The organism is Pseudonocardia hispaniensis (genome assembly GCF_042658695.1).
GTDB lineage: Bacteria > Actinomycetota > Actinomycetes > Mycobacteriales > Pseudonocardiaceae > Pseudonocardia > Pseudonocardia hispaniensis.
Window position 1 is genome coordinate 110,792 of record NZ_JBHSQW010000026.1, and the last position, 44,336, is coordinate 155,127.

General features: G+C 71.8%; 44 protein-coding genes (1 of these 44 cut by a window edge). 19 read left to right on the top strand and 25 right to left on the bottom strand.

The window, feature by feature from the left end; genetic code table 11:
• On the top strand, positions 1-246 hold the final stretch of the coding sequence (locus tag ACFQE5_RS13125; protein ID WP_379585173.1) for a helicase HerA-like domain-containing protein. The gene continues 1,284 nt to the left of window position 1, outside the view; only the last 246 of its 1,530 coding nucleotides appear in the window; its start codon lies beyond the left edge, outside the window; its stop codon occupies positions 244-246.
• Between the two features lie 37 nt (positions 247-283).
• On the opposite strand, the gene ACFQE5_RS13130 is transcribed toward ACFQE5_RS13125, so the two are convergent.
• Both ACFQE5_RS13130 and ACFQE5_RS13135 read right to left on the bottom strand, forming a co-directional pair.
• The gene (locus ACFQE5_RS13130; protein ID WP_379585174.1) at positions 284-1,837 is read right to left on the bottom strand and encodes a PH domain-containing protein; all 1,554 of its coding nucleotides are present in this window, start codon (positions 1,835-1,837) and stop codon (positions 284-286) included.
• On the bottom strand, positions 1,834-2,331 hold the full coding sequence (locus tag ACFQE5_RS13135) for a PH domain-containing protein (protein WP_379585175.1): 498 nt from the start codon (positions 2,329-2,331) through the stop codon (positions 1,834-1,836). The genes ACFQE5_RS13130 and ACFQE5_RS13135 overlap by 4 nt, the downstream gene beginning before the upstream one ends.
• A 106-nt stretch (positions 2,332-2,437) precedes the next feature.
• Between ACFQE5_RS13135 and ACFQE5_RS13140 the strand changes: the two genes are divergently transcribed.
• Entirely contained in the window at positions 2,438-3,961 is a 1,524-nt protein-coding gene (locus ACFQE5_RS13140; protein WP_379585176.1) for an acetyl-CoA acetyltransferase, read from the top strand.
• A gap of 10 nt (positions 3,962-3,971) precedes the next feature.
• Here ACFQE5_RS13140 and ACFQE5_RS13145 read toward each other — a convergent pair whose 3' ends face one another.
• Together ACFQE5_RS13145 and ACFQE5_RS13150 are read right to left on the bottom strand one after the other, a co-directional pair.
• On the bottom strand, positions 3,972-4,715 hold the full coding sequence (locus tag ACFQE5_RS13145) for a siderophore-interacting protein (protein ID WP_379585177.1): 744 nt from the start codon (positions 4,713-4,715) through the stop codon (positions 3,972-3,974).
• Entirely contained in the window at positions 4,712-5,368 is a 657-nt protein-coding gene (locus tag ACFQE5_RS13150; protein WP_379585178.1) for a TetR/AcrR family transcriptional regulator, read from the bottom strand. Before ACFQE5_RS13150 ends, ACFQE5_RS13145 begins: the two co-directional genes overlap by 4 nt.
• 72 nt (positions 5,369-5,440) lie before the next feature.
• Between ACFQE5_RS13150 and ACFQE5_RS13155 the strand changes: the two genes are divergently transcribed.
• The 4 genes from ACFQE5_RS13155 to ACFQE5_RS13170 all read left to right on the top strand — a co-directional run bounded on the left by ACFQE5_RS13155 (position 5,441) and on the right by ACFQE5_RS13170 (position 11,260).
• Complete coding sequence (locus ACFQE5_RS13155) at positions 5,441-6,907, top strand: flavin-containing monooxygenase (RefSeq protein WP_379585179.1); 1,467 nt, start codon at positions 5,441-5,443, stop codon at positions 6,905-6,907.
• 391 nt (positions 6,908-7,298) lie between these two features.
• Positions 7,299-8,669 (top strand): FAD-binding oxidoreductase, encoded by a 1,371-nt coding sequence (locus ACFQE5_RS13160; protein ID WP_379585227.1) that lies wholly within the window; start codon positions 7,299-7,301, stop codon positions 8,667-8,669.
• The gene (locus tag ACFQE5_RS13165) at positions 8,666-10,099 is read left to right on the top strand and encodes an AMP-binding protein (protein ID WP_379585180.1); all 1,434 of its coding nucleotides are present in this window, start codon (positions 8,666-8,668) and stop codon (positions 10,097-10,099) included. The genes ACFQE5_RS13160 and ACFQE5_RS13165 overlap by 4 nt, the downstream gene beginning before the upstream one ends.
• 141 nt (positions 10,100-10,240) lie before the next feature.
• Positions 10,241-11,260 carry a PHP domain-containing protein gene (locus ACFQE5_RS13170; protein ID WP_379585181.1) on the top strand — a complete coding sequence of 340 codons (1,020 nt, stop codon included), beginning with the start codon at positions 10,241-10,243 and terminating at the stop codon, positions 11,258-11,260.
• Between the two features lie 70 nt (positions 11,261-11,330).
• Here the strand turns inward: ACFQE5_RS13170 and ACFQE5_RS13175 are convergent, their stop codons facing one another.
• Together ACFQE5_RS13175 and ACFQE5_RS13180 are read right to left on the bottom strand one after the other, a co-directional pair.
• Positions 11,331-11,879 carry a DUF1707 SHOCT-like domain-containing protein gene (locus ACFQE5_RS13175; RefSeq protein WP_379585182.1) on the bottom strand — a complete coding sequence of 183 codons (549 nt, stop codon included), beginning with the start codon at positions 11,877-11,879 and terminating at the stop codon, positions 11,331-11,333.
• Positions 11,880-11,888: 9 nt separating this feature from the next.
• Positions 11,889-12,338 (bottom strand): cupin domain-containing protein, encoded by a 450-nt coding sequence (locus ACFQE5_RS13180; protein WP_379585183.1) that lies wholly within the window; start codon positions 12,336-12,338, stop codon positions 11,889-11,891.
• Positions 12,339-12,517: 179 nt separating this feature from the next.
• On the opposite strand from ACFQE5_RS13180, the gene ACFQE5_RS13185 reads away from it, so the two are divergent.
• Complete coding sequence (locus ACFQE5_RS13185; RefSeq protein WP_379585184.1) at positions 12,518-13,378, top strand: glycoside hydrolase family 16 protein; 861 nt, start codon at positions 12,518-12,520, stop codon at positions 13,376-13,378.
• 40 nt (positions 13,379-13,418) lie between these two features.
• On the opposite strand, the gene ACFQE5_RS13190 is transcribed toward ACFQE5_RS13185, so the two are convergent.
• Entirely contained in the window at positions 13,419-14,405 is a 987-nt protein-coding gene (locus ACFQE5_RS13190) for a carbohydrate kinase family protein (RefSeq protein ID WP_379585185.1), read from the bottom strand.
• A 6-nt stretch (positions 14,406-14,411) separates the two neighbouring features.
• A complete protein-coding gene (locus tag ACFQE5_RS13195) occupies positions 14,412-14,855 on the bottom strand; it encodes an SRPBCC family protein (RefSeq protein WP_379585186.1) in 444 nt (147 codons plus the stop codon).
• Positions 14,856-14,901: 46 nt separating this feature from the next.
• Between ACFQE5_RS13195 and ACFQE5_RS13200 the strand changes: the two genes are divergently transcribed.
• Entirely contained in the window at positions 14,902-15,912 is a 1,011-nt protein-coding gene (locus tag ACFQE5_RS13200) for a CobW family GTP-binding protein (RefSeq protein WP_379585187.1), read from the top strand.
• A gap of 31 nt (positions 15,913-15,943) precedes the next feature.
• The gene (locus ACFQE5_RS13205; protein ID WP_379585188.1) at positions 15,944-17,029 is read left to right on the top strand and encodes an alpha/beta hydrolase; all 1,086 of its coding nucleotides are present in this window, start codon (positions 15,944-15,946) and stop codon (positions 17,027-17,029) included.
• Here the strand turns inward: ACFQE5_RS13205 and ACFQE5_RS13210 are convergent.
• From ACFQE5_RS13210 to mrf, 3 genes are read right to left on the bottom strand one after another with little or no spacing between them, the layout of a single operon-like run.
• Positions 17,018-17,434, bottom strand: a complete 417-nt coding sequence (locus tag ACFQE5_RS13210; protein ID WP_379585189.1) for a DUF6027 family protein — start codon at positions 17,432-17,434, stop codon at positions 17,018-17,020. The genes ACFQE5_RS13205 and ACFQE5_RS13210 overlap by 12 nt on opposite strands.
• Positions 17,435-17,477: 43 nt before the next feature.
• Positions 17,478-17,732 (bottom strand): type B 50S ribosomal protein L31, encoded by a 255-nt coding sequence (locus ACFQE5_RS13215; protein ID WP_379585190.1) that lies wholly within the window; start codon positions 17,730-17,732, stop codon positions 17,478-17,480.
• Positions 17,729-18,976 (bottom strand): ribosome hibernation factor-recruiting GTPase MRF, encoded by a 1,248-nt coding sequence (mrf, locus tag ACFQE5_RS13220; protein WP_379585191.1) that lies wholly within the window; start codon positions 18,974-18,976, stop codon positions 17,729-17,731. The genes ACFQE5_RS13215 and mrf overlap by 4 nt, the downstream gene beginning before the upstream one ends.
• 74 nt (positions 18,977-19,050) lie before the next feature.
• Between mrf and rpmG the strand changes: the two genes are divergently transcribed.
• From rpmG to ACFQE5_RS13240, 4 genes are read left to right on the top strand one after another with little or no spacing between them, the layout of a single operon-like run.
• Positions 19,051-19,215: a 50S ribosomal protein L33 gene (gene rpmG / locus ACFQE5_RS13225; RefSeq protein WP_379585228.1), complete on the top strand. Its 165-nt coding sequence runs from the start codon at positions 19,051-19,053 to the stop codon at positions 19,213-19,215.
• A complete protein-coding gene (gene rpmB, locus ACFQE5_RS13230) occupies positions 19,215-19,451 on the top strand; it encodes a 50S ribosomal protein L28 (RefSeq protein WP_379585192.1) in 237 nt (78 codons plus the stop codon). Before rpmG ends, rpmB begins: the two co-directional genes overlap by 1 nt.
• On the top strand, positions 19,451-19,756 hold the full coding sequence (gene rpsN / locus ACFQE5_RS13235; protein WP_379585193.1) for a 30S ribosomal protein S14: 306 nt from the start codon (positions 19,451-19,453) through the stop codon (positions 19,754-19,756). The genes rpmB and rpsN overlap by 1 nt, the downstream gene beginning before the upstream one ends.
• Entirely contained in the window at positions 19,753-20,124 is a 372-nt protein-coding gene (locus ACFQE5_RS13240; protein WP_379585194.1) for a hypothetical protein, read from the top strand. Before rpsN ends, ACFQE5_RS13240 begins: the two co-directional genes overlap by 4 nt.
• A gap of 125 nt (positions 20,125-20,249) precedes the next feature.
• Here the strand turns inward: ACFQE5_RS13240 and ACFQE5_RS13245 are convergent, their stop codons facing one another.
• A complete protein-coding gene (locus tag ACFQE5_RS13245) occupies positions 20,250-21,263 on the bottom strand; it encodes a YeiH family protein (RefSeq protein ID WP_379585195.1) in 1,014 nt (337 codons plus the stop codon).
• Between the two features lie 70 nt (positions 21,264-21,333).
• Here ACFQE5_RS13245 and ACFQE5_RS13250 point away from each other — a divergent pair, with 70 nt between their 5' ends.
• A complete protein-coding gene (locus ACFQE5_RS13250) occupies positions 21,334-22,248 on the top strand; it encodes a LysR family transcriptional regulator (protein ID WP_379585196.1) in 915 nt (304 codons plus the stop codon).
• On the opposite strand, the gene ACFQE5_RS13255 is transcribed toward ACFQE5_RS13250, so the two are convergent.
• Both ACFQE5_RS13255 and ACFQE5_RS13260 read right to left on the bottom strand, forming a co-directional pair.
• On the bottom strand, positions 22,249-23,925 hold the full coding sequence (locus ACFQE5_RS13255) for an FAD-binding dehydrogenase (RefSeq protein WP_379585197.1): 1,677 nt from the start codon (positions 23,923-23,925) through the stop codon (positions 22,249-22,251). It lies immediately after the preceding gene.
• Positions 23,926-24,078: 153 nt separating this feature from the next.
• Positions 24,079-24,540, bottom strand: a complete 462-nt coding sequence (locus ACFQE5_RS13260) for a MarR family winged helix-turn-helix transcriptional regulator (RefSeq protein WP_379585198.1) — start codon at positions 24,538-24,540, stop codon at positions 24,079-24,081.
• Between the two features lie 89 nt (positions 24,541-24,629).
• Between ACFQE5_RS13260 and ACFQE5_RS13265 the strand changes: the two genes are divergently transcribed.
• On the top strand, positions 24,630-25,847 hold the full coding sequence (locus ACFQE5_RS13265) for an FAD-dependent oxidoreductase (protein WP_379585199.1): 1,218 nt from the start codon (positions 24,630-24,632) through the stop codon (positions 25,845-25,847).
• 1 nt (position 25,848) lies between these two features.
• Here the strand turns inward: ACFQE5_RS13265 and ACFQE5_RS13270 are convergent, their stop codons facing one another.
• The 4 genes from ACFQE5_RS13270 to ACFQE5_RS13285 are packed head-to-tail and all read right to left on the bottom strand — an operon-like array spanning position 25,849 to position 29,097.
• Entirely contained in the window at positions 25,849-26,250 is a 402-nt protein-coding gene (locus ACFQE5_RS13270) for a nitrile hydratase accessory protein (RefSeq protein WP_379585200.1), read from the bottom strand.
• A complete protein-coding gene (gene nthA, locus ACFQE5_RS13275) occupies positions 26,250-26,858 on the bottom strand; it encodes a nitrile hydratase subunit alpha (protein WP_379585201.1) in 609 nt (202 codons plus the stop codon). Before nthA ends, ACFQE5_RS13270 begins: the two co-directional genes overlap by 1 nt.
• Complete coding sequence (nthB, locus tag ACFQE5_RS13280; protein WP_379585202.1) at positions 26,855-27,553, bottom strand: nitrile hydratase subunit beta; 699 nt, start codon at positions 27,551-27,553, stop codon at positions 26,855-26,857. Before nthB ends, nthA begins: the two co-directional genes overlap by 4 nt.
• Positions 27,550-29,097, bottom strand: a complete 1,548-nt coding sequence (locus ACFQE5_RS13285) for an amidase (protein WP_379585203.1) — start codon at positions 29,095-29,097, stop codon at positions 27,550-27,552. Before ACFQE5_RS13285 ends, nthB begins: the two co-directional genes overlap by 4 nt.
• Positions 29,098-29,371: 274 nt before the next feature.
• Here ACFQE5_RS13285 and ACFQE5_RS13290 point away from each other — a divergent pair, with 274 nt between their 5' ends.
• Positions 29,372-29,722 (top strand): ArsR/SmtB family transcription factor, encoded by a 351-nt coding sequence (locus ACFQE5_RS13290; protein WP_379585204.1) that lies wholly within the window; start codon positions 29,372-29,374, stop codon positions 29,720-29,722.
• 90 nt (positions 29,723-29,812) lie between these two features.
• Here the strand turns inward: ACFQE5_RS13290 and ACFQE5_RS13295 are convergent, their stop codons facing one another.
• Positions 29,813-30,856 (bottom strand): alpha/beta fold hydrolase, encoded by a 1,044-nt coding sequence (locus ACFQE5_RS13295; protein ID WP_379585205.1) that lies wholly within the window; start codon positions 30,854-30,856, stop codon positions 29,813-29,815.
• Between the two features lie 42 nt (positions 30,857-30,898).
• On the opposite strand from ACFQE5_RS13295, the gene ACFQE5_RS13300 reads away from it, so the two are divergent.
• Positions 30,899-31,117 (top strand): DUF2277 domain-containing protein, encoded by a 219-nt coding sequence (locus ACFQE5_RS13300; RefSeq protein WP_379585206.1) that lies wholly within the window; start codon positions 30,899-30,901, stop codon positions 31,115-31,117.
• Between the two features lie 126 nt (positions 31,118-31,243).
• Here the strand turns inward: ACFQE5_RS13300 and ACFQE5_RS13305 are convergent, their stop codons facing one another.
• Entirely contained in the window at positions 31,244-31,987 is a 744-nt protein-coding gene (locus tag ACFQE5_RS13305; RefSeq protein WP_379585207.1) for a maleylpyruvate isomerase family mycothiol-dependent enzyme, read from the bottom strand.
• Positions 31,988-32,070: 83 nt separating this feature from the next.
• Between ACFQE5_RS13305 and ACFQE5_RS13310 the strand changes: the two genes are divergently transcribed.
• Positions 32,071-33,138 (top strand): nitrilase-related carbon-nitrogen hydrolase, encoded by a 1,068-nt coding sequence (locus ACFQE5_RS13310; RefSeq protein ID WP_379585208.1) that lies wholly within the window; start codon positions 32,071-32,073, stop codon positions 33,136-33,138.
• 81 nt (positions 33,139-33,219) lie between these two features.
• Here the strand turns inward: ACFQE5_RS13310 and ACFQE5_RS13315 are convergent, their stop codons facing one another.
• From ACFQE5_RS13315 to ACFQE5_RS13335, 5 genes are all read right to left on the bottom strand, one after another.
• The gene (locus ACFQE5_RS13315; RefSeq protein WP_379585209.1) at positions 33,220-34,629 is read right to left on the bottom strand and encodes an FAD-binding oxidoreductase; all 1,410 of its coding nucleotides are present in this window, start codon (positions 34,627-34,629) and stop codon (positions 33,220-33,222) included.
• On the bottom strand, positions 34,626-37,739 hold the full coding sequence (locus tag ACFQE5_RS13320) for an ATP-binding protein (RefSeq protein WP_379585210.1): 3,114 nt from the start codon (positions 37,737-37,739) through the stop codon (positions 34,626-34,628). The genes ACFQE5_RS13315 and ACFQE5_RS13320 overlap by 4 nt, the downstream gene beginning before the upstream one ends.
• A 317-nt stretch (positions 37,740-38,056) precedes the next feature.
• Positions 38,057-39,469, bottom strand: a complete 1,413-nt coding sequence (boxB, locus tag ACFQE5_RS13325; RefSeq protein ID WP_379585211.1) for a benzoyl-CoA 2,3-epoxidase subunit BoxB — start codon at positions 39,467-39,469, stop codon at positions 38,057-38,059.
• 11 nt (positions 39,470-39,480) lie between these two features.
• Positions 39,481-41,211: a 2,3-epoxybenzoyl-CoA dihydrolase gene (gene boxC / locus ACFQE5_RS13330; RefSeq protein ID WP_379585212.1), complete on the bottom strand. Its 1,731-nt coding sequence runs from the start codon at positions 41,209-41,211 to the stop codon at positions 39,481-39,483.
• Between the two features lie 41 nt (positions 41,212-41,252).
• The gene (locus ACFQE5_RS13335; protein WP_379585213.1) at positions 41,253-42,887 is read right to left on the bottom strand and encodes a benzoate-CoA ligase family protein; all 1,635 of its coding nucleotides are present in this window, start codon (positions 42,885-42,887) and stop codon (positions 41,253-41,255) included.
• A gap of 276 nt (positions 42,888-43,163) precedes the next feature.
• On the opposite strand from ACFQE5_RS13335, the gene ACFQE5_RS13340 reads away from it, so the two are divergent.
• Positions 43,164-44,285: an NDMA-dependent alcohol dehydrogenase gene (locus tag ACFQE5_RS13340; RefSeq protein WP_379585214.1), complete on the top strand. Its 1,122-nt coding sequence runs from the start codon at positions 43,164-43,166 to the stop codon at positions 44,283-44,285.
• Positions 44,286-44,336 lie beyond the last annotated feature (51 nt).

The following is a 44,336-nucleotide window of genomic DNA, read 5'->3' on the forward strand; positions in this document are numbered from 1 at the left end:
TACGCCAAGTACGGCGAGACCGTCGACCGGGAGTCGGCCTATGAACGGCTCACCGCCAGGATCGCCGAGGTTCCTGCGGCGCCGCCGAGCGCCGAGTCCGAGCCCCCTCGCGGGCAGCGGGAGGAGACGAGCGTGGTCGCCGAGGTGCTCGGCTCGCCGGTGGTGAAGTCGTTTCTGCGTTCGGCCGCCAGCGCGCTGGGCCGGGAGGTCACCCGCGGCCTCTTCGGAACCCGTCGCCGCCGCTGACCCCCACCTGTGAGTGCGTAACAGTGTTAGAACACTGTTACGCACTCACAGGTGGGGTTGAGCTGGGGGTGGGGCGCATCGGGTCGAACAGGCCCGGGGTGGTCGCGTCGGCCAGCGCCACTCCGTCGGCGGCGAGGATGTCGAGCACCTCGTAACCACGGTCGCCCGCCGCCGTGACGGCCTGCACGGTCACCAGCCCGGACCGGCGCTGAAAGACGCTCTGCCGGAACGTCCAACCGATCACGCCGGATCGCTGCAGCGCGACCGTTCGCCGGTGCAGGCTGCCCTGCCGGGCGACCAGGTAGCGCTCGGTCAGGGCGTGACCGAGGTTGCGGTAGCGGTCGAGTCCGAGCAGGAGGGCGATCGGCAGCAGGGCCAGTGAAGCCGGACCGACCCAGTCGAGGGTCGGCCACCGTGCCGCGACCAGCCACGCCACCCCGACCAGCGCCGCCGCTGACCCGAGCGCTCGGGTCAGCCGCCGGGTCAAGGCCGCCCGCGGGTGCCGCGACAAGGGTGCCCCGATGATCACCGACGGGTGCTCGCGCAGTACCGCCGCCGCCACCCGACCGGCCTCGGCGCGCGGGACCGGAGGCTGCAGCGCACCACCGTGGGCGCCCTTCTCCAACCCGGTCGACACGGCCCACGCCTGCGCTCCGCGGCCGGCCCGCAGCAGCAGCGGCTCGCTGACCAGGACCCCGCGCAGCCGTCGCCCGGACACCGACAGCGACCGCCGGGTCAGCAGGCCCCGCCGCACCCGCAGCGTTCCGTCAGCCTCGCGGGTCAGCCGGTAGCTCCACCAGCGCTCGACGAACAGCACCACCGAACCGACGACGGCGAGCACCAGCAGCAGCACGCCCACGACCGCCGTCCCGAGCCAGACCGGCGCCGCGGCGAGGCGGTCCGCGGCCACACCGACCGTGGGGACATCCAGCGGATCGACGCCCAGATCGTCGAACAGCCGCCAGAGCGCCCCGAGCACCACCCCGATCCCGGCCAGCGAGGAGACCGTGAGCGGCGCGTAGCGCACCCACGACGGGTCCAGCCGGGCCAGCTCCTCGGCGGGCGGCGCGGCGGGGGCCGCCACCTCGGCGCCGGGCGCCGGAGCGCGGCGCGCCAGCAACTCCCGACGCAGCCCCTCGGCCTCCGCGGTGCTGACCGCGTCGAGGTCCAGTTGATGCGCTCCGGCGTGCGAACCGGCGGCCGCGCTCACCCGCACCACACTCAGCCCGAAGATCCGGTGCACCAGCTTGGCCGTGAGATCGACGGTGCGGATGCGGTCGCGGGGCACCGAGGTGCGTTGCCGGTGCAGCCAGCCCTTGTGCAGCTCGACACGGTCGTCGGTGATCCGGTACCGGGTGGTCTGCCAACGGAGCGCACCCAGCAGCACGAGCAGGCCGGTGAGCCCGAGTGCGATCCACACCCGCATGGGGTCGCCGCGCCCGGTGAGCAACAGGATCGCCAGCACCGGCAGCAGCCGAAGGACACTGTCGAGGGGCGTGACCACGAGCATCCGGGCATCGAGGCGTCGCCAGGGGTGCGGCTGTGTAGGTGCGACCCCGGTCTGCTGCGGCTGCCGCGCGGGGCCGGTCACGTTGCGTCCCCGGGGGTGCCCTGCGTGGTCTCGGTGAGCACCCGGGCCAGCTCAGCGGCGTCGGATGCGGCCAGCCCGCTGATCTTCACCGGACCGCGCGACGACGCGGTCGTCACGGTGACGCTCGCCAGCCGCAGCAGCTGTTGCAGCGGCCCGTGTTCGGTGTCCACCGTCTGCACCCGGGAGATCGGGGCGATCCGCCATTCCCGGACCAGCCAGCCGGACCGGGTGTAGACCGCCTGATCGGTCACCTCCCAGCGATGGATCCGGAACAGGATCGGCGGGACGAGAAGCGCATACCCGGCGACGGCCACCACCGTCGCGATCATGGTGCCGATCAGCCAGCCCGGAGCGGAGTCGCCGAGCAGCAGCATCGCGACGAGCTGCGGAACGATCAACACGATCAGTGCGATGGCGGCCCGCGCCTGCCACCATCGGATCGCCCGGGGGTTCACCTGATGGGCCGGCGGGCGCAACGGCAGCGCGGTCTGCATGACTCCACTCTGCCGGACCGGGATTGCGCAGATCGGACGCCCTGACCGGCCCCGGTGCGGGCCGACCCGGCGCAACGGGGCGGCCGGCTTGTACTAGCGTCACGCGATGCACGATGCGGGAAGGCTGCCGGTGCTGGTGGGGATCGGCCAGGTCCGGGGCAACTGGGAACGGACGGTCGCGGGTGCTCGCGAGCCGCTCCGGCTCATCCTCGATGCGCTGTGCGCCGCCGCGGCCGACGCGTGCTCCGAGGCCGGCTGCCGGTTGGTGCGCGACCTCGACGTGCTCGACACCGTGCACGTGGCGAGCTGGAGCTACGCCGATCTCGCAAGTGTCCTCGCCGAGCGGCTCGGCGCGCGGCCGCGGCACCGTGGCGGTGTTCCGGTTGGCGGGCATCGCCCGGCCGAGCTGTTCGACCTTGCCGCGGCCCGGATCGCGGCTGGGGAGTCACGGGTGGCGGCGGTCGTCGGCGGGGAGGCGCAGGCGAGTGTCGCCGCACTGGCCAGGGCCGGGGTCGATCCGGCGGGTGATCTGGGCTGGAGCGCCGCACCCGGCGGCCCCGCCGAGTTCGATCCCGGGGAGTTCGGCAGCCCCGACATGCGGGCGGCCGGTCTCGTGCTGCCCACCAGGGTCTACCCGATGTTCGAGAACGCGCTGACCCACCGGCTCGGGCAGACCCCGGACGAGGGGCTCGCCTGGTCGGCCGCGCTCTACGCGGCGTTCTCCCGGGTCGCGGCCGCCAATCCGGTGGCGTGGAACCCTCGGGAGCGCAGCGCGGCCGAGATCGCCGACGTGACACCGGACAACCGGATGATCTGCGAGCCCTATCCGCTGGCGATGAACGCGATGCCGCTGGTCGATCAGGCAGCCGCGGTCGTGCTCACCTCGCTCGCCGCCGCCCGCGAGTACGGAGTTCCCGAGGAGAAGATCGTCTACGTGTGGGGCGGTGCAGGCGCCATCGACGCCGCGGACGTGTTGCAGCGACCCTCGTTCGCGGACTCGGCGGCACTCGCGTCGGTGCTGGACCGGTGCCTCGCGGCGGGCGGTCTCGCCGCGGACGAGCTGGACGCCATCGACATCGACAGCTGCTTCCCGGTGGTGCCGAAGCTTGCGATCCGGCACCTCGGGCTGTCCGCCACCGCGGTGCCGAGCGTGACGGGCGGACATTCGGCGTTCGGGGGGCCGCTGAGCAGCTACAGCCTGCACGCCCTCGTCGCGGCGGCCGGGCGGCTGCGCCGCGGGGCGCGGACCGCCCTGGTGCATGCCAACGGCGGCTACCTCACCCGGCAGCATGCGGTGCTGCTCGGTCGCGACCCGCATCCGCGCGGCTACATCGGGGAGCCGGAGCCCGTGGTCACCGCGGGCCCGGCACCGCGGGTCGTCGCGCCGGTCGAGGGTGAGGCGGTCGTCGAGACGGCGACGGTCGAGCACGCTCATGAGGCAGCCGCGGTCCGGGCGTTCCTGGTCGCGCGTACCGCGGACGGTGCGCGATTCGCCGCGCAGACCGCCCCGGGCGACGCGGCGAGCGCGCTGACGCTCTCGCTCCGCGGTGACGCCGCCGGTCGGGAGGTGGTCGGGCGCCAGGTCAGGGTGGCGCGGCGGGACAGCCACGTGGTGGTGGATCCGGCCTGACCCGGGGCGCTCAGCGGGCGCGCCAGTAGCCCGTCGCGTACACCGCGCGACGCTCGAAGCCACGCTCGCCGAGCAGATGGGTGCGCAGCTCCTTGACCGCGGCCGACTCGCCGGCCAGCCAGGCCTGCCCGTGTCCCTCGGGGAGGGTCGCCGTGCGCACCGCCTCGACCATGGGCTCGCCGGCGGCACGAGCACCGCGGTGCACCCAGCACACCTGCGCCGCCCCGGGGAGCGGCTGCTCCTCGTCGGCGTCGGCGACCTCGAGGTAGGCCATCGCGGGGACCTGCGGCGGAATCGCCTCCAGCACGGTCGAGACGGCGGGCAGCGCCGTTTCGTCGCCGATGACGACGTGGAACGCGGCCGCTGGGTCGGGCACCCAGCGTCCGCCGGGTTCGGAGACCCCGACCCAGGCGCCGGGCCGAGCATCGCGCGCCCAGGCCGCGGCGGGGCCATGGCCTTCGTGCAGCACGAAGTCGACGTCGAGCTCGCCCACGCCCGGGTCGAAGCGCCGGACGGTATACGTGCGGATCGTCGGGCGGGCCTCACCCGCAGGCCACACCGGGCCGCCGGTGCTGGCGCGCGGGATGGCCGGACGCTCCTGGCCCTCGACCGGGAAGAACATCTTGATCCTGCGGTCCGGGCCGGAACCGGGGAATCCGGCCAGCTCGTCGCCGGTCAGGGTGATCCGGATCATCCGGGGAGTGATCCGCTCGCGGCGCCGGACCTGCAGCAGCCGTGGTGCTGTTGTCGTCATCGGAGGACATTGTGCCCGCAGCGGCAGCCACCGGGTCGGCGCTCCTCGCCGTGCATCGGCGGCGCAGCCGAAATTCCCGTCCAGACCAGGTCCATCAGGTACTCGACGGCCTGCTCGCTGGTGATCTGCGGTTCACGGCTGCGCCACATGGCCAGCCGCTCACAGGCCCCGACGATCACGTTGGCCCAGCCGATGAGCCGCTGCGGATCGGCGTCCGGGGCCTGCGCCGCGAGCAGCCCGGCGATGAGGTCGGTCTGCTGGCGGCGGATCTCCTCGAGCGCCGAGCAGGTGGCCGCGGAGATCGCTGTCTCCGAGCACAGCAGCGCCCATGCGGGACGCTGGGCGTCGAGGAAGTCGAAGAACGCCTTCGTGCCGTGCCGCAGCATGTCCTGCGGACCGTCCGCGGCGGCCGCGGCGGCCGCGGTGACCTCGAGTAGCCGGGCGCGGGCCTGGGTGATGCAGGCCAGCAGCAGACCTTCCTTGGAGCCGAAGTGGGTGTACAGCACGGGTTTGGTGACGCCGACCCGTTCGGCGACGGAGTCCATCGACGCGTTCTGGTATCCCCGCTCGGCGAACACGGCCGCGGCGGCTTCGAGGATCTGCCGCTCGCGTTCGGCCCGGCCGATCCGCTGGCGGGGCGCCTTGGTCTCCACGCGCAGACCCTATCCCAGCAGTTGTTACCCATGGTAACTTACCGTTCGGTAACGCGACCGGAGGAGCGCGCGGTGGGCGAACGAGTGCCGGCGGCGGTCGAGGTCGTCATCGTCGGCAGCGGGTTCGCCGGGCTCGGCGCCGCGGTGCGACTCGACGAGGCGGGCCGCCGGGACTTCGTCGTCCTGGAGAAGGACGATGCGCTGGGCGGCACCTGGCGGGACAACACGTATCCGGGCTGCGCCTGCGATGTCGAGTCCCACCTGTACTGCTTCTCCTTCAGGGCCAATCCCCACTGGACGCGCACCTTCGCCCGGCAGGCGGAGATCTGGGACTACCTCGAGGACCTCGCCGACCACTACCGGCTGCGCGATCGCATCCACTTCGGAGCCAGGGTCGTCGGCGCGGAATGGGACGGCTCACGGTGGGATGTCCGGATCGCGGACGGCTCGACGGTGCGGGCGCGGTTCGTCGTCTGGGGAACCGGTGCGCTGCACGTGCCCTCGATCCCGGAGATCGACGGGCTCGACCGGTTCGCCGGGACCGCCTTCCATTCCGCGCGGTGGGACCATTCGCACGATCTGCGGGGCCGTCGCGTCGCCGTGATCGGGACCGGCGCCAGCGCGATCCAGTTCGTTCCGGCCATCGCGCCCGAGGTCGCATCCCTGACCCTGTTCCAGCGCACCGCGCCCTGGGTGCTGCCCAAGCCCGACCGCCCGATCGGCGCCCGCACCCGCCGATGGACGGCGCGGTTGCCGCTCCTGCACAAGCTCATCCGCTGGAAGCTCTACTGGCAGCGCGAGATGCTCGTCGCGGGTTTCCTCAACCCGAGGCTCATGACGGTGGTCGCGCGCTTCGGCCGCCGCCACCTCGACCGTGCCCTCGCCGGCGCTCCCGAGCTCAAGGCCAAGGTCACCCCGAGCTTCACCATCGGTTGCAAGCGCATCCTGCTCTCCAACGACTACTACCCGGCGCTACGCCGGGACAACGTCACGGTCGAGACCGGCGACGTCGTCCGGATCACCGAGCACGGCGTGGTGACCGCCGACGGCGTCGAGCACCAGGTCGACACGATCATCTTCGGCACGGGGTTCCGCATCGGTGACGGGATGACGCAGGTGGCGGTCACCGGCCGCGACGGCGTCAAGCTCGCCGACGCGTGGCGCGACGGCAGCCAGGCGCTGCTCGGCACGACCGTCGCGGGCTTCCCGAACCTGTTCCTCGTGGTCGGTCCGAACACCGGCCTCGGGCACAGCTCGATGATCTACATGATCGAGTCGCAGCTGAACTACATCCTCGACGCGCTGCGCGTCGTCGACCGGCACGGCGCCACGGCGATCGACACCGTCGCCGAGCGGCAGGACGCGTTCAACGCCGAGATCCAGTCCCGGCTGGAGAAGGCGGTGTGGAGCCGGGGCCGCTGCAGGAGTTGGTATCTCGACGAGCACGGCCGCAACCGCACGCTCTGGCCCGGAACCACGTTCGGTTTCCGCAGGCGCACCCGCAGGATCGATCCGGCCGACCACGAACTGCTGGCCTGATCCCGCTGTGAGTGCGTAACAGTGTTCGAACACTGTTACGCACTCACAGCGGGGTTTCACCTGGGATTCTCCGGCCGGATCCGCGTCGTGTTCGACAAGGCTGGCCGGATCACCTCCTCGGTGGCCGTCGGAGCCGGTATCGCCTGGGCTGGCGAGCTGCGGACGACCGAGATGTCGGTAAGCGTGTTCGGCCGGTCGTCGGGGTCGGGGGCAGCATCGTCGTAGCGTTCGCAGGCAGGCGCGTGTCGGCGCAGTGAGCGTTGCTGCGCCGGGACCGGGACGTCGTGGTTAGGTGGACGGCGTGCCAGCGCCGTCCACCCGCCCGTTCGGGGACCAGCATCCGCAGGCCACCCACACTGAGGCGGGTCCGCCCGACCCCGCCGCCGCGGCGGTGCTCGCCGAACTGCGTGCCGCCCTGCCGGCCGATCAACTCCTGACCGATCCCGATACCGTCGCCCCCTACGCGCACGACGAGGCGGAATGGGCCGACCACGGCCAGCCGGTCGCGGTGGTCCGCCCGCGCAGCACCGCCGAGGTCGCCGCGGCCGTCGCCGCATGCGCGCGGCACCGGATCCCCGTCGTCACCCGCGGGGCGGGCACCGGACTTTCCGGCGGCGCCAACGCGGTCGACGGCTGCGTGCTGCTGTGCACCGAGCGGATGCGCGAGATCGTCGAGATCGACGAGGCCGAGCGCCTTGCGGTCGTGCAGCCCGGTGTGGTCAACGACGATCTGCGCGCGGCCTGTGCCGAGCGCGGGTTGTGGTATCCGCCGGACCCGGCGAGCGCTCCCTGGTCGACGATCGGCGGCAACGTCGCCACCAACGCGGGCGGCCTGTGCTGCGTGAAGTACGGCGTCACCCGCGACTACGTGCTCGCGCTCGAGGTCGTCACGGCGTCCGGGGAGGTCGTGCGGCTGGGTCGGCGCACCGCCAAGGGCGTCGCGGGCTACGACCTGGTCGGACTGATGGTCGGCTCGGAGGGCACCCTCGGGGTGATCACCGAGGTCACCGTGCGGCTGCGGCCGCTGCGCACCACGGCACCGCGGACCGTCGTCGGGTTCTTCGACACGCTCGCCGAATGCGGCGCCGCCGTCGCCGCGGTCACCGCGCAGGGCCTGCAACCGGCCGCGTTCGAGCTGATCGACCGGCACTGTCTGCGCGCGGTGAACGACTGGCGACGCGCCGGGCTGCCCGAGGACGCGGCCGCGCTGCTGCTGGCCCAGACCGACCTTCCCGAGCCCGCGGCCGGCGCGGAGGCCGAGGCGATCCACGCCGCGTTCGTCGGAGCGGGGGCGAGCGAGGCGATGATGTCGACCGACCCGGTCGAGGCCGAGGCGCTGTTCGAGGCGCGACGGCTCGCCTACCCGGCGTTCGAGCAGCGCGGCGACGCCCTGCTCACCGAGGATGTGTGCCTGCCACGCGGGCGGCTGGCCGAGATGCTCGAGCGGGTCGAGGAGATCGCGGCCCGCAACGACACCTTCATCGCCAACGTCGCGCACGCGGGCGACGGCAACCTGCACCCGTTGATCATCGTTCCGCATCGGGACGAGGCCGCGAAGGCGCGAGCCCAGGTGGCCTTCGACGAGATCGTCGACGCGGCGATCGCGCTGGGCGGCACGGTCACCGGCGAACACGGCGTGGGGCTGCTCAAACGTGCCGGGATGCGCAAGGAGCTGGGCCCGGGGGCGCTGGCCATGCAGCGGGCGGTCAAGGCGGCCCTGGATCCGCACGACATCCTCAACCCGGGCAAGGTAGTGGGGTGAGCCAGCCGCTTTTCCCAGCCCTGCTCGACCCGTCCGATCGCCTCGCGCTGAGCTTCCCCGACGGTGAGCTGACCTACGCGCAGCTGGCCGACGCCGCGGCCGGGCTGGCGGGAAGGCTCGTCGGCCGCACCCGCGTCGCGGTCTGGGCGACGCCGACGCTGTCGAGCGCCGTCGGGGTCGTCGGCGCGCTCATGGCCGGTGTGGCGGTCGTGCCGATCAACCCGCGGATCGGGGAGCGCGAACTGGGGCACGTCGTCGCCGACGCCGCCCCCGACGCGGTCCTGGCCGGCCCCGACGTCGACCTTCCCGCCGCGCTGGCCGCCCTGCCCCGCGAGTCGGGGGATTTCCGCGACCGAGTCGGGGGATTTCCGCGAACCGAGCCGGCGCCCGACACGTCCGCGTTCGTCATCTACACCTCCGGCACCACCGGGCCGCCGAAGGGTGCGGTGCATACCCGCGCCGCGGTCGCGGCCAATCTCGACGCGCTCGCCGACGCCTGGGCCTGGACCGACCGTGACCGGCTCGCCCACGCGCTGCCGCTGTTCCACGTGCACGGACTGGTGCTCGGTGTGCTCGGCCCGCTGCGCCGCGGGGGGTCGCTGCAGCACCTCGGTGGGTTCGATGCCGCCGGGCTCGCCACCGCGGTCGAGGGCGGCGCGACGATGGTGTTCGGCGTCCCCACGCAGTACCACCGGCTCGCCGGAGAGCTCGCGGCGAACACCGACGCCGCCGCGGCGATCGGGCGCGCCCGCCTGCTGGTGTCCGGCTCGGCGGCACTGACCGTCGTCGACCACGCGCGGATCAAGGAGGCCACCGGGCTCGCCGTGCGGGAGCGCTACGGGCTGACCGAGACGCTCATCCTCACCGCGGCCCGAGCCGACGACGAGGTCGAGCCCGGCACCGTGGGGCGCCCGCTCGCCGGGACCGAGGTCCGGCTCGCACCCCTGGCCGCCGACTCGGGTTCCCCGGTGAGCGACGACGGGCTGGGCGCGGTCGAGGTGCGCGGCCCCGGCCTGTTCTCCGGATATCTCAACCTGCCCGACGCCACCGTCGCCGCGCACACGTCCGACGGCTGGTTCGCGACCGGCGACATCGGACGCTGGACCCCGTCGGGGGCGCTCGCCCTGGTCGGCCGGATGGCCACCGACCTGATCAAGTCCGGCGGCTACAAGATCGGGGCGGGGGAGATCGAGAACGCGTTGCTGGAGCACCCGGGTGTCGCCGAGGTCGCGGTGATCGGGGTCCCCGACGACGATCTCGGCGAGCGCGTCGTCGCGGTCGTTGTCCCGGCCGGTTCGCCGCCGGCCGCGCAGGAGCTGATCGACCACGTCGCGGCGCTGCTTGCTCCACACAAGCGCCCGCGGGAGGTCCGGTTCGTCGAGGCGTTGCCGCGCAACGACATGGGAAAGGTGCAGAAGCGCCGGCTGTAGCCCATCCCGCGAGTCGGGGTATTTCCGTGCGCGAGTCGGGGTATTTCCGTGCGCGAGTCGGGGTATTTCCGTGCGCGAGTCGGGGTATTTCCGCGACGAAGGGCCGTGCTCGTCGATGGCCGTGATGGCACGATCGCGGTCGTGAGCGAGCCTCGCGATCCCGTGGCGGACCTGCGGCGTATCGCCTTCCTGCTGGAGCGCGCGCACGAGTCGACCTACCGGGTCCGCGCCTTCCGGGGTGCGGCCGCGGCCCTGCGCCGCCGAACGATCGCCGAGCTCGTCCGGCTCGTCGAGTCGAACGAGCTGCGACGGATGCGCGGCGTGGGGGAGGTGACGGCGCGCTGTGTGGCGGAGTCGCTGGCCGGCGAGGCCCCGGTCTACCTGCGGCGGCTCGAGGCGACGCAGGGGACGCCGCTGGATGAGGTGGCCGCCGGCCTGCGGGCGGCGCTGCGCGGGGACTGCCACAGCCACACCGATGCCTCCGACGGCGGTTCGCCGCTGCGCGAGATGGTCGAGACCGCCCGCGAGCTGGGCCACGAGTACCTGGTGATCACCGATCACTCACCCCAGCTGACGGTCGCCAACGGGCTGTCGGCCGACCGGCTGCGGGCCCAGATCGAGCAGATCGGCGAGCTCAACGCCGAGCTCGACGGTTTCCGGGTGCTCACCGGGATCGAGGTCGACATCCTCCCCGACGGCGCCCTCGACCAGGAGGAGGCATTGCTCGCTGAGCTCGACGTCGTCGTCGCCAGCGTGCACTCGCAGCTACGGATGCCACGCGCGCAGATGACCGAACGCATGCTGAGGGCGATCGCGAACCCGCACGTCGACGTGCTCGGCCACTGCACCGGCCGGATGGTCACCGGGAAGCGCAAGCGCCCGGAGTCGGAGTTCGACGCCGGCGCCGTGTTCGCCGCGTGCGCCGAGCGCGGCGTCGCCGTCGAGGTGAACTCGCGGCCGGAGCGGCTCGATCCGCCGAAGCGGTTGCTGCGGCTCGCGGTGGAAGCCGGGTGCGAGTTCGCCATCGACACGGACGCGCATGCGCCCGGCCAGCTCGACTGGCTCGACCACGGGGTCGCGCGCGCGGCCGCCTGTGCGGTGCCGGTGGAGCGCGTGATCAATACGTGGCCAGCCGAGCGGCTGCTCGCCCGGAGGGGATGATCCCGCCGCGACTCGGTCGCGGAAATACCCCGACTCGCGCACGGAAATACCCCGACTCGCGGGGGAGGGGTTAGCGGCTGCTGCGGAGTTTGGCGTCGCCGAGCAGGGAGAACACCCGTATCCGCACGGTCGGTGTTCCCGGCACCCGCGGGACCGGCGCCAGGTCGATCCTGCGGTCGCCGAGCAGGGTGAATCCGCCCAGCTCCACCTCGACGCCCTCCGGCGCGATCACCTCGACGTCGCCGATCAGGCTGTAGACGTCGATCTCGATCGGACCCTCCTCGGTGATGACGGCGCTGCGCAGGTCGAGCTCGACATCGCCGATGAGCAGCACCGCCGACGTGCGGCGGCGCAGCGACCAGCGGCCGCGTCGACGGATGTCCCCGATCACGCTGACCAGCCAGGACCGCGCCGGGGTGGTCTGCCCGACGACGGCGGCGGGCAGGTCGGCGACGGTCTTGTCGATCTCGGTGGACGTCGTGGCCCGCCAGATGAGCACGCTGCGGTCGGTGAACTCGTCGAGGGTCAGCCTGCCCTCGCCCACGGCCCGTTCGAGCTGCTGCTGCGCGGTCCGCCGCTGTGGATCGAGTGACTCCGGCGGCTGCGGCGAGACGCTCATGGGGCCACCCTACGTATCCGGTTCGCCGGGTACCAACCGCTCCCCGGGCAGGAGCTCGAAGTCCGCGAAGTCGAACCCGGGGGAGACCACGCAGCTGACCAGCGCGGGCTCGGCACCCAGGAGCCGGGCCGACTGCCAGTGTCTCGGCGGGACCGCGCGCTGAGGGAGCGCGCCGGGGCCGGGGGGCCCGAGGATCACCGACCCGGTCTCGATGGGTATACGGCCGTCCCCGGCCACGGACAGCGCGATCGGCGAGCCGGCATGCCAGCACCACAGCTCCGTGGACCGAACCCGGTGCCATCGGGACTCGCCGTCGAGCAGGTAGAGGATCATGGTCGCGCTGGGTCGCGGCCCGGATGGGGTTTCGATCACCGTGGGCGACGTCCAGGTCCGCCGGTACCAGCCGCCCTCGGGATGCGCCGCCAGGTCGAGCTCGATGGCCAGCCGCGGTCTCGTCACGGGGGCAGTGTCGCCGATGCCGACGATCGCTCGCTGCGACTGATCGTACGAAAGTGATAACGGAAAGTAAGGGATGTTGATCCGAGGGTCCACCCTTGCGGGTGGTTTGGCTGCATTCTGCTCACGAACCGCGGTGAGATGTGGAGGCTGATGGGACGCGTGAGGCAGGAGGGGCAGACGTGCGAAGGTGGGACACTCGACGGGCATTGGCCGCGGTGCTCAGCGGATTCGGCCTGTTGGCCTGCGCGGGGCCGGGACCGGAGCAGCCCGAACCCGCCGGTGCGTCGTCGCAGTGCACCACCACCGCTGCCGACCGCTACGGCTGGGGCGAACCGACCCGGGTATCGCATTTCGAGCAGGACGGCGCGCTGCCCCCGGACTGGCACGCCTACGGCCCCGAGCCGGGGCACAACAAGAAGGGCACCCGCACCCCGGACGCCATCACGGTGAGCGGCGGCGCCGCGACGATCCGGGGCGCCATCGACGGAACGACCGGGGCGATGAGCTGGCATCCGGGTCAGCGCTTCGGCCGCTGGGAGGCGTGCGTGCGCGCCGACCCCGCCCACGGCGGGTACAACGCCCTGTTGCTGCTGTGGCCGGTGGCGGAGGACTTCCCGGTCGGAGGCGAGATCGACTGGATGGAGATCATGTCCGATGACCGCCAGGAGACCAGCTTCTTCCTGCACTACGGGGCGGACAACCAGCAGGACTACGGCTCGGTGCGGCACGACTCCACGCAATGGTCGGCGTACGCACTGGAGTGGACGCCGGAGCGGATGACGGCCTACGTGAACGGCGAGCCGTGGTACACGAACACCGACGCCGACCACTTCCCGCCCCGGCCGATGAACATGACCATGCAGCTGGACTACTTCCCACCCGCGGCCGGGCAGGCCGCGATGCATCTCGACTGGGCCAAGCAGTGGGCGTTGCCCGAGAGCGAGCCCGCACAGTTGTCGCTGGCCCCCGGCGACCCGGCCACCGGCCAGCCGGCCGACTACCCCGAGCGCGCTCCGCGCAGGCTCGACCAGACCTCGTGAGCGGCGGCGGACGAATCGATCTGGGGCCGTTCGCTGCCGCTCACGACCCCGTCGGCGCCGCCTGCCACCGGCCGGCCAGCTCACCGGCCGTGGGCGGGTCCGCCCCGCGCCGCGAGCAGGTGATCGCCGCGGCCGCGACGGCGTCGTCGAGCACGTCGTTCAGGCTCGCGGCGTCGATCGCGCGCAAGGCGGCCCGGTGGGCGGCCCCCAGCAGGCCCCGCCGGTGCAGCCCGGCCAGCAGCGCGGCGGAGAAGCTGTCCCCGGCACCGACGGTGTCGACCACGGCGACCCGGCGGCCCGGTCGCCGGGTGCGCAGCCCGGACGCGGTGCCCGCGAGGACGCCGTCGGGACCGAGGGTGACCGCGACCAGGGCCGGACCACGGCCCAGCCAGTCGTCGAGCACGTCCGCGGGGGCGCGGCCGGGTAGCAGCCACGTCAGGTCCTCCGCGCTGATCTTGACGACGTCGGCGGTGGCCAGCAGCTCGGCCGCGGCGGCCCGGACCCGCGCGGGATCTCCCATCAGCAGCGGCCGGCAGTTGGGGTCGTAGCTGATCGTCGCCTCGGCCGCGGCCCGCACCAGCAGCGCGCGCAGCACCGCGGCTCCGGGGGGAGTCGTCAACGCCAGCGAACCGGAATGCACCGCGACGACCGGACCCGTGGACCCGGGGGCGAGAACACCCTCCAGCTCGGCGGCCGACCACTGCCAGTCGGCGGTGCCGTCGACGCGGAAGTCGTAGCTCGCGACGCCCTCGGCGTCCACCGAGACCAGCGCGAGGGACGTCGGCTCGCGCGCCGCGACGGCGTGAGCGAGGTCCACGCCGTTGGCCGCGAGGTGCGCACGCAGCCGCTCCCCGAGGGGGTCGGCGGCCAGCCGGGCGAGCATCCGGGTCGGGACCCCGAGCCTGGCCAGCCCCACGGCGACGTTGGCCGGGCTGCCACCGGGGGCCAGCTCGTAATACCCGCCGACCGGGGCGGGCACGATGTCGACCAGCGCCTCGCCGGCGACCGCGACGACGCCCGGCCGCACTGCCGGTCAGCCCCGCACGGTGTGGTCGAGGTTCGCCAGCACCGTGTCGTAGATCCGTTTGAGGCCCTTCGGCGCGAAGGTCTTCTCGAAGAAGCCGCCGATCCCACTCGCGCCCTGCCAGCTCGTCGTGATGGTGACCATGCTGGAGTCGGTCCCGACGGGGTTCACGGTCCAGGTCGTCACCATGCTGGAGTTCGTGTCGCGTTCGATGAGCTCCCCCGGCGTGGGCTGGGTGACCTCGACGTGCACGTCGCGCACCCGGCTGCGGGTGGCGGCGAACTTCCACGCCGCGTTGGTCCCGGCACCGAGGCCACCGCTGCGCACGGTGTAGTCACGGTAGTGCTCGGTGAGGATCTTCGGCCGGGTGGTCCGGTAGTCGGCCACGGCGGCCCGCACGCGGTCGGCGGGAGCGCCGATGGTGCGCTCGGCGGTAGCGGTGACGGTAGCCATGCGGACCATCCTGCCGCCGTCACAGGCCACGTGATAGGGATGGCCGATGCGCAGCAGGCGTATCCCCGTGCTCGTCCTCGCCGGGTTCCTCGGTGCGGGTAAGACGACGGTGCTCAACCACCTGCTCGCCACCAGCCTCGACCTGCGCATCGGCGTGATCGTCAACGACTTCGGCAGCATCGGTGTGGACGCGATGCTGATCGGTGGGCAGGCCGACGGCGTGGTCTCGCTGGGCAACGGCTGCCTGTGCTGCACCGTCGGCGAAGGGGGCGTCGGCCCGCTGCTCGACCGGCTCGCCCATCCCGGCACGGATATCGACGTGATCGTCATCGAGGCCAGCGGAATCGCCGAACCGGGCGTGCTCGTGCAGCTCGTCCTGACCTGCGGGAACCCCCACATCACCTACGGCGGGCTGGTCGAGGTCGTCGACGCCGCGGAGTTCGAGGCCACCCGGCGCCGGCACCCGGAGATCGACCGCCACGTCGGGCTCGCCGACCTGGTCGTGCTCAACAAGGCCGACCGGGTCGACCCGGCCCGGCTGTGGCGGGTGCGGCGGCTGTGCCGGGACGCCAACGATCGGGCCCCGATCGTCCCGGCGAGCCACGGGGCCCTCGACCCGCGGCTGCTGTTCGACATCCGGGTGGTCGCCGGGCGGCAGCTGATGCTCGGCCAGGTCGCGCAGGCCTGCGACGATCACGACGGTCACCTGCACGCCGCCTACGACGTCTGCTCGTTCGTCAGCGACCGACCGCTGGACCCGCGGCGCTTCGTCGACTTCCTGGACCGGCGGCCGACGGGCACCTACCGGGTCAAGGGGTTCGTCCACTTCGGAACGAGTGGGCATCGGCAACGGTTCGGGCTGCACGCCGTCGGCCGGTACCTGCGGTTCGACCGCTCGCCGTGGCCGCGCGGTGAGCCGCGTCGCACCACACTGGAACTGATCGGTTCGGGTGTGGACCACGATCCGCTGCACGCCGCGCTGCGCGCCTGCGAGCGGACCGACCCGGCCGACGACGACGCGATGCTCGCGGTGTTGCGCTACACGTTCTCGGGGTGATCGACGGGCGAGAGAGGCGTACGGTGCGAGCATGGTCGGTTCGGAGGCCCGGGTGCGGGCGTTGCGAATGGGATGCCGGGTCCTTTTCGGATTGCCGAGGCCGGTGAAGCGGCGGCTGGCGGGGCCGCCGGTGCGGGTCGACGGGCAGGTCCTCGATCTGGACCTGCAGCTGCTCAGCCGTGCCGGCCGGGTGCTGGTCAGCGCCAACGACGGTCCGCTCGGTGAGGCGACCCTCGCCGAGCAGCGCAGGCAGGCCGATCTCGCGGCCGAGTTCGCGAACGACGGCGGGCTCGACGACATCCTCACCCGCGACCTCGAGCTGCCCGGGCCGGACCGGCCGATCGCCGCCCGGCTCTACGTCCCACCCGCGGCGTCCGAGCCGTCCGGGCTGCTCGTCTACTACCACGGCGGCGGCTTCGTGCTCGGCAGCCTGGCCTCGACCGATCCGCTGTGCCGGCTCATCGCCGCGCAGTCCGGGCTACGGGTGTTGTCGGTGGACTACCGGCTGGCGCCCGAGCATCCCTACCCGGCCGGCCTCGAGGATGCGATCGCGGCGTTCCGCCACGTCCGGTCGCGGGCCGCGTCGTTCGGCACGAATCGGGGGATGTTGGCCGTCGGTGGTGACAGCGCCGGGGGCAACCTCGCACTGGTCGTCGCCCACCAGGAATCGGCGACCGAGGGCCCGGCGTTCGTCCTCGCGCTCTATCCGGTCACCGACGCGGAGCGGGCCGGCGGCTCGCGGGAGCTGTTCGGGACGGGCTTCGGACTGACCGCCGAGTACCTCGCCCAGCTGGAGCGGCTCTATCTGCCCAACGGCATACCGCCCGACGACGTGCGCGGGGCGATCCTGCGCGCGAAGGACCTGTCCGGGATGCCCCCGGTCTACCTCGCGACGGCCGGCTTCGACCCGCTCCGCGACGAGGGCGAGGAGCTCGTCGAACGCCTGCGCGCCGCGGACGTCCCGGTGGTCGCGCGGCGGTTCGCCGGGCTGACCCACGGCTACGCCAGCTTCACCGCCGTGAGCGCCGCGGCCCGCGACGCGACCCTGGATGCCGCCAGCGCAGTCCGGGCCGGACTGGCCCTGGCCCGGCCGACGCGCGATGCCTCAGCGGTCTGACCGTGTCTCGGCCGCGTCCGCCCCGGGATACAGTGACGGCTCCTGAAGCGGTACCCGCAACCAGCTCACCATCGCCGACAGCCGCCGGTAGGCCTCCAGCCGGGCCTCGTCGGTACCCGCCTGCTCGGCGGCGGCGATCGGTTCCCACAGTCGGTGGATCGTCGCCGGGCCCAGCTCCAGCAGGCCGCCGGAGCCGGTCGTGGCGAACCGCGCCAGCACGTAGCGTACGAGCGCGCCCTCGGGGATCGCGGTGGTGCGGCTCAGCCCGCGGATGGTCGCCATCGGGTCGAGCCGCGAGTAGTCGGCGACCTCGGCCTTGAAGTTGGCGTCCGGATCGTCGTCGGGCCAAGGGCCGGTCCAGCGCTCGAGCCGGACCAGCGGCTCCTCCTCGATGGGGGCGGGCATGTCCCGCATCGTGCCCTACCCGGCGCGTCCCGGACGGCACCGGCTACCGCGGCGACCGGGAGCCGTATCGGCGGCGGAACTTCTCGACCTGGCCCGCGTTGTCGAGCACCCGGCGGCTGCCGGTCCAGAACGGATGGGACGCGGAGCTGATCTCCACGACGATCAGCGGATAGGTGTTGCCGTCGCTCCATTCGATGGTCCGGGCCGACGTCTCGGTGGACCGGGTGAGGAAGCTGTCGCCGGTCGAGCGGTCCTGGTAGACCACCGGGTGGTAGTCGGGGTGAATGCCGGGTTTCATGCGGTGTCCTCCTTGTGTCCGTCCACTGTGGCCTGAGGGGTGATTTCCCCGCACGGGTCGGTGTGCCACCAGCCGAAGGGGTCGGGGTAGCTCGCCCAGTGGGCCTCGCCCGCCGCGATCTCGCGGTCGGTGAGCAGCGCCGTGCGCAGCGCGCGGTCGATCTGGCCGGGTTCGGCGTCGTGCACGAGGATCGCGAGGTCCTGGCCGCGGTCGCCCCACCGCTCGTCCCAGCGCAGCGCGGCGAAGGCGGAGCGTTCGGGATCGGCCTGGCGCCAGTCCGCGGCGTCGGCGCCGGCGAGCCAGTCCCCGGCGTACCCGAGCTGTAGCCCGCCGCCCGCCGACTCCAGCCACAGCACCGCGCTGGGGCGGGTGGCGAGCCAGATCCGGCCACGGGTGCGCACCACGCCGTCCAGCAGCGCGTCCAGGGCTCGATGCAGCCGGTCGGGGTGGAAGGGCCTGCGGGCGGTGAACGTCATGAGCTGCACCCCGACCTCGGTGTGCAGCGGCGGCTGTCCGCGCAGCAGCGCGACGTGCGGATCGTCGCAGCGGCCGCGACGGGCGTCCGGCGGGAGGTCGGTGAGCAGCACCCGGTGATCCAGCTCGGCGAGCCGCAACCGCGGCGCGAGCGGGGTGAGCCGGGCGAGCACGGCGTCGGTGCGGGCCAGCTGCCACGGTTCGGCGGAGCCCGCGTAGACGATCAGGTCGGCGAACTCGGCCTGACCGACGACGAGCTGGGCCATCGTGCGGTCGTCGTCGGGCAGCGGGGCCAGCCTGCGCTCGGACACCTCGTCCTCGCCGGTGGCGTCCTCGAGCCAGCTGCCGGCGTCGAGCACGGAGATCACCCCGCGCAGGTTCACCGAGTCGGTGACCGCAGCCCCATCGACCAGCACGTGCGTGACGGCCCAGCACACCTGTTCGGGTTCCAGCGCGGCGTCGAGGTGCAGCACGATCGTGCCCACGTCGGGGCGGCGGGCCAGGCTGCGCAGCAGCGGCAGCACGTCCTCGCGAAGGGTGCAGGACACGCAGCCGTGCGCGAGCTCCAGAACGGTCGTCTCGTCGAAGGCCCCGACCCGCAGCCTGCGCCGGACCACCCCCTGGCCGACGTCGCGCAGATCGTGGTGGGCGACGGCGACCGCGGGGCACTGCCTGCGGATCTGGCCGATCACGTCCTCGATCCCCCCGGCGGCCGCGGCTGTGACGCCGCCGGCCACGACGAGCAGGTCGGTCCGGTCGTTGCCTGCCATCTCCCGTCCTCCCTCGAAAAGCTGCTACCGTGAGACTAGATGATAACGATTTCCGTTAGCGAAAGGGGATGAGCGTGGCTCGCTCGGAGCTGCGGCCGATCGTGAAGCTGCGATCGACGGCCGGCACGGGCGTCACGTACGTGACGCGGAAGAACCGGCGCAACGATCCGGATCGGCTGGTCCTGCGCAAGTACGACAGGGTGCTGCGCAGGCACGTCGACTTCCGCGAGGAGCGGTGATGTCACGACGCTGCCGGCTCACCGGCCGGCAACCCGGGTTCGGCAAGCGGGTGTCCCACTCCCATCGCCGGACCACCCGCCGGTGGGATCCCAACATCCAGACCCGGCGTTACTGGCTGCCCACCGAGAACCGGTACGTCCGGCTGCAGCTGTCCGCGAAGGGGATCAAGACCGTCGACAAGCTGGGCATCGAGGTCGTGGTCGCCCGGCTGCGCGCCCGAGGGGAGCGGATCTGATGGCCAAGCGGAGCAAGATCGCCCGAAACGAGCAGCGCAGGCTCGTCGTGGCCCGTTACGCCCAGCGTCGCGCCGAGCTCAAGCGGCTCATCGCCAGCCCGGCCACCCCGCAGGACGAGCGCGATGCGGCTGCGCGCGAGCTGCGCCGTCAGCCGCGCGACGCCAGCGCCACCCGGCTGCGCAACCGCGACGTGGTGGACGGCAGGCCGCGCGGCTACCTGCGTGCGTTCGGGGTGTCCCGCGTCCGGTTGCGCGAGCTCGTGCACGGCGGCTATCTGCCCGGCGTCCGGAAGTCGAGCTGGTGACCGCGGCCGAGGGTTACACCCTCGTGGTCTGCGCGTCCGCGAGCTGCCGCTCGCAGTGGCACGGACAACTCGTCGACGCGCTGCGGGCGATGGTGCGGGCGAGCCGGCACGGGATGCTCGTGACCTCGGGGTGCACCCTCGGCCGCCTCGCGTGTCGGCTCCGGGCGCCGGGTCCGCTGGTGCTCGTCCAGCCCTGCGACGCCCGGCGCCGCCCGACCGGCCGCGCGGTGCGGATCGGGCCGCTGAGCTGCCAGGACGATCTCGCCGCGGTGCGGACCTGGATCGAGGCCCGCCGGTTCGACCCGGGACTGCTGCCACGACACCTGGTCGAGGCCCACCGGACGATGTGCGCGGCGGCCCAGAACTGAGCGCCGCCGGATCGGGCAGGCGGTGCGGCCGGAGTGCGGGACGGTGCTCGCCGCGGTTCTGCCTGAGGTCTCCTCGGTCGCCGTCGTCGTCACCAGCGGTCGGCTCGTCCACCCCGGCGTGAGGGTCAACCGACCAGCGCGAGGGCGCCGAGGCCGAGTAGCGCGATCAGCAGGCTGGACAGCGAGCCGAGCACCAGCCCGCGCCGTCCGGTCCGCAGCAGGGCGGGCAGCCGAACCGCCGACCCGAGCCCGAACAACGCCCCGGCGAACAGCATGGTCGTCACCACCTGGCTCGCCGACAGCACCTGCGCGGGCACGATTCCCGTGCTGCGCAACGCGATCAGCGCGAGGAACCCGACGACGAACAGCGGCACCACGGGTGGGGACTGGCCGGTATCGCCGCGGTGGCGCCGCTGCCTCATGCCGACCCCCGCGACGATCGGGGCGAGCAGCACGACCCGGGTCAGCTTGACGACCACGGCGATCCCGACGGCGGCGGCACCGGCCGGTGAGGCGGCGGCCACGACCTGTGCCACCTCGTGCACACTCAGTCCGGCCCAGGCCCCCAGCTGCTCGGCGGGCAGTCCGAGTCGGCTGCCGACCAGCGGAACCGCGGCGATGGCGAGACTGCCGTAGAGCGTCACCAGGGTGATGGCGGTGGCCACATCCTCCTCGTCACTGCGGGTGACACTGTCCATCGCGGCGATCGCGGACGCCCCGCAGATCGAGAATCCGGTCGCGACCATCAATCGCAGACCGGGTGAGACCCTCAGCAGCCGGCCGAGGGTGAGGGTGCCGAGAAAGGCCAGCACGACGGTCGCCACGACGGCGGCCACCATGCCGACACCCAGCCCGAACACCTCGTGCGCTGCCAGTTGCAGTCCGAGCAGGACCACCCCCAGGCGCAGCAGTACGCGCGTGGCCCAGCGCAGCCCGTCGCGGGTGGTGGTGGGCAGCAGGCCGCCGGCCAGCACGCCGAGCAGGACGGCGATCGTGAGCGTGCTGACCATCGGCAGCCAGCGGTTGATCGCGACCGCCACGGCGACGCCACCGATGGTGGCGGTCAGGCCAGGGCTCAGCCGGCGCAGGCCCGCGATGGCTCGACGGAGCGATAGATCGTCCGATGGGGATTGCGTCATGTCACTGACGGTCACGCTTTTCGGCTGGTCCCGGAACTCGCGATGCGGCACCACGTCATAGCCTTCGGGCATGCCACAGCTCCCGGACATCGAGTCGCTGCGGCTGTTGGTGCTGGTCGGCGAGCGAGGCAGCCTGACCGCGGCCGCAGCCGAGCTGGAGATCAGCCAGCCCTCGGCGAGCAAGCGGCTCAGCTCACTCGAACGGCGACTGGGGCTGAAGCTGCTGGAGCGATCGCGGCGGGGCTCGACGCTGACGCCCGCCGGCACGCTCGTGTGCGGCTGGGCCCAACGGATCCTGGACGAGGTCGGCGCGCTGCTGGACGGCGTCTCGGCGCTGCGCCAGGAGCAAGCCGCGAACCTGCGGGTGGCCGCGAGCATGACCATCGCCGAGTATCTGCTCCCGGCGTGGATCGGTGACCTGCGCCGGTCCGCCCCGGAACTCCACGTCGGGTTGCAGGTGCTCAACTCGGCGCGGGTCTGCGAGCTGGCCAGACAGGGCGTCATCGACATCGGGTTCGTCGAGTCGCCTCGCGAGCTCACCGGGCTGCGCAGCAGACTGATCGGCCGCGACCGCCTCGTCCTCGTCGTGGCGCCCGGGCACCGGTGGGCACGGCGGCGCCGGCCGGTCGGCCCGGCCGAACTCGCGTCCACCCCGGTGATCAGCCGGGAGGCCGGATCGGGTACCCGCGAGACCGCCGAACGCGCCGTCGCCGCGGCCGGGGCGACGATGGCGCCGCCGCTGCTCGAACTGGGTTCGAGCACGGCGATCCGCAACGCGGTGGCCGCCGGGGTCGGACCGGCGTTGATCAGCGAGGTCGCGGTGGCGGCCGAGCTGGCCGCAGGTTCGCTGGTCGAGGTGCCCACCGAGGGGCTCGACCTGGGTCGGTCGCTGCGCGCGGTGTGGAGCGCGAGCACCCGCGCCAGCGGACCCGCCGCCGGACTGCTGGCCCGTGCCCGCCGCCGCGGCGGCGACCGCGGCCGCTGATCAGCTCGTCGCGACCGCGACCGCCTGACCCGTCTGACGTCCCGAGAACAGGCAGCCGCCCAGGAAGGTCCCTTCCAGGGACCGGTAACCGTGCATTCCACCGCCGCCGAACCCGGCGATCTCCCCCGCCGCGTACAGGCCGGAGATCGGTTGGCCGCCGACGCCGAGCACCCGCCCGGACAGGTCGGTCTGCAGCCCGCCCAACGTCTTGCGGGTGAGAATGCCCAGCCGCACGGCGATCAGCGGTCCGTTCCGCGGGTCGAGGAACTTGTGCGGCCGCGCCACCCGGACCAGCCGGTCGCCTGGGTAGCGGCGCGCCCCGCGCAGCGCGGTGATCTGCAGGTCCTTGGTGAACGGGTTGTCGATCTCGCGGTCGCGGGCGGTGATCTGGCGCTCGAGGTCGGCGACGTCGATCAGCGGACCGCCGGTATCGGCGACCAGCCTGTTCATCCCGGCGACGAGCTCGGCGAGGGTGGCCGCCACGACGAAGTCGGCCCCGTGGCGCTTGAACGCCTCGACCGGGGCGGGTGCCCCAGGGCGCACCCTGCTCAGCGTGAGCCGGATGTCCTTGCCGGTCAGATCCGGATTCTGCTCCGAGCCCGACAGGGCGAACTCCTTCTCGATGATCTTCTGGGTGAGCACGAACCACGAGTGGTCGTGGCCCGTCTCCAGGATCGTCTTCAGGGTGCCGAGGGTGTCGAAGCCGGGGAAGTTCGGCGCCGGAAGCCTGCGGCCGCGGGCGTCGAACCACAGCGAGGAGGGGCCGGGCAGGATCCGGATCCCGTGCCGGGCCCAGATCGGGTTCCAGTTCCGCACACCCTCGGTGTAGTGCCACATCCGGTCCCGGTTGACCACCCGCCCGCCCGCCGCCTCGGTGATGCCGAGCATCCGCCCGTCGACGTGCTCGGGCACTCCGGAGATCAGGGTTCGGGGCGCGGGACCGAGCCACTCGGGCCAGTTGGCGCGCACCAGGTCGACGTTCGCGCCGATCCCGCCCGCGGTGACGATGACCGCCTGCGCCCGCAGGTCGAACTCACCGACCGCGGTCCGTGAGCTCGCAACGCCTCGGATCGCGCTGGAGGGTTCCAGGATCGTGCCGCGGGCGCCATCGACGACGCCGTCGGTGACGCTCAGCTCGTCGACCCGATGTCGGAACCGCAGCTCGACCCGCCCGGTGGCCACATGCGAGCGGACCCGGCTCACGAACGGCTCGAGTACCGCGGGCCCCGTGCCCCACGTGACGTGGAAGCGGGGGACGGAGTTGCCGTGCCCGTCGGCCAGGTAGCCGCCGCGCTCGGCCCAACCCACCACCGGGAACCAGCGCATGCCCTGCGCGTACAGCCAGGATCGCTTCTCCCCGGCCGCGAAGTCGAGGTAGGCCTGCGCCCAGCGCCGGGCCCAGTAGTCCTCGCCGGCCGGATCGTCGCTGCCCCGGTCGAACCCGGCGCTGCCGAGCCAGTCCTGCCACGCGAGCTCGTGCGAGTCGCGGATGCCCAACCTGCGCTGTTCCGGGGTGTCGACGAGGAAGAGCCCGCCGAACGACCAGTACGCCTGCCCGCCGAGCGAGGCCGCGGGTTCCTGGTCGAGCACGATCACCCGTCGCCCCGCGTCGGCCAGTTCCGCGGTGGCGACGAGCCCGGCGAGGCCCGCGCCGACCACGATCACCTCGGTATCCATCGCCCGCTCCTCGCGCCTCGGAGATCGATCGATACCGAGCATGCCAGCGCGGCACACGCCCTCCCAGCGCGTTATGGAGCCATAACGCGCAGCACACCCGCGCTCCAGCACGTTATGGAGCCATAACGTGCTGCGGAGGCGGGTCGGAGAGCGTTACGGCTCCACAGCGTCGGGGGTCGTGGGCTGGGGGGGCGCGCTTCCGGTGAGTTCGGCGAGGAAGTCCGCGATCACGCGCAACTCGCCCGGGCTGCGTCGCCGCAGCAGCTCGTCGAGGTGCGCGGCGTACTCGGCGTAGTGCGGGGCGAGCCGTTCCCGCAGCGTTTGCTCGTCGGCGACGACAAGCACCTTCCGGCGGTCGGCCGGGTCGCGCTCGCGACGGACGAAGCCGCCCCGCTCCAGCCGGTCGAGCACACCTGTGACGGTGCCGGTGGACAGGCTGGTGTGCTCGGCGAGCTGGCCGGGAGTGAGCGGTCCGTGGGTGTTCAGCAGCGTCATGAACTGGGAGTCGCTCGGGCCGAGGCCGACCCGCTGGGCGACAACGTGGTTGTGCAGCACGACGCTCGCGATGAAGCGGACCAGGGTGGCTCCGATGTCGTCGCGAAGCTCGTCACCCATCGATCCTCCCTTGACATATATCTCGGTCCTCTAAGAAACTCGGATGAACGAGATACTTGGTTCATCGAGTGAGGATACCGGAGGGGTGAATGACCACGGCATTGGTGATCGGCGCGGGTGTCGCAGGTCCGGTAGCAGCGATCGCGCTGCGCAAGGCGGGCATCGCGGCCGCGCTGTACGAGGCGCACCCGGGAGCTGCCGACGACGTCGGCGCGTTCCTGACCTTGCAGACCAACGGCATCGACGCCCTGCGGGCCGTCGACGCCCACCGGGCCGTCACCGGGCTCGGTTTCCCGACGCCGTCGATGCGATTCCTCAGCGGCACCGGGAAACCACTTGGCGAGGTGAGCACCGGGGCCCCGCTGGCCGACGGCACCGTCAGCCATACCCTGCGGCGCGCCGACCTCTACCGGGCACTCTGCGACGAAGCCGCCCGGCGCGGCGCCGCGGTGCACCACGGCAAGCGGTTGGTCGACGCTGAGTCGGCCGCGGACGGCGTCCGGGCCCGCTTCGCCGACGGCACCACCGCCGAGGCCGACCTGCTCATCGGCTGCGACGGACTGCGCTCGCGGGTCCGCGAGATCATCGACCCCGGTGCGGCGCCCGCCCGCTACGTCCCGGTGCTCAACATCGGTGGCTACACACGCTCGGTGCGGCCGGGCGCGCCGCCCGGGGAGTACCAGATGATCTTCGGTAAGCGGATGTTCTTCGGCTGGGCGGTCGCGCCCGACGGCGAGGTGTGGTGGTTCGCGAACCCGCCGCGGCGCGCCGAACCGGCCCCTGGCGAGCTCGCCGCGATGACCACCGAGCAATGGCGGTCGTGGCTCGTGGATCTCGTGGCAGGCGACCGGACGCCCGCGCGGGAGATCATCGAGGCCACCCCCGGGGACCTGCGTGGCTGGGCCACCTACGACATTCCGGCCGTGCGCACCTGGCACCGCGATCGGATGATCATCATCGGGGATGCCGCACACGCGACGTCGCCGGCATCCGGGCAGGGCGCCTCGATGGCGATCGAGGACGCGGTGGTGCTGGCGCGGTGCCTGCGCGACATCGCCGACGTTCCGGCCGCCTTCGCCGGGTACGAGGCGTTGCGTCGCAGCCGGGTCGAGCGGGTGGTCGCCCAGGGTGCGCGGGCGAGCAGTTCGAAGGCCGCGGGCCCCGTCGGCCGGGTGTTCCGTGACTTGCTGCTGCCGCTCGTGCTGCGCCGGGCGGCCGGTGACAACGGGGCCTCGCTGGCCTGGATCCATCGCCACCACATCGAGTGGGACGCGCCCGTCGACGTCCCCGCCCTGGCCCGGCGGTAGCTCAGCGTCGGCCGGGATCCACCGCCACCGGCTCACGGTGGGCCTTGTGATGACCCGTGTCGCGCGGGGTGGCGAGCACCGCCTTCGTCCGCTCGTCGAGATCGGCCTCGGACAGGGCGCCGCTACCGGCCAACACGGTCTCGAGCGCGACCAACCAATGCTCGTAGTACCGCCAGGGGTCGGGTCCGCCCTCGGCCTCCCACCGGCGGATCGAGTCGATCAGCGACAGCTGGAACTCCGACCACTCATACTGTCCATTGTGGTAGGCGGCGACCGCCATCGCGAACGCCCGCAGCTCCCACGGCTGCTCGAACCCGCGCTCGCCGCCGGGCAGGCCGGAGATCAGCGTCTCCACCCGGCGACGGGCGTCGCCGAGCTCCGTGGCGTCGGCCCGGTAGCCCATCAGGGGGCCTTCACGACCCCGGTGCCGATCATCGACTCCCGGGTGACCAGCGCGGCGAGAGCCTTCTCGTCGAGATTCTCGGTACCGGCCGGCCGGGCCGGCAGCACCCAGTACCGCATCTCCGACGAGGAGTCCCAGACCCGGATCTCCGTCGAATCCGGCAGCTCGAGCCCGAACGCCTCGCGCAGCACCGTGCGCGGCTCGCGCACCATGCGGGAGCGGTAGGCGGGCTCCTTGTACCAGTTCGGCGGCAGCCCCAGCACCGGCCACGGGTAGCACGAGCAGAGCGTGCAGACGATGACGTTGTGCACGTCGGCGGTGTTCTCCACGACGATCATGTCCTCGCCCTGCAGTCCGCCGATTCCCAGCTCCGCGCAGGCCTCGGTGGCGTTGGCGAGCAGCCGGGCCTTGAACTCCGGGTCGGTCCACGCCTTCGCGACGACCGCCGCGCCGAGCTGTGGGCCGACCTCGTTCTCGTAGATCTCGGCCAGGCGGTCGACCGCCTCGGTGGTCATGATCCCCTTCTCGATCAGCAGGGCCTCGAGCGCTTTGACCCGGGCGGAGATCTCTTCCTGGCTGCGGATCTTCGGACTGGTCGGGGTGGTCATGCCGCGGCCTCCTCCCGGGCGGGGACGATGTAGGGCTCCCAGACGTCGAAGTAGACGACTCCGTTGGGTTCGGCGGTCTCCGAGCCCCAGAGCTCGGAGTTGGTGAACTTGATGGTGTAGACGTGCTGCGGGTCGTCCTCGCCGCCGTTGCCCGCGCTGTCGGGATAGATGAACGTGCCGTGCGCCAGTTCGACGACGCCGGTCTTTCCCCGGATGTAGCGGGCCCTGCGGGTATGTCCCCGCGGGCTGTCCTCGACCACCGTCACCCGCTCACCGACCGTGAACTTCGGCTGCCGGTCGGACTCGCGGCGGGCGGGCGCGCCGTGCTTGACGGCGGCGTCGACGAAGGCCAGCAGCTCGGGGTCCTTCCTCTCGGGCAGCGGCTCGTCGGGATTCTCGAGGTAGTGCTGGGTCTTCGCGTCGAGCTCGGCGGGGTCGATCACGCCCGAGGCGACCGCGTAGTGCTCCGCCGAATGCAGCCAATGCTCGTAGTACGGCGAGAGCAGGTACACCGCCGGATGCATCTGCTCGATGCCGTACCGGAACATGTCCACGCCGAACAGGCCGGCGCGGAAGTTGGTGGGGAACAGCGCGAACGCCGCCTTCTCCCACTCCGCGCGCCACACCGGCTCGTGCTCCGGGATGACGACCGGGCCCAGCCCGTCGGTCCCGCCGAGGTCGTGCACTCCGTTCATGCCCGGCTCCCCCCTGTCGCGCTGCTCGGCGTCGGGAATCCCCCGACCGCCTGCTCGAATGCGTGCGCCACCCGCAGCGTGGTCGCGTCGTCGAAATGCCTACCGATGATCATCATTCCGACCGGTCTGCCGTCGGCCAGCCCGGCGGGCACCGACGTGGCCGGATGCCCGGTGACATCGAAGGTGGCCGTGTTGGCGAGCATCTCCAGAGCGCGCGGGATGGTCTCCTCTCGCGGCGCGTCGGCGTCCGGGATGACCGTCGCGGTGAGCGGCAGCGTCGGCATGACCAGCACGTCGTGGCGTGCCAGCGCGTCGTCGTAGGCCGTGCGCAGATGCGTGGCCAGGTTGCGAGCCATGGCGTAGTGCTTGCCGTGGTAGCGGCTCATCGCGTAGCCACCGGTGAGCAGTACGAACTGGACGGTCTGCGAGAACTCGTCCGGGTTGGCCCGCCACCGCGTGCCGTAGTGCTCGATGAGTTCGGGGTCGTAGAGCCCTTGCCAGTTCATCCCGTAGCCGTTGGCCTCCACCATCTGCGCGGCGGCGCCCTCGGTGGCGATGACGTCCCAGATCCGCGGGCCGTGCAGGTGCCACGGGATCGAGACCTCCTCGACGGTCAGGCCCGCCTGGCGCAGGGTCTCGGTGGCCTCGCGGACCCGGTCGTCCACCCCTGGTTCGGCGTTCGGGTGCCCGAAGCCCTCGGTGACGACGCCGACGCGCAGGCCCTCCGCCGACCGGGACAGCGCACCGACGTAGTCCTCGACGGCCAGGTCGGTGGGCTGACGCGGATCGAACCCGTCGCGGCCGGCCATCACGGCGAGCATCAGCGCGGCGTCGGCGACGGTGCGGGTCATCGGGCCGAGGTGGTCGAGAGTCTGCTCGATCGGGAACGCCCCGGTGTAGGGGACCAGCCCGTGGGTGGGCTTGTGGCCGACGATGCCGCAGTAGGCCGCCGGGATGCGCACCGAACCGCCCTGGTCCCCGCCGGTGGCCAGGTCGACCACGCCGCCCGCGACCAGTGCGCCGCTGCCGCTGGACGAACCGCCCGTGGAGCGGGTCTCGTCCCAGGGGTTACGCACCGGGCCGGTGCGCGAGGTGTGCGAGCCGCCGGAGAAGCACAGGTCCTCGCAGACCGCTTTGCCCGCGATCGTCGCCCCCGCGGCGAGCAGCCTGGCGACGACCGTGGCGTCCCGGCTCGGGATGAACCCCTCCAGGGTGTTCGAGCCGTTCATCATCGGCACGCCGGCCACCGCGGTGTTGTCCTTGATCGCCACCGTGCGGCCGGCCAGCGGGCCGTCGCCGCTCTCGCGGATCTCGGTCGTCACGTACCAGGCGTTGAACGGGTTCTCGAGATTGGCGGGCCGGGTCCATTTCCGTTCGGGCGCGGTCGGGGCGATCTGGGCGTAAAGCCGTTCGACCGCGTCCCAGGAGCCGAGCAGACCGTGCACGAAGGGCTGGAACGATTCACGGTCCTTCTGGGTGAGAGTCAGCCCGTACCGGGTGGCGGCGGCCGAGATGGCGTCGGGATCAGGGAGTTCCACCGGCATCGAAGGTCTCCTCGCGTCGGATCCTGCCGTGATTGACCCTATTGAGACCCAGATAACAGGTCAATGAGTGCTGACCTTTTGATGGTGATGCGCTCGACGGGCCTGCGGCGCCGCCGCCTCGGATGCGGGATCCGGCTGCGTGGGCGCCCGGTCGGTGTCACCGAGAGTGTGCGGTCGATCACGCACCTTGCCGATCTCGGTGCAATGACGGGATCGACTAGGCTTGCGGCAACACGTCGAGCAGCGTTGACGCGTCGCCGAGGAGGAGATCCCCATGGGGGCCGATCTGGCGTTCGATGCCCTCGCCGATCCCGTGCGGCGCCGGATCCTGGGCATCCTCGCCGAGCACGACGAGGTCAGGGCCGGTGACCTCGCAACCCGGGTCACCTCGGTGGGGCGGACCGCCGTGTCCAGCCATCTGCGGATCCTGCGCTCGGCGGGTCTGGTCACCGAACGCCGGGATGGGCGTTACCGGCTCTACTCGGTGGATCCCTCCGGTTCGGCCCGGGACGTTCTGGCGCTGCTGCATCAGCTGTTCCAGACCGGCCTGAGCGAGGTCCGGACGGCGGGAGACGTCGCAGGATCCGAGGAAGGCGGCGTCGAGGCGCAGGACCGCACCGCCTGACGCCACGGCGCCCGGGCTCCCATCCGTCCCGGGTCGCATCGCAGCCGAGGTGCGCGGCCTTGTCGTCCGGGGTCGTCTCCGGCTCGCGGGCTACCGGGAGTCGAGAAACTCCGTGAAGACCGCGATCCAGCGGTCGCGGGCGTCGAAGTGCGGACCATGGCCCGAACCGGCGAACATCTCGGTGCGCACGCGGCCACCGGCGTCGGCATAGCGGCCCAGGACGTCGCGGATCTGGCTGACCATGGGCTGCGGGGGGAACGCGTCGTTACCGGGCCAGTCCGGGACCTGGCCGGTCGCTCCGAGCGTGCCCATGTCCAGCGCCGAGTTGTCGGAGACGACGAGGTCGGCCTCACCGTGAGTCCACAACACGGGCGGTTTCGGATCGAGCTCGACGATGTCCGACCAGTCGCAGTACTTGGGGGACAGCGCATTGAGGATGCCCCGGGTACCCGGCGCGAACCCTGGCCAGTTCGGCGACGGCGTGCTGTCACCGGGGTAGCCGTCGTCACCGACAACGGTCTTGAGCACCTCGGCGACGAGCACGTCCTCGCGCGGTTCGACATGCGTCGGCGCCCAGTACGCCGCCCGCATGACCGACCGAATGGAGAACGGGCTGTCGGCCGACGTGTCGCCCGCGACCAGCCGGGACACCAGCTCGGGGGCGCCGGTGCCACCGCCGGTGCCCGCGAAGTCCGCGAAGCACGGCTTGCCGTCGCGGTGGGTGCCGCCGAATCCGTAGGGCGCGACGGGATCGATGAAGGTCAGCGAGGCCACCGGCCGGTTGTGGGCGTAGCGCACGATTGCGGCGCCGCCGGTGGACCAGCCGACCAGATGCGGCGGCCGGTCGACGCCGAGGGCCGCCAGCAGCGCGCCGATGTCCTCGGCCCAGTCGGCCAGGCCACGGGTGGCGTCGATCGGGAGCGGCTCGGTGTCGCCGAAACCGCGCATGTCCGGCGCGATGATCCGGTAGCCGTCGGGCAGGTCGAGGAACAGATGCTCGTAGAACCGGCCGGTGGAGAGGTTACCGTGGATCATCACGATCGGCGTAGCGTCGGTGGGGCCTGCTTCGATGTAGTGCATCCGCAGCCGGTCCGTGTCGACGGTGGCGGATCGGACCCCGGGCAGAAGCGTCATGTGCCCGATCATTTTGTGCCCGAAGGGGGAGGTCAAGAGGCCATGTGCCGCAGCATCAAGACACTGCGTCCACCGATGACCCCGGAGGTGACCGACGACGACGTGCGCGCCGCCGCGCTGCAGTACGTTCGCAAGATCTCGGGGTTCCGGGTGCCCGCCGCGCATAACGCGGAGGCGTTCGAGACCGCGGTGGACGCGGTGGCGGCCGCGACCCGCGCCCTGCTCGACGGGCTGGTCGTGCGTGGGCAGCGGGCGAGCTGATGCGGCACGTCCTTCGCGTCCGCGCGCGACGTGACGGAGCGCCTGGGTGTGCCCAGCCGCGGGCCCAGCGCTGAGGAGCTCGCCGAGGGGCTGGACGCGCTCATCGACACGCTCGGACGCTGACGGCTAGAACGGCACCTGGGTCGCCAGCAGGCCCTCGCCGGTGCCCCGGCCGGACAGGATCCGGCAGAACTCGACGGCGTCGAGGTCCAGCTGTGGACCGGCGTTCCCCCGGACGAAGCGGCCCCCGGCCGGTCCGCCCAGTACCAGGGTGAAGGGCTTGCCGTGACGGCGGGCCCACTCCGCGACGACGCCGGCGACGATCCGTCCGTCGTGACCGGCGCGCATCGTGACGTCCCGGCCGGTCGCCCGGCACACGTCGACGCGGTGCATCCACACGTCCCGGGTGTAGATCACGTCCATCAGGTAGCGAAGTCGCCAGGTCTCGTGCAGCGGGGCGCCGATCCGCACCGGGAGCGCGCCCGCCAGCCGGGACCATCGGCTCCGCCAGCGCACGGCCGCGGGGATCGCGGCCCGCAGGCGGGTGGTCAGCTCCGCCGGACCCAGGTGCCGCCGAGGCGCGACCTGCGCCGCGCTCACCGGATCGACGTCCACCGTCAGCCCGCGCAGGCCGTGCCGCATCTGGCGGAGCATCTCCGGCGGCGAGGCGTTCGCCTCCACGGACCCGAGGACGTGCGCGACGAGCAACCGCACGTCCCACGGCGCGCATTCGGTCGGGCGCTCCCACTCCGGGTCCGCGAGCGTCTCGACCAGCTCGGCGAACCGCAGATACTCCGTTCGCGCAAGGTCGGCCGCCTCCTGGAATCTCATGGGCGGCAACGCGTCCACCTCGATGACCCGCTCGTTCACGGTGCCGTGACCTCCATTCGTTCGTCTGATCCCCGAACGAGCGGCGGCTCGCGGCTCGTCATGACCGATGCCACACTCCGCTCATGCCGGAGCCGTACGTCGCAGTCGGCCTGATCCCCACGGTGCGGGGTATCCGCACCCGCGCGGACATCGGCCGCAACCTTGACCACATCGCTGAGCTGTTTCGCGCCGCCTCGTGGCTGTCGAGCCTTGACCTGCCGGTCCGGCTCGTCGCGATCCCCGAGGGCGGGCTGCAGGCCTTCAACGACGAGGTGCTCGATCTCGATCATGTCAGCTACGCCCGGGAATGCGCCATCGACATCCCCGGCCCCGAGACCAGGTTCCTCGGCGATCTCGCCCGCGCCCACGGGACGTTCATCATGGCCCAGGCCAAGGCGCGGCACGAGGCGTTCCCGGATCGGTTCTTCAACGTCGGATTCGCGCTCGACCCGCAGGGCGAGATCGTCCTGAAGCACCACAAGCTGTCCACTTTGTACCCTGTCGAGCATTCGGTGACCCCGCACGACGTGTGGGACCGCTGGGTGGAGCTCTACGGCCTCAGCCTCGACGCGTTCTTCCCGGTCGCCGACACCGAGATCGGACGGCTCGCCGTCCTGATGGCCAACGAGGGTTCCTACCCCGAGAACGCACGCGGGCTGGCGCTCAACGGCGCGGAGGTCGTCTACCGCGCGTCATATCCGCACCCGCACACCGGCAACGAGTTCTTTGAGATCCAGAGCCGCGCCCGAGCGCTGGACAACAACTTCTACGTGGTGGCGCCCAACCTGGCGACCTACTACCTGCACGCCGACTCGCCGGATCCGATCGACACGTTCGGCGGCCGCTCGATGGTGATCGACTACAAGGGCCGGGTCGTCGGCCAGCATCTGTACGGGGCGGGGTCGTCCTATGTCGCCGGGACGATCGACATCGGGGCGCTACGGCACTTCCGAACCCATGCGCAGTGGGACAACTGGGCCAAGGACCTGCGCACCGAGCTCTACCAACTGGTCTACCAGCAGCCGATCTACCCGAGGAACCTCTACGCCGAGCGGGCACCGTTCACCCATGCCGAGTTCCGCGAGCAGGTGATCGAGCGGCAGATCCAGCTGATGGTCGAGCGCGGGGTGTGGGCGGAGCCGACCAAGTAGGTTGGCTGAGGAAGGCAATCAGGGGTGCCCCGAGCTCGACTCCGTGGCCCGGCACGTCGGGTGTGGCGGAGCTGTCCCCGGTTACGCAAGGGCGGCCTCGGTAGCGGGTCGGCTGGGGCGGATGTTCTGATTGAGCCGGAAGAGGTTGGCTGGGTCATACCTGTCCTTGAGCGCCATGAGACGCGCGTACTTCTCCGCGCCGTAGGCGTCGCGAACGCGCCCGGCTTCCGGGGTGAAGTTGAGGTACGACGCGCCGGTGCTGAACGGGCGCATGGCAGCGGCGAACGCGCGGTTTCCAGCGATCATCCGCTCGTCGTCGCCTGGCTCCGCCCAGACGGAGATCGGGTGGAAGAGGTAGCCCGCGTCGCGGTGCGAAAAGGCGGTCGCCTCGTCGGGCACCGTCGCGACACCCTGGCCGATCCGGAAGATGACCATCTGGCTCAGCGGCGCGCCGAGGGCGGTCAGGCCGACGGCGTGGGCGAGGAACGTGTCGATGGCGGTGTCGCTGAGCTCGCGCATGTACTCGCCGCGCCAGTAGCTGCGCATCCCCCACGGGGCCAACGGATCGAGGGCCGCCTGGAAGGCGGTGTAGGGCATCGGGGCGAGGTGGTCGACGACGGGGTCGAGCTGCGTGAGCGGCCTGACCACCTCGGCGCCGTGGTCGGGAGGCCCGACGTAGAGCGCCGCTATCCCGAGCACCGGCTTGCCGTGCAGCTGCGGTGGGACGAACGGCTCGGGCGGCGCGGTGAGGACGACACATGCGGTGGCCAGCTCGTCGGGTGCGGAGTCGGCCCAGTCGCGCCAGCCTCGCAGGACCTGCGGCGCGCGCTCGATCGGGAACATCGTCAGTCCGGCCAGCACGGTCGGGCCGAGCGGGTGCAGCCGGAACTCGAACTCAGTGATCACGCCGAAGTTCCCGCCGCCGCCGCGGATGCCCCAGAACAGGTCGGCGTGCTGCTGTTCGCTGGCACGCACGACGCTCCCGTCAGCGAGAACGACCTCGGCCGAGAGGAGGTTGTCGCAGGCCAGGCCGTGCTTGCAGGAGGTCCAGCCGTAGCCGCCGCCGGTGGTGAAGCCGCCCAGTCCGGTGGTGGTGACGCGGCCGCCCGGCGCATGGAGTCCGTGCGCCTGCGTGGCCGCATCGAACTCGCCCCACAGCACGCCGCCGCCCGCTCTCGCGGTGCGCGCTGCAGGATCGATGGTGATCGACTTCAGGCCGCTGAGGTCGACCAGCACGCCGTCGTCGCAGGTACTCAGCCCGGCGACGCTGTGGCCGCCGCAGCGGACCGCGATGGCGAGCCCGCGCTCACGGGCGAACTCGACGGCTGCCACCACGTCCGCGGTCGTCGCGCAGCGGGCGATCACCGCCGGGCGGCGATCGATCATCGCGTTGAAGACCTGGCGCGCCGCGTCGTAGCCGGGCTGCGCCGGTCCGAGCACCTCCCCGGAGAATCGCAGGCGCAGGGCATCCGCTGGATCGGTGGTGGTCATCGCTCCTCCTGCCGTCGTCGGAGAGCACGATGGTGATCCGGATGGCGTTGCGCGAGCGTTTCTTGCACCTTCCGCTCGAACGCGCGCGCCCCCTGATGGCGCGCGACGGCGAGCGCTCGCCGCAGCTCGGCGTCGACCTCGCCGGCGGGCGCCCGGAGTGCGGCCAGGAACGCCGCGCGCAGGCGCCGGATCTCGACCTCCCAAAGCTCCGCGCCACGGCCCATGCGGAGCGCCTCGTCGGCCAGTGCCAGGCCGGCCTGCGGCTCGCCGGCCAGCGCGTAGCCGGCGAGCAACGTCCGGGTGGCGACGCCCGGCACTCCCGGGGCGGGCGCCTCGCCGGCTACCAGGTGCTCACGCACACCGCGCAGCCGCGCGAGCCCCTGCTCACCGCGGCCCTCGAGGACGTCGAGATAGCCCCCGAACATCTCGGCGGGCAGCCGGATCTGCCGGGGTGCATCGTCCACCGCAGAGGCGTCAAGCGCTGCCACGTGGCGGCGGAGCTCTGCGGCGACGCCCCGATCCAGGGCCAGGATCGACGCCCAGACCCAGACGACCGCGCGGCTGTAGGCATGGGTGGACCGCTGGGCGGCCGCGATCGCGAGTGCTTGCTGGCGGTCGGCCTCCTCGGGGTGGCCGAGCATCCAGAGCGTGTGGGCCAGTCGCAGCCGAACGAGCAGCTCGGGATCCTGCCCGTAGCGCAACACGTGCGCGTGACGGCGGGCGGGCCGAAAGCGCCGCAGTGCTGCCTCGAAATGGTCGCGCGCCTCGGCCAGGCGCCCCGGCCAGTAGGCGGCAACTCCGCGGATGTAGTCGCTCTCCACCCACAGGATCGGATCGCCGTCGCGCTCGGCACGAGCGCGCAGCCGTTCGCCGAACTCGCGCGCTGAGTCCCAGTCGCCCCTGGTGAGCGCGGCCAGCGCAAGCGACCAGACCAGCGGTGGCTCGGGCTCGTTGCCGAGCTGCTCGACGAGCTGGAGGGCCCGCGCATGCACCCGCGCCATTCGCTGCGACCCGTACCCCTCACAGGCCACCAGCGGCGCCGGCAGCGCCGTGAGCAGCCGCAGTTGCAGCGCGGCGGTGTCGGGGCCGGGCGGCAGACCCTCGGACAGCGCCAGGGCACGCTCGAGTGCACCGACGGCCTCAGTGTGGGCGTGCAGCCACTGGGCGGCCTCGGCCGCCCGCGCGTGCCAGCGGACCGCCTTGGTGGTGGCGCCCGCATGCGCGTAATGCCGCGCGACGGCCGCCGCGGCCGCACCTTCGCTCTGCTCGAGCGCCCCCGCAACAGCGCGATGCAGTTGACGCCGCCGCGGCGGGCTCAGAGCGGCATAGGCCGCATCGCGGATCTTGCCGTGGCTGAAGTCGTAGGCGTTGGGACCGTGCGCACGCACGATGCCGCGGCGCCACAGCTCATCCAGCGCGCCCACCAACGCGTGGTCGTCGAGTCCGCCGGCGACGGCCAACACGTCTGCGGTGAAGGCGTGGCCGATCGCCGCGGCGACACCGGCGAGCTGCGCGGCGGGCCGCGAGAGCCGGGCCAGGCGACCGGCGATCACCGCTTGGACCTTCGACGCGGCCACCGGTGCATCGGGCTGCAGCGCCTCCACGACGAACAGCGGGTTGCCCTCGCTGTCGTCGTAGAGGCGCTGCAGCTCGGCCCCGTGCAGCGGCGCCCCGGTGAGGCGTTCGGCGAGCAGCGCCGTCTCCTCGCGGTCAAGCCGATCGAGCTCGATCTCGCTGAAGCGTTCAAGCGCCTGTAGGGCCATGGAGAGGCCGACGAGTGGATGGCCTGGGTCGAGCTCCTCGCGTCGGGCCGTGGCGGCCACAAGCAGCCGCGCCGACGGCGCGGTGCGTATCAGGTAGTGAATCAGGCGCAGCGACTGTGCGTCGGCCCACTGCGCGTCGTCGACGATCAGCAGCAGCGGCGCGCCCGCGGCCAGGAGCGCGCCCCCGATCGCGGCGAACAGGCGTCGCCGCAACTCTGCCTCAGGCAGCGGCTCGGGCGGTGCCAGGTGCGCGGCCAGCTCGGGCAGCAGCCGTGTCAGCTCGGTGAGGTGCGGTTTGTCCAGCCGAGACAGCCGCGCTGCGACCGGCTGGGAGCGTAGCCATCCGGAGGCGACCCCATAGGCGAGCGGGCCCTCCGCCGGATAGGCGCGTGCTTCCACCGTGACCGCCTTCGCCTGCGCGCGCAGCTCGTCGACCAGCCGCGTCTTGCCGACGCCGGCCTCGCCGGTGACGAGCATCAACTGCGCCCGACCGGCGGCCGCTGTACGCCACGCAGCGAGCAGCCGGGTCTGCTCGGCGACGCGCCCGACGAAGGGCGATGTCCCAGCTGGTCTTTCGCGGGGCGCCGGCATCGCCTCCGAGCGTGCGGTCGCGGGGTCCGGAGTGCGGGCGCCGGCCGGTTCGGCGGTGACGAGCGACTCGTAGACAGCGCGGGTCTCGGGCGCCGGCTCGATCGCGAGCTCGCGTTCCAGCGTCGCGGCGCAGACGTGGTAGGCGCGCACGCCACGGGCGCGGTCCCCGGCCGCGGCGCAGAACCGCATCAGCATCCGGTGGCTCTCCTCACGCAGCGGATCGTGCGCGACCAGCCGCTCGGCGCAGCGGATGGCTTCGGGCCATCGCCGGTCCTGCTCGTGCTGGCGCGCGAGCCGCTCAAGCGCTTCCAGGTGCAGCCCCGTGAGCCGCTCGCGTTCGACCACCAGCCACTCGTCGTAGCGGCCCTCCAGCAGCTCGCCGGCGTAGGTCTCGACTGCCTCCTCGAGCCGCCCTTCAGCCAGCGCCCGCTCGAACTGTTCGACGTCCAGCCACAGCGGTACGTCCGCGCGCCATTGCAGCGTCCGTGGCCCGACATCGATCAAACGCTCGGAGTCGGGCAGCGCACGCCGAAGGATGTGCAAGACCTTGCGTAGGTTCGTGTGTGCCTGGGCCTCCGTCGAGTCAGTCCATAACAGCAACGCCAGCCGCTGCCGCGGCTGCGGCGCGTCGCGGTGCAGCAGCAAGTAGGCGAGCAGCGACTCCGCGCGGGCCGACGCCAGCGGTGCAAGCCGCTGCTCGCCGAACCACAGGTCCACGGTCCCGAGCAGCCGCGCACGTACACCGTCAGTGCCCATCAGCACGCGCCCGCCCGCGCACAGACCCACCATCGATTTCCGCGACGGCACATTAAGACGGTCAGCGGCGGCTCAAGCACGCCTTCCCCTCGTCGTGGTCACGACCTGCGCGTTGAAGGCTCGGGACAGCCTCCCGGCGGGTGTACGGGCTTGTCGTCCAGCCGCACCAGGAGGATGCCGGGTCCAACGGTAATGGCCGCCGGTTGTCCCGGGAAGATCGCCGCAAGGGAAGCCGGCCCGGCCGCGGGCGATCATGTCAAGGCATGGGAGTCGGGCGAGGCGCTGGCTCAGGCCGGGTCTGCTTGGTGGTGGGCTGATCAGGCCAGGTGGACGTACTCGTAGTCGAGGGGTTTGCCGTTGATGCCGTTGCTGGGTGGGGTGAGCCAGCTGGCGATCTTGCCGGGTTGGTAGACCGGGTGCATCAGGGATTGGACGTGGGTCTTGTCGGCGGCGCTGGGCAGCCAGGAGTTGATCTTGGCGTTCCAGGTGTCCTGGCCGACGAGGTTGCCTGCCGGGGTGATGTGGTGGTCGGCGAAGAGGCCGACCCGGCGGTTGAACCCGATGTGTGGCAGGGTCAGGTGCCGGTCGATGCCGGCGTTGTCCAGTAGCCGGTTCCAGCGTTTGAGCCCGGAGTGGCAGTCGGTGACGTACTCGGACTGCAGGTCGTGGTTGAGCGCCAGCAGGGCGGGGACCTCTTCGGTGGTGAGCCGGCCGTTTTTGACCAGGGTCATCTTCGTGGAGTCGTCGGTGAGTTGGTGGTCGTCGCGGCGGCGTTCCTCCTGCCAGCGGCCCTTGAGTCCGGCGGTGTAGTAGTTGGCCGCGTTCGTGGACTGTTCGGAGCCGAACAGGTCGAGGGAGACCGAGTAGTGGAAGTTGAGGTAGCGCTGGATCACTTCCAGCGGGATGCCGCCGTGCGGGGCGATGTCGTCGGTGTCGTGCTCGCGCATCAGCTCGGCGGTGCGCGCGACCACCCGGTCGATGCCGGTGGTGCCGACGAACATGTGGTGCGCCTCCTCCTTGAGCATGAACTCGCAGGTGCGCGACAGCGGGTCGAACGCCGACTCCTTCAGCGTGCCGAGCTGGTACTTGCCGTCCCGGTCGGTGAAGTAGGTGAACATGAAAAAGCTCAGCCAGTCCGGGGTCTGTTCGTTGAACGCGCCCAGGATCCGGGGTGAGTCCAGGTCACCGGAGTTGCGTTGCAGCAGCGCCTCGGCCTCCTCGCGGCCGTTGCGCCCGAAGTAGGCGTGCAGCAGGTAGACCATCGCCCACAGGTGGCGGCCCTCCTCGACGTTGACCTGGAACAGGTTGCGCAGGTCATACAGGGACGGGGCGGTCTCGCCGAGGCGGCGCTGCTGCTCCACGGAGGCGGGTTCGGTGTCGCCCTGGATCACGATCAGCCGCTGCAGGTCGGCCCGGTACTCGCCGGGGACCTGTTGCCAGACCGGCTCGCCGCGCTGCTGCCCGAACCCGATGCGCCGGTCGTCGCCGCGCTCGGCCAAAAACACCCCCCAGCGGTACTCCTCCATCGCCACGTGCCCGAACCGGGCCCAGCCCTCGCGGCCGACGTCCACCGCGGTGCGCAGGTACACGTCCCGGGTGGGCAGCGCCGGACCCATCGTGCGCCACCAGGTCAGGAAGTTGGGCTGCCAGGACTCCAGCGCGCGCTGCAACCGGCGGTCGCTGGCCAGGTCGACGTTGTTCGGGATCTTCTCGCTGTAATCGATCGGCATGTCGGTACCTCTCAGACGCGGGTGCGGTCGAAGCCGGCCTTGCGCCCGGTGCCGTAGCGGCGCAGCGCGCCCGCCGGGCCGGACGCATTGGGCCGGGTGAAGATCCAGTTCTGCCAGGCGGTGAGCCGGCCGAAGATGCGGGTCTCCATGGTTTCGGGGCCGGCGAACCGCAGGTTGGCCTCCAGCCCGGTCAGCGCGTCCGGGGACAGCGCCGCCCGCTCCTCGAGCAGGATCCGGATCTCCTCGGCCCAGTCGATGTCGTCCGGGGCGTCGGTCACCAGCCCCAGCTCGTACGCCTCCCGCGCGCCCAGCCGCCGCCCGATCTCCGAACGCAGCTTGGCGAGGTGATCGTCCTGCGCGGCGCCGCCGTAGAACCGCGACCCGAGCCGGGACAGCCCGTTACCCATCGGGAACGCGCCGAAGTTCGACTCGGACAGGATGATCTGCGCCTCGTCGGCCTGTTCACCGGCCCGCTCGTCGAGCGTGCCGTCGAGCATGTACTGCCGGTCGCAGGCCCACGCCAGCTCGGCCAGCGCCCCGGCGAAACACGAGCCCGGTTCGATCAACGCGATCAACGACCGGGAGGTGACATCCAGCCGCTTGAGCACCCGCTTGAAGTAGTGCCGGATCTCGCCCACCAGCCAGTCGTCGCGGCTGTGCTGCGCGATCAGCCGCTCGAACGCCAGCGCATCCTCCACCGCCCCCCGGGTGCGGATCACCCAGGTGCCCAGCTCCAGCTCGTTGCTGCGCAACCGCAGGATCACATCGTCCAGCTCACGGGTCATCGCCAGCGGCCAGAACGCCGCACCCAGCTCATGCACCCGCGCCAGCGACTCGGGCACCCCACCCGAGGGCCCATGGACGGTGATCTCGACCAGACCCCGCGCCCGGTCGACACGCGCCTGCACATGCCGGTAGAAGATGCCCTCGGCGGTCTCGGTCCGGCGCAACGGGGACAGCGCGACCCCCCGCGCCCCACCGCCCGGACACCGCCGGCGCGAACCGGCCGCCGCCGCGGCCGCCCGCTCCCGCACCGTGGCCTCCCACGCCCGCTTCGGCACCACCTCGTCGACCAGCCCCCACTCCACCGCCTGCCGCCCACGAACCCCCTCCGCCCGGGTGGCGAACACATCGGCCCGGTCCTTACGCACCCGCCGCTTGTCCAGCACCCGGGTCAACCCCCCGGTACCCGGCAACACCCCCAGCAACGGCACCTCCGGCAACGACACCGCCGAGGAGTTGTCATCGATCAACAGGATCCGCTCACACGCCAACGCCAACTCGTACCCACCACCGGCCGCGGTCCCGTTCAGCGCCGCGATCCAGATCTGCCCCGAGCACGCGGTCGCATCCTCGATCCCATTACGGGTCTCATTGGTGAACTTGCAGAAGTTCACCTTCCACGGATGCGAACTCTGCGCCAGCATCCGGATGTTCGCCCCCGCACAGAAATTACGGTCCCGACCACTGGTCACCACCACCGCACGCACCTGCGGATACTCGAACCGCAACCGCTGCGAGGCGTCATACAGCTCGATATCCACCCCCAGGTCGTACGAGTTCATCTTCAACTCATACCCCGGCACCAACCCCCCCGACTCCTGAACGTCCAACCACAACCAGGCGATCTCCCCATCGATCTCCAACCGCCAATGCCGGTAGCTGTCCGGCGTCGCGTCGAAGGACACCTTCGGGGTCAGGGCGGCATCCGGGTCGACCGGCGTGCCTTCGGCCATCGTCATGGGAGCCTCCTGCGCTCGTGCGCGGTCGGATGCCCATCACTCTACAACATAGTTGCTCTAGTGTGTCGATTCTGTAGAACATCATGCCGTGGGGTGGCGCCGGGCTTCGGCGACGGTGCGGAGCCCGCGAGGGCACGCAGCCGGTAGCGCTGGACCTTTCCGGTCGCGGTCTTGGGCAGCTCGTCGACGGTGACGACCGCGCGCGGCCGCTTGAAGGAGGCCAGCCCGGCCCGGCAGAACCCGATGACCTCGTCCGCGTCGACCACCGCGCCGGGCCTCGGCACGACATAGGCGATCGGCTTGTCCAGCCCGTCGGCGTCGGGCACCCCGACCACGACGGCCTCGGCCAGGTCCGGGTGCTCGAGCAGTCGCGACTCCACCTCGGAGGGGCTCACCCAGATCCCGCCGACCTTGAGCACGTCGTCGGTGCGCCCGAGACAGGTGTAGCTGCCGTCGTCGTTGCGGACGTACTGATCACCGGTTCGGATCCACTCGCCGTGGAACACCGCGCGGTTCACCTCGGTGCGGCACCAGTACCCGGTGCAGATCGACTCGCCCGCGACATACAGCATCCCGGGTTCCCCGGCGCTCTCGATGACGGTGCCGTCCGCGCGGCGCAGCTGCACTCGGTAGCCGGGCACCGGATAGCCCGAGCTGCCCGGCACGACCTTGCCCGGGAGGTTGGAGATGAAGATGTGCAGCGCCTCGGTGGACCCGATGCCGTCGAGCACCTCGAACCCGAACCGGTCGCGGGCTCCGTGGAACATCCGCGCCGGCAGCGTCTCGCCCGCCGACACTCCGGTGCGGACGGTCGCGAACGCGTCGGGCGGCACGGTGTCCGCGGCGAGCAGGGGTCCCCAGAAGCTGGGAACCGCGAAGAACAGCGTGATGCCATGTGCGCGGATGCGCTCGGCATACAGCGCCGGGTTCGGCCGGGACGGTTCGAGCAGCACCGACGCGCCGACCGACAACGGGAAGAACATCGAGTTGCCGATGCCGTAGGCGAAGAACAGCTTGGCCACCGAAAGGCAGACGTCGTCCGGGCCGATGCCGAGAACCTGCTGGGCATAGGTCTCGGCGACGTAGCGGATGTCGTGGTGGCGGTGCATGGCCCCCTTGGGGGTTCCGGTCGTCCCGGACGTGTAGAGCCACAGCGCGGGCGACTCGGCCCACGTGTGGTAGGGGGCGGTGAGGGGCGAGCCCGCGCCGGCATCGAGCAGCTGCCGCCAGGTCAGCTCGGTGACGCCCCCGACCGTGCCGGAACCGGGCGATCCGGTGAGCACGACGTGGCGCAGATCGGGCGCATCCGTCGCGGCCGTGTGCACGACCTCGGTGAACTGGTGGCTGCCCAACAGCACCCTGGCCCGGGAGTCGCGGACCAGAGTGCCGAGCTCTGGGCCGGTCAGCATGGTCGAGGACGGCACCGCGATCGCACCGAGGTACATCGCGGCCAGGATGCCGGTGAACAGCTCGACGTCGTCGACCATGCACAGCAGCACCCGCTCCTCGGGGCGGACGCCGATGGCGGCCAACCCGGCGGCGACCCGTCGGACCTCGGTGCCGAGCTCGGCGTAGGTGAGGGTGCCGCCCGGGTGGCGGACGGCGATTCGGTCGCCGTCACCGGCGGTGACCCGGCGATCGACGAGGTATTCCGCGGCGTTGAACAGCTCGGACATACGGACGCTCCGCTTCGGGTTGGATGAGAAAACTCTACTGCGTGATGGCGCTTCGGCAATCTTTCGTAGAAGATCACCCGGCTGCCGGTACATCTCCGAATGGGCTCGTCCTTTGGGTTAGGGCGTGCTTCACAGCGGCATGCGCATGCTGCTACGAATGGGCCGTGGCGCGGTGTGCAGCTCGGCCGCAGACACGCACTCAACCACCGTGGAGCGCCACCTTTCGAGGCACGAGAAATCCATGAGCGGCCCGCCGGGCCGACAACTGGAGGGTTGATGAAGACCAAGGCCGCCGTCCTGCGTGGAGTGGGTAAGCCGTTCGAAATCGAGGAGCTCACGCTCGACCCGCCGAAGGAGGGCGAGGTCCTGATCAAGTACGTGGCCGCCGGCCTGTGCCACTCCGACGAGCACCTGCGACACGGCGACATCGTGCCGCGGTTCCCGATCGTCGGAGGCCACGAGGGCGCCGGGATCATCGAGGAGGTCGGTCCGGGTGTCACCCGGCTCAAGCCCGGCGACCATGTCATCTGCTCGTTCCTGCCCGTGTGCGGGCACTGTCGCTTCTGCGCGAGCGGCATGACCAACCTGTGCGACCAGGGCGCCACCATCCTCGACGGGTGCCTGCCCGACGGCACCTACCGGTTCCACTCCGACGCCGGTGAGGATCTCGGCGGGATGTGCATGCTCGGCACGTTCTCCGAACGCGCCACGATCTCGCAGAACTCCTGCATCAAGGTGGCCGATGACGTACCGCTGAACACGGCGGTGCTGATCGGCTGCGGCGTGCCGACGGGCTTCGGCTCCGCTGTGCACGCGGCCGCCACCGAACCCGGCGACACGATCGCCATCTACGGCGTCGGCGGCATCGGCATCAACGCGGTGCAGGGTGCGGCGCTGGCCGGTGCGGCCAACGTCGTGGCCATCGACCCGCTCGCGAACAAGCGGGAGATGGCCGAGCGGGTGGGCGCCACCCACTCCTGCGCCACCGCCGAGGAGGCCCACGAGCTCATGCAGCAGCTCACCCACGGCGTCGGCGCCGACAAGGCGATCGTGACCGTCGGGGTCGTCGACTCGGCGGTCGTGACGAACGCGTTCAACGCGATCCGCAAGGGTGGCACCGTGGTGGTCACCGGCCTGGCCGACCCGGCCAAGACGACCATCGAGCTGTCGGGTTCGGTGCTCACCCTCTTCGAGAAGCGCATCCAGGGCTCGCTGTTCGGCTCCGGGGACCCGTTCAAGGACATCCCGCGCCTGGTCGACATGTACCAGGCGGGTCAGCTCAAGCTCGACGAGCTGATCACCAACACCTACACCCTCGACCAGGTCAACCAGGGCTACGACGACCTGATCAGTGGCGTGAACGTCCGTGGCGTGATCATCCACGACCCCAACGCCTGATCCGTCCCGATCGATCCCGCCGTGCCGGGTCCCGCACCGGGGCCCGGCACG

What these genes read in the sequence shown, in the direction of transcription:
- ACFQE5_RS13140 (WP_379585176.1), top strand. Translation starts at nt 2,438, where the DNA reads ATGCACGATGCGGGAAGGCTGCCGGTGCTGGTGGGGATCGGCCAGGTC.
- ACFQE5_RS13260 (WP_379585198.1), bottom strand. Translation starts at nt 24,540, where the DNA reads ATGGGTGACGAGCTTCGCGACGACATCGGAGCCACCCTGGTCCGCTTC.
- ACFQE5_RS13295 (WP_379585205.1), bottom strand. Translation starts at nt 30,856, where the DNA reads ATGACGCTTCTGCCCGGGGTCCGATCCGCCACCGTCGACACGGACCGG.
- ACFQE5_RS13310 (WP_379585208.1), top strand. Translation starts at nt 32,071, where the DNA reads ATGCCGGAGCCGTACGTCGCAGTCGGCCTGATCCCCACGGTGCGGGGT.
- ACFQE5_RS13335 (WP_379585213.1), bottom strand. Translation starts at nt 42,887, where the DNA reads ATGTCCGAGCTGTTCAACGCCGCGGAATACCTCGTCGATCGCCGGGTC.
- nthA (WP_379585201.1), bottom strand. Translation starts at nt 26,858, where the DNA reads ATGACCACCCCGACCAGTCCGAAGATCCGCAGCCAGGAAGAGATCTCC.
- ACFQE5_RS13315 (WP_379585209.1), bottom strand. Translation starts at nt 34,629, where the DNA reads ATGACCACCACCGATCCAGCGGATGCCCTGCGCCTGCGATTCTCCGGG.
- ACFQE5_RS13245 (WP_379585195.1), bottom strand. Translation starts at nt 21,263, where the DNA reads ATGACGCAATCCCCATCGGACGATCTATCGCTCCGTCGAGCCATCGCG.
- ACFQE5_RS13270 (WP_379585200.1), bottom strand. Translation starts at nt 26,250, where the DNA reads ATGGGCTACCGGGCCGACGCCACGGAGCTCGGCGACGCCCGTCGCCGG.
- ACFQE5_RS13250 (WP_379585196.1), top strand. Translation starts at nt 21,334, where the DNA reads ATGCCACAGCTCCCGGACATCGAGTCGCTGCGGCTGTTGGTGCTGGTC.
- ACFQE5_RS13320 (WP_379585210.1), bottom strand. Translation starts at nt 37,739, where the DNA reads ATGGGCACTGACGGTGTACGTGCGCGGCTGCTCGGGACCGTGGACCTG.
- ACFQE5_RS13265 (WP_379585199.1), top strand. Translation starts at nt 24,630, where the DNA reads ATGACCACGGCATTGGTGATCGGCGCGGGTGTCGCAGGTCCGGTAGCA.
- ACFQE5_RS13210 (WP_379585189.1), bottom strand. Translation starts at nt 17,434, where the DNA reads ATGCCCGCCCCCATCGAGGAGGAGCCGCTGGTCCGGCTCGAGCGCTGG.
- mrf (WP_379585191.1), bottom strand. Translation starts at nt 18,976, where the DNA reads ATGGCAGGCAACGACCGGACCGACCTGCTCGTCGTGGCCGGCGGCGTC.
- nthB (WP_379585202.1), bottom strand. Translation starts at nt 27,553, where the DNA reads ATGAACGGAGTGCACGACCTCGGCGGGACCGACGGGCTGGGCCCGGTC.
- ACFQE5_RS13135 (WP_379585175.1), bottom strand. Translation starts at nt 2,331, where the DNA reads ATGCAGACCGCGCTGCCGTTGCGCCCGCCGGCCCATCAGGTGAACCCC.
- ACFQE5_RS13300 (WP_379585206.1), top strand. Translation starts at nt 30,899, where the DNA reads ATGTGCCGCAGCATCAAGACACTGCGTCCACCGATGACCCCGGAGGTG.
- ACFQE5_RS13215 (WP_379585190.1), bottom strand. Translation starts at nt 17,732, where the DNA reads ATGAAACCCGGCATTCACCCCGACTACCACCCGGTGGTCTACCAGGAC.
- rpsN (WP_379585193.1), top strand. Translation starts at nt 19,451, where the DNA reads ATGGCCAAGCGGAGCAAGATCGCCCGAAACGAGCAGCGCAGGCTCGTC.
- rpmB (WP_379585192.1), top strand. Translation starts at nt 19,215, where the DNA reads ATGTCACGACGCTGCCGGCTCACCGGCCGGCAACCCGGGTTCGGCAAG.
- ACFQE5_RS13340 (WP_379585214.1), top strand. Translation starts at nt 43,164, where the DNA reads ATGAAGACCAAGGCCGCCGTCCTGCGTGGAGTGGGTAAGCCGTTCGAA.
- ACFQE5_RS13175 (WP_379585182.1), bottom strand. Translation starts at nt 11,879, where the DNA reads ATGAGCGTCTCGCCGCAGCCGCCGGAGTCACTCGATCCACAGCGGCGG.
- ACFQE5_RS13255 (WP_379585197.1), bottom strand. Translation starts at nt 23,925, where the DNA reads ATGGATACCGAGGTGATCGTGGTCGGCGCGGGCCTCGCCGGGCTCGTC.
- ACFQE5_RS13145 (WP_379585177.1), bottom strand. Translation starts at nt 4,715, where the DNA reads ATGACGACAACAGCACCACGGCTGCTGCAGGTCCGGCGCCGCGAGCGG.
- ACFQE5_RS13195 (WP_379585186.1), bottom strand. Translation starts at nt 14,855, where the DNA reads ATGGCTACCGTCACCGCTACCGCCGAGCGCACCATCGGCGCTCCCGCC.
- ACFQE5_RS13205 (WP_379585188.1), top strand. Translation starts at nt 15,944, where the DNA reads ATGGTCGGTTCGGAGGCCCGGGTGCGGGCGTTGCGAATGGGATGCCGG.
- boxC (WP_379585212.1), bottom strand. Translation starts at nt 41,211, where the DNA reads ATGACGATGGCCGAAGGCACGCCGGTCGACCCGGATGCCGCCCTGACC.
- ACFQE5_RS13285 (WP_379585203.1), bottom strand. Translation starts at nt 29,097, where the DNA reads ATGCCGGTGGAACTCCCTGATCCCGACGCCATCTCGGCCGCCGCCACC.
- boxB (WP_379585211.1), bottom strand. Translation starts at nt 39,469, where the DNA reads ATGCCGATCGATTACAGCGAGAAGATCCCGAACAACGTCGACCTGGCC.
- ACFQE5_RS13290 (WP_379585204.1), top strand. Translation starts at nt 29,372, where the DNA reads ATGGGGGCCGATCTGGCGTTCGATGCCCTCGCCGATCCCGTGCGGCGC.
- ACFQE5_RS13200 (WP_379585187.1), top strand. Translation starts at nt 14,902, where the DNA reads ATGCGCAGCAGGCGTATCCCCGTGCTCGTCCTCGCCGGGTTCCTCGGT.